This window comes from Rheinheimera nanhaiensis E407-8 (assembly GCF_000296695.1).
GTDB lineage: Bacteria > Pseudomonadota > Gammaproteobacteria > Enterobacterales > Alteromonadaceae > Alishewanella > Alishewanella nanhaiensis.
This window is the reverse complement of the sequence record NZ_BAFK01000019.1, coordinates 1-57,671: the sequence shown is the minus strand read 5'-3', so window position 1 is coordinate 57,671 and position 57,671 is coordinate 1. Positions and strand designations below refer to the sequence as shown.

General features: G+C 50.8%; 54 protein-coding genes (1 of these 54 running past the window's edge). 43 read left to right on the top strand and 11 right to left on the bottom strand.

The window, feature by feature from the left end; translation table 11 throughout:
• The 8 genes from sdhA to glnS all read left to right on the top strand — a co-directional run.
• A protein-coding gene (sdhA, locus tag RNAN_RS14445; protein WP_008223102.1) for a succinate dehydrogenase flavoprotein subunit crosses the window boundary here: on the top strand, positions 1-1,085 show its 3' portion. 688 nt of this gene lie to the left of the window's left edge; only the last 1,085 of its 1,773 coding nucleotides appear in the window; its start codon lies off the left edge, out of view; its stop codon occupies positions 1,083-1,085.
• A 14-nt stretch (positions 1,086-1,099) separates the two neighbouring features.
• Entirely contained in the window at positions 1,100-1,819 is a 720-nt protein-coding gene (locus tag RNAN_RS14440; RefSeq protein ID WP_008223101.1) for a succinate dehydrogenase iron-sulfur subunit, read from the top strand.
• A gap of 102 nt (positions 1,820-1,921) precedes the next feature.
• Complete coding sequence (gene sucA / locus RNAN_RS14435; protein ID WP_008223099.1) at positions 1,922-4,732, top strand: 2-oxoglutarate dehydrogenase E1 component; 2,811 nt, start codon at positions 1,922-1,924, stop codon at positions 4,730-4,732.
• A 77-nt stretch (positions 4,733-4,809) separates the two neighbouring features.
• Entirely contained in the window at positions 4,810-6,012 is a 1,203-nt protein-coding gene (gene odhB / locus RNAN_RS14430; RefSeq protein WP_008223096.1) for a 2-oxoglutarate dehydrogenase complex dihydrolipoyllysine-residue succinyltransferase, read from the top strand.
• Positions 6,013-6,157: 145 nt separating this feature from the next.
• Positions 6,158-7,324 (top strand): ADP-forming succinate--CoA ligase subunit beta, encoded by a 1,167-nt coding sequence (gene sucC, locus RNAN_RS14425; RefSeq protein WP_008223095.1) that lies wholly within the window; start codon positions 6,158-6,160, stop codon positions 7,322-7,324.
• Between the two features lie 10 nt (positions 7,325-7,334).
• Positions 7,335-8,207, top strand: coding sequence for a succinate--CoA ligase subunit alpha (sucD, locus tag RNAN_RS14420; RefSeq protein WP_008223093.1), 873 nt, complete (start codon positions 7,335-7,337; stop codon positions 8,205-8,207).
• A gap of 147 nt (positions 8,208-8,354) precedes the next feature.
• Positions 8,355-9,398, top strand: coding sequence for a multifunctional transcriptional regulator/nicotinamide-nucleotide adenylyltransferase/ribosylnicotinamide kinase NadR (gene nadR, locus RNAN_RS14415; protein WP_008223091.1), 1,044 nt, complete (start codon positions 8,355-8,357; stop codon positions 9,396-9,398).
• A 119-nt stretch (positions 9,399-9,517) separates the two neighbouring features.
• Positions 9,518-11,185, top strand: a complete 1,668-nt coding sequence (gene glnS / locus RNAN_RS14410) for a glutamine--tRNA ligase (protein WP_008223090.1) — start codon at positions 9,518-9,520, stop codon at positions 11,183-11,185.
• 63 nt (positions 11,186-11,248) lie between these two features.
• Here the strand turns inward: glnS and RNAN_RS14405 are convergent, their stop codons facing one another.
• Positions 11,249-11,443: a DUF3185 family protein gene (locus tag RNAN_RS14405; protein WP_008223088.1), complete on the bottom strand. Its 195-nt coding sequence runs from the start codon at positions 11,441-11,443 to the stop codon at positions 11,249-11,251.
• Positions 11,444-11,572: 129 nt separating this feature from the next.
• Here RNAN_RS14405 and RNAN_RS14400 point away from each other — a divergent pair, with 129 nt between their 5' ends.
• The 6 genes from RNAN_RS14400 to RNAN_RS14375 are packed head-to-tail and all read left to right on the top strand — an operon-like array spanning position 11,573 to position 15,510.
• A complete protein-coding gene (locus tag RNAN_RS14400) occupies positions 11,573-12,202 on the top strand; it encodes a LysE family translocator (protein WP_008223086.1) in 630 nt (209 codons plus the stop codon).
• A 22-nt stretch (positions 12,203-12,224) separates the two neighbouring features.
• On the top strand, positions 12,225-12,752 hold the full coding sequence (locus tag RNAN_RS14395) for a hypothetical protein (protein ID WP_008223084.1): 528 nt from the start codon (positions 12,225-12,227) through the stop codon (positions 12,750-12,752).
• A complete protein-coding gene (locus RNAN_RS14390; RefSeq protein ID WP_008223082.1) occupies positions 12,752-13,123 on the top strand; it encodes a hypothetical protein in 372 nt (123 codons plus the stop codon). The genes RNAN_RS14395 and RNAN_RS14390 overlap by 1 nt, the downstream gene beginning before the upstream one ends.
• Before the next feature lie 10 nt (positions 13,124-13,133).
• Entirely contained in the window at positions 13,134-14,303 is a 1,170-nt protein-coding gene (gene earP, locus RNAN_RS14385) for an elongation factor P maturation arginine rhamnosyltransferase EarP (RefSeq protein WP_040552238.1), read from the top strand.
• A gap of 18 nt (positions 14,304-14,321) precedes the next feature.
• A complete protein-coding gene (efp, locus tag RNAN_RS14380) occupies positions 14,322-14,882 on the top strand; it encodes an elongation factor P (RefSeq protein ID WP_439645783.1) in 561 nt (186 codons plus the stop codon).
• Between the two features lie 58 nt (positions 14,883-14,940).
• Entirely contained in the window at positions 14,941-15,510 is a 570-nt protein-coding gene (locus tag RNAN_RS14375; RefSeq protein ID WP_008223076.1) for a sugar O-acetyltransferase, read from the top strand.
• Here RNAN_RS14375 and RNAN_RS14370 read toward each other — a convergent pair.
• From RNAN_RS14370 to RNAN_RS14350, 5 genes are all read right to left on the bottom strand, one after another.
• Positions 15,507-16,169, bottom strand: a complete 663-nt coding sequence (locus RNAN_RS14370) for an exonuclease domain-containing protein (protein WP_008223075.1) — start codon at positions 16,167-16,169, stop codon at positions 15,507-15,509. The genes RNAN_RS14375 and RNAN_RS14370 overlap by 4 nt on opposite strands.
• Entirely contained in the window at positions 16,170-17,996 is a 1,827-nt protein-coding gene (locus RNAN_RS14365) for a DUF294 nucleotidyltransferase-like domain-containing protein (protein ID WP_008223073.1), read from the bottom strand. It abuts the gene before it with no gap.
• Positions 17,997-18,014: 18 nt separating this feature from the next.
• Positions 18,015-18,542, bottom strand: a complete 528-nt coding sequence (locus RNAN_RS14360; RefSeq protein WP_008223071.1) for a hypothetical protein — start codon at positions 18,540-18,542, stop codon at positions 18,015-18,017.
• 90 nt (positions 18,543-18,632) lie between these two features.
• Positions 18,633-20,399 (bottom strand): sodium:solute symporter family protein, encoded by a 1,767-nt coding sequence (locus RNAN_RS14355; protein ID WP_008223069.1) that lies wholly within the window; start codon positions 20,397-20,399, stop codon positions 18,633-18,635.
• A 7-nt stretch (positions 20,400-20,406) separates the two neighbouring features.
• Positions 20,407-20,670: a DUF4212 domain-containing protein gene (locus RNAN_RS14350; RefSeq protein ID WP_008223068.1), complete on the bottom strand. Its 264-nt coding sequence runs from the start codon at positions 20,668-20,670 to the stop codon at positions 20,407-20,409.
• A 160-nt stretch (positions 20,671-20,830) separates the two neighbouring features.
• Between RNAN_RS14350 and RNAN_RS14345 the strand changes: the two genes are divergently transcribed.
• Positions 20,831-24,382 carry a PAS domain-containing hybrid sensor histidine kinase/response regulator gene (locus RNAN_RS14345; protein WP_008223066.1) on the top strand — a complete coding sequence of 1,184 codons (3,552 nt, stop codon included), beginning with the start codon at positions 20,831-20,833 and terminating at the stop codon, positions 24,380-24,382.
• A 36-nt stretch (positions 24,383-24,418) separates the two neighbouring features.
• Here RNAN_RS14345 and RNAN_RS14340 read toward each other — a convergent pair whose 3' ends face one another.
• Positions 24,419-25,096, bottom strand: coding sequence for a LuxR C-terminal-related transcriptional regulator (locus RNAN_RS14340; RefSeq protein ID WP_008223064.1), 678 nt, complete (start codon positions 25,094-25,096; stop codon positions 24,419-24,421).
• A gap of 129 nt (positions 25,097-25,225) precedes the next feature.
• Complete coding sequence (gene acs / locus RNAN_RS14335; RefSeq protein WP_008223062.1) at positions 25,226-27,190, bottom strand: acetate--CoA ligase; 1,965 nt, start codon at positions 27,188-27,190, stop codon at positions 25,226-25,228.
• Between the two features lie 244 nt (positions 27,191-27,434).
• Between acs and RNAN_RS14330 the strand changes: the two genes are divergently transcribed.
• Positions 27,435-28,592: a DcaP family trimeric outer membrane transporter gene (locus RNAN_RS14330; protein WP_008223060.1), complete on the top strand. Its 1,158-nt coding sequence runs from the start codon at positions 27,435-27,437 to the stop codon at positions 28,590-28,592.
• 226 nt (positions 28,593-28,818) lie between these two features.
• Here RNAN_RS14330 and rne read toward each other — a convergent pair whose 3' ends face one another.
• Positions 28,819-31,899: a ribonuclease E gene (gene rne, locus RNAN_RS14325; protein WP_237739931.1), complete on the bottom strand. Its 3,081-nt coding sequence runs from the start codon at positions 31,897-31,899 to the stop codon at positions 28,819-28,821.
• Between the two features lie 502 nt (positions 31,900-32,401).
• Between rne and rluC the strand changes: the two genes are divergently transcribed.
• Both rluC and RNAN_RS14315 read left to right on the top strand, forming a co-directional pair.
• Positions 32,402-33,355 carry a 23S rRNA pseudouridine(955/2504/2580) synthase RluC gene (rluC, locus tag RNAN_RS14320; protein ID WP_008223056.1) on the top strand — a complete coding sequence of 318 codons (954 nt, stop codon included), beginning with the start codon at positions 32,402-32,404 and terminating at the stop codon, positions 33,353-33,355.
• The gene (locus RNAN_RS14315) at positions 33,355-34,017 is read left to right on the top strand and encodes an HAD-IA family hydrolase (protein ID WP_008223055.1); all 663 of its coding nucleotides are present in this window, start codon (positions 33,355-33,357) and stop codon (positions 34,015-34,017) included. The genes rluC and RNAN_RS14315 overlap by 1 nt, the downstream gene beginning before the upstream one ends.
• A gap of 126 nt (positions 34,018-34,143) precedes the next feature.
• On the opposite strand, the gene RNAN_RS14310 is transcribed toward RNAN_RS14315, so the two are convergent.
• Complete coding sequence (locus tag RNAN_RS14310) at positions 34,144-34,752, bottom strand: Maf family protein (RefSeq protein ID WP_008223053.1); 609 nt, start codon at positions 34,750-34,752, stop codon at positions 34,144-34,146.
• Positions 34,753-34,881: 129 nt separating this feature from the next.
• On the opposite strand from RNAN_RS14310, the gene yceD reads away from it, so the two are divergent.
• The 19 genes from yceD (at position 34,882) to prpF (ending at position 52,869) form a co-directional block, all read left to right on the top strand.
• A complete protein-coding gene (gene yceD, locus RNAN_RS14305) occupies positions 34,882-35,409 on the top strand; it encodes a 23S rRNA accumulation protein YceD (RefSeq protein WP_008223051.1) in 528 nt (175 codons plus the stop codon).
• A 16-nt stretch (positions 35,410-35,425) separates the two neighbouring features.
• Positions 35,426-35,590, top strand: a complete 165-nt coding sequence (gene rpmF, locus RNAN_RS14300) for a 50S ribosomal protein L32 (RefSeq protein ID WP_008223049.1) — start codon at positions 35,426-35,428, stop codon at positions 35,588-35,590.
• A 6-nt stretch (positions 35,591-35,596) separates the two neighbouring features.
• The gene (plsX, locus tag RNAN_RS14295) at positions 35,597-36,637 is read left to right on the top strand and encodes a phosphate acyltransferase PlsX (RefSeq protein ID WP_008223047.1); all 1,041 of its coding nucleotides are present in this window, start codon (positions 35,597-35,599) and stop codon (positions 36,635-36,637) included.
• Positions 36,638-36,643: 6 nt separating this feature from the next.
• On the top strand, positions 36,644-37,603 hold the full coding sequence (locus tag RNAN_RS14290) for a beta-ketoacyl-ACP synthase III (protein WP_040552233.1): 960 nt from the start codon (positions 36,644-36,646) through the stop codon (positions 37,601-37,603).
• A 40-nt stretch (positions 37,604-37,643) separates the two neighbouring features.
• The gene (fabD, locus tag RNAN_RS14285) at positions 37,644-38,579 is read left to right on the top strand and encodes an ACP S-malonyltransferase (protein ID WP_008223044.1); all 936 of its coding nucleotides are present in this window, start codon (positions 37,644-37,646) and stop codon (positions 38,577-38,579) included.
• A gap of 10 nt (positions 38,580-38,589) precedes the next feature.
• Positions 38,590-39,336: a 3-oxoacyl-ACP reductase FabG gene (gene fabG / locus RNAN_RS14280; protein ID WP_008223042.1), complete on the top strand. Its 747-nt coding sequence runs from the start codon at positions 38,590-38,592 to the stop codon at positions 39,334-39,336.
• A 136-nt stretch (positions 39,337-39,472) separates the two neighbouring features.
• Positions 39,473-39,709, top strand: coding sequence for an acyl carrier protein (gene acpP, locus RNAN_RS14275; RefSeq protein WP_008223041.1), 237 nt, complete (start codon positions 39,473-39,475; stop codon positions 39,707-39,709).
• A gap of 79 nt (positions 39,710-39,788) precedes the next feature.
• Positions 39,789-41,027 (top strand): beta-ketoacyl-ACP synthase II, encoded by a 1,239-nt coding sequence (fabF, locus tag RNAN_RS14270; protein ID WP_008223040.1) that lies wholly within the window; start codon positions 39,789-39,791, stop codon positions 41,025-41,027.
• A 143-nt stretch (positions 41,028-41,170) separates the two neighbouring features.
• Positions 41,171-41,932 carry an aminodeoxychorismate lyase gene (gene pabC, locus RNAN_RS14265; protein ID WP_008223038.1) on the top strand — a complete coding sequence of 254 codons (762 nt, stop codon included), beginning with the start codon at positions 41,171-41,173 and terminating at the stop codon, positions 41,930-41,932.
• Positions 41,926-42,945: an endolytic transglycosylase MltG gene (gene mltG, locus RNAN_RS14260; protein ID WP_008223037.1), complete on the top strand. Its 1,020-nt coding sequence runs from the start codon at positions 41,926-41,928 to the stop codon at positions 42,943-42,945. The genes pabC and mltG overlap by 7 nt, the downstream gene beginning before the upstream one ends.
• Positions 42,945-43,574, top strand: a complete 630-nt coding sequence (gene tmk / locus RNAN_RS14255) for a dTMP kinase (protein WP_008223036.1) — start codon at positions 42,945-42,947, stop codon at positions 43,572-43,574. Before mltG ends, tmk begins: the two co-directional genes overlap by 1 nt.
• Positions 43,575-44,465, top strand: a complete 891-nt coding sequence (gene holB, locus RNAN_RS14250; protein WP_008223035.1) for a DNA polymerase III subunit delta' — start codon at positions 43,575-43,577, stop codon at positions 44,463-44,465.
• Positions 44,466-44,476: 11 nt separating this feature from the next.
• The gene (locus RNAN_RS14245) at positions 44,477-44,803 is read left to right on the top strand and encodes a PilZ domain-containing protein (protein ID WP_008223034.1); all 327 of its coding nucleotides are present in this window, start codon (positions 44,477-44,479) and stop codon (positions 44,801-44,803) included.
• A gap of 43 nt (positions 44,804-44,846) precedes the next feature.
• Positions 44,847-45,629 carry a TatD family hydrolase gene (locus RNAN_RS14240; protein ID WP_008223032.1) on the top strand — a complete coding sequence of 261 codons (783 nt, stop codon included), beginning with the start codon at positions 44,847-44,849 and terminating at the stop codon, positions 45,627-45,629.
• 522 nt (positions 45,630-46,151) lie between these two features.
• On the top strand, positions 46,152-46,829 hold the full coding sequence (locus RNAN_RS14235; RefSeq protein ID WP_008223028.1) for a GntR family transcriptional regulator: 678 nt from the start codon (positions 46,152-46,154) through the stop codon (positions 46,827-46,829).
• Position 46,830: 1 nt separating this feature from the next.
• A complete protein-coding gene (gene prpB / locus RNAN_RS14230) occupies positions 46,831-47,715 on the top strand; it encodes a methylisocitrate lyase (RefSeq protein WP_008223026.1) in 885 nt (294 codons plus the stop codon).
• Positions 47,716-47,767: 52 nt separating this feature from the next.
• A complete protein-coding gene (gene prpC, locus RNAN_RS14225; protein ID WP_008223024.1) occupies positions 47,768-48,898 on the top strand; it encodes a bifunctional 2-methylcitrate synthase/citrate synthase in 1,131 nt (376 codons plus the stop codon).
• Between the two features lie 198 nt (positions 48,899-49,096).
• Complete coding sequence (acnD, locus tag RNAN_RS14220) at positions 49,097-51,682, top strand: Fe/S-dependent 2-methylisocitrate dehydratase AcnD (protein WP_008223022.1); 2,586 nt, start codon at positions 49,097-49,099, stop codon at positions 51,680-51,682.
• Positions 51,682-52,869 carry a 2-methylaconitate cis-trans isomerase PrpF gene (gene prpF / locus RNAN_RS14215; protein WP_008223019.1) on the top strand — a complete coding sequence of 396 codons (1,188 nt, stop codon included), beginning with the start codon at positions 51,682-51,684 and terminating at the stop codon, positions 52,867-52,869. Before acnD ends, prpF begins: the two co-directional genes overlap by 1 nt.
• Before the next feature lie 41 nt (positions 52,870-52,910).
• On the opposite strand, the gene RNAN_RS14210 is transcribed toward prpF, so the two are convergent.
• Complete coding sequence (locus tag RNAN_RS14210) at positions 52,911-53,939, bottom strand: integron integrase (RefSeq protein WP_272942689.1); 1,029 nt, start codon at positions 53,937-53,939, stop codon at positions 52,911-52,913.
• A gap of 552 nt (positions 53,940-54,491) precedes the next feature.
• Between RNAN_RS14210 and RNAN_RS14200 the strand changes: the two genes are divergently transcribed.
• From RNAN_RS14200 to RNAN_RS19270, 6 genes are all read left to right on the top strand, one after another.
• Positions 54,492-55,073: a hypothetical protein gene (locus RNAN_RS14200; RefSeq protein ID WP_040552230.1), complete on the top strand. Its 582-nt coding sequence runs from the start codon at positions 54,492-54,494 to the stop codon at positions 55,071-55,073.
• A 173-nt stretch (positions 55,074-55,246) separates the two neighbouring features.
• A complete protein-coding gene (locus tag RNAN_RS19435; protein WP_237739930.1) occupies positions 55,247-55,720 on the top strand; it encodes a hypothetical protein in 474 nt (157 codons plus the stop codon).
• Between the two features lie 118 nt (positions 55,721-55,838).
• Positions 55,839-56,351, top strand: a complete 513-nt coding sequence (locus RNAN_RS14185) for a DUF4468 domain-containing protein (protein WP_040552228.1) — start codon at positions 55,839-55,841, stop codon at positions 56,349-56,351.
• Positions 56,352-56,406: 55 nt separating this feature from the next.
• On the top strand, positions 56,407-56,802 hold the full coding sequence (locus tag RNAN_RS14180; RefSeq protein ID WP_237739929.1) for a hypothetical protein: 396 nt from the start codon (positions 56,407-56,409) through the stop codon (positions 56,800-56,802).
• 54 nt (positions 56,803-56,856) lie between these two features.
• Positions 56,857-57,081 (top strand): hypothetical protein, encoded by a 225-nt coding sequence (locus tag RNAN_RS19275; protein WP_040552225.1) that lies wholly within the window; start codon positions 56,857-56,859, stop codon positions 57,079-57,081.
• 144 nt (positions 57,082-57,225) lie between these two features.
• Positions 57,226-57,573 carry a hypothetical protein gene (locus RNAN_RS19270; protein ID WP_158467515.1) on the top strand — a complete coding sequence of 116 codons (348 nt, stop codon included), beginning with the start codon at positions 57,226-57,228 and terminating at the stop codon, positions 57,571-57,573.
• The last annotated feature ends 98 nt before the right edge of the window (positions 57,574-57,671 follow it).

Genomic DNA, 57,671 nt, shown 5'->3' with positions numbered 1-57,671 from the left:
GTGTGCCACTGCAAGATATGGAAATGTGGCAATTCCACCCAACCGGTATTGCCGGTGCCGGCACGCTGGTCACCGAAGGCTGCCGCGGTGAAGGTGGTTACTTACTGAATAAAGACGGCGAGCGCTTTATGGAGCGGTATGCGCCTAATGCGAAAGACTTAGCCGGCCGTGACGTGGTAGCCCGCGCCATGATGACGGAGATCCGTGAAGGCCGCGGTTGTGATGGCCCATGGGGCGTGCACATTAAACTTAAACTGGATCACTTAGGTGAAGAGGTTTTAGAAAGCCGTCTGCCAGGTATTTGTGAGCTGTCACGTACCTTTGCCCACGTTGACCCGGTAAAAGAACCTATTCCGGTGATTCCTACCTGTCACTACATGATGGGCGGTATTCCAACCAACGTGAATGGTCAGGTTATCGCGCCCAAAGCTGATGGCTCAGAAGCCATAGTACCGGGTTTATTCGCCTGTGGTGAGATTGCTTGCGTATCGGTACATGGTGCTAACCGCTTAGGCGGTAACTCATTGTTAGACTTAGTCGTATTTGGTCGCGCTACCGGTTTACATTTAGGTGAAGCGCTGGCTGCTACCTCAGAAGGCCGTGCTGCCAGCCAGTCAGATCTGGACGCAGCGCTTGCGCGTACCCGTCGCTGGGAAGACAGCAAGCCAGGCCAGGGTGAAGACCCGGTGCAAATCAAGAAAGATCTGCAAAACTGCATGCAGCTTAACTTCTCGGTATTCCGTGAAGGCCAGGCGATGGCAGATGGCTTAGCCCAGTTAAAAGAAATTCGTGAACGGTTAAAGTATGCCCGTCTGGATGATAAGAGCTCAGATTTTAATACCCAGCGTATTGAATGTCTGGAGCTGGACAACCTGATGGAAACCGCATTCTCTACTGCCGTTGCGGCCAACTTCCGTACTGAGAGCCGCGGTGCTCATGCCCGTTTTGACTTCCCTGAGCGTGATGACGAAAACTGGCTGTGTCACAGCGTTTACACGCCGGACACCGAGTCGATGTTTAAGCGTAAAGTGAATTTAGAACCTAAATTCCGTGAAGCTTTCCCACCGAAAGCGCGTAAGTATTAAGAGGGCAGACAGCGATGCAGAAGTTAGTATTTTCCATCTATCGTTATAACCCTGATGTCGACAAAGCGCCGCGCATGCAGGATTACACGCTGGATAACCCGGAAGGCCGGGACATGATGGTGCTGGATGCGCTACTGAAGTTAAAAGAGCAGGACCCAACCTTATCGTTCCGCCGCAGCTGCCGCGAAGGTGTGTGTGGCTCTGATGGTTTAAACATTAACGGTAAAAACGGCCTTGCCTGTATTACGCCATTGTCGGCTGCCGGTTTAAAAGGCGGTAAAATTGTGGTGCGGCCACTGCCGGGTTTACCGGTAGTGCGTGACCTGGTGGTTGATATGAGCCAGTTCTACACCCAATACGAGAAGGTAAAACCGTACTTAATTAACGACAGCAAGTTACCACCAGCCGGTGAGTATCTGCAGTCGCCGGAACAGCGCGCTAAGCTGGACGGCCTGTATGAGTGTATTTTGTGTGCCTGCTGTTCAACCTCATGCCCGTCGTTCTGGTGGAATCCGGACAAGTTTATCGGCCCGGCTGGTTTGTTACATGCTTACCGCTTCCTGGCGGATAGCCGTGACACGGCCACTGAGCAGCGGTTAAACGATCTGGACGATGCATTTAGCGTATTTCGCTGCCACGGCATCATGAACTGCGTTAACGTATGTCCAAAAGGGTTAAACCCCACCAAAGCTATTGGTGAAATTAAATCTATGTTGTTAAACCGGGCGCTGTAATGCGCCCTTTTTTGGTATGTGCATGAAAAACCGCCTGGTTGGGTGCAACCAGGCCGTTTTTTTGCTACTTTTTCCAGGTGCGCGGAAATTAAGGGAAACTAAATGCACGAAGGTGTAATGAAGGCGTGGTTAGAGTCGTCCCATTTGGGCGGCGGCAACATGGCCTACGTTGATGAGCTCTATGAATCCTACTTAGCTGAACCTACCAGCGTTGGTGACGAATGGCGTGAATTTTTCGCCAAGTTACCTAAGATCGATGGTGTTGACTTAGAAACCCGTCATTCTGACGTCAGACAGCAATTTGCCGAACTGGCCCGTAATAAGCACCGCGAAGTGGTGGTGGTAAATACCGGTGCTGCTTCTGACAGCCGTCAGGTCAAGGTATTACAGCTAATTAATTCTTACCGTTTCCGTGGCCATCAGCAGGCCAATCTTGATCCGCTGGGTTTGTGGAAACAGTCTCGTGTGCGCGATTTAGAGTTGTCTTATCACGACCTGTCGGAAAGTGATTACGATACCGAGTTTAATGTTGGATCATTTGCTATCGGCAAAGAAACGATGAAACTGGGTGAGCTGCATAAAGCACTGGAAAAAACCTACTGTGGTTCTATCGGTGCCGAGTATATGCACATCGTCTCTACCGACGAAAAACGTTGGATCCAGCAGCGCTTAGAGTCAATTCAGTCTGCACCTTCGTATGATAAAGACGCTAAAGCCCGTATTTTAAATGGCTTAGTGGCAGCTGACGGTTTAGAGAAATACCTGGCAGCGAAATTCCCAGGCGCCAAACGCTTTGGTTTAGAAGGCGGTGATGCGCTGATTCCTATGCTTAAGGCGATGATTCACCGCGCTGGCGAGCAGGGCGCGAAAGACTGTGTTATCGGCATGGCGCACCGCGGCCGCTTAAACACATTAATCAACGTGTTAGGTAAAAACCCATCAAAACTGGTTGACGAATTTGCCGGTCGCTATGAAGTGGTGGGTGCCGGTGACGTGAAATACCATATGGGTTTCTCGTCTGATTTTGCTACCTCAGGTGGTAATGTGCATTTGGCGCTGGCGTTTAACCCTTCGCACCTGGAAATTGTTAATCCGGTGGTTATGGGGTCAGTGCGTGCCCGGTTAGACCGTCGTGGCTGTACAGACGGCTCTTTAGCTCTGCCAATTACCATTCACGGCGATTCGGCTTTCGCCGGTCAGGGTGTGGTAGCGGAAACCTTTAATATTTCACAAACCCGCGCTTTTAAAGTGGGCGGTTCTATCCGTATTGTTATTAACAACCAGGTGGGCTTTACCACCTCGAATCCGGAAGATACCCGTTCAACAGAATACTGTACCGACATTGCTAAGATGGTGCAGGCGCCTATTTTCCACGTAAACGGTGATGATCCGGAAGCCGTGGTATTTGTCGCCCAACTGGCAGTGGATTACCGCAACACCTTTAAACGCGATGTGGTGATTGATCTGGTCTGTTACCGCCGTAATGGCCATAACGAAGCCGATGAGCCAAACGCGACTCAGCCGCTGATGTACCAGAAAATTAAGAAACACCCAACACCGCGCGACATTTACGCCAAAAAGCTGGTGGCTGAAGGCCTGTTTAGCGACAGCCAAATCAGTGAGCTGGCCGAGCAGTATCGTAATGCGCTGGATAAAGGCGACTGCGTGGTAGAAGAGTGGCGGCCAATGACAGAAAGCTCTGTTGACTGGACACCGTTTTTAGGTCACGACTGGGACGCCACCTATGATGCCAGCCTGTCGGTAGACAAGCTGGTAGAACTGGGTAAAAAAGCCACCGCTATTCCATCAAGCCATACACTGCAACGTCAGGTCGGTCGGGTGTATGAAGACCGCGCCCTGATGCTGGCAGGCGAGAAGAAAATCGACTGGGGCTTTGCCGAAATTCTGGCCTATGCTGCCACCGTTGCCGAAGGTCACCGCATTCGTATTGTCGGTCAGGACTCTGGCCGTGGTACTTTCTTCCACCGTCATGCGGTTCTGCATAACCAGACTGATGCCAGCACCTATACGCCGCTTGAGCATATCAGTGCTGAGCAGGCGCCATTTCAGGTGTACGACTCTGCCTTGTCAGAAGAGGCGGTACTGGCGTTTGAATACGGCTATGCTACGGCGGAGCCACGCGCTATGGTGATTTGGGAAGGCCAGTTTGGTGACTTCGCCAACGGCGCCCAGGTGGTGATTGACCAGTTTTTAAGTTCAGGCGAGCAAAAATGGGGCCGGCTATGTGGCTTAACCCTGTTACTGCCGCATGGTTATGAAGGTCAGGGCCCGGAGCACTCATCAGCCCGCTTAGAGCGCTTCTTACAGTTATGTGCTGATCACAATATGCAGGTGTGCGTACCGACGACACCGGCACAGGTGTTTAATATGCTGCGCCGGCAGATGGTGCGGCCAATGCGCCGGCCGTTAATCGTCATGTCGCCGAAGTCACTGTTGCGTCACCCGTTAGCGACATCCACGCTGGACGAGCTGGCCGCCGGTAAATTCCATAACGTGATTGGCGAGATTGACGACATCAAGCCAGAAAATGTTAAGCGTGTGGTGTTCTGTAGCGGTAAGGTGTACTACGAACTGCTGGAAGAGCGCCGCAAGCGCGAGCAAAACGATGTCGCCATTGTCCGTGTTGAGCAGTTGTATCCGTTCCCGCACGACGAGATGGCTGAAGTATTAAGCCAATACCAGCATGTGACAGACTTTGTCTGGTGTCAGGAAGAGCCGCAGAACCAGGGCGCCTGGTACTGCAGCCAGCATCATTTCCGTGCTGCTATTCCAAAAGCCGGTTACTTAACTTATGCCGGCCGCGAAGCTTCTTCGTCGCCAGCAGTGGGTTATCTGTCGGTACATAACAAGCAGCAGCAGGCATTGGTTAACGACGCCCTGACGCTGAAATAAGCTGTAGCTAAATTGATTGTCCGGCCCGCGCTGCGGGCTGGTTTACCAAATAAGACCAACCGCTAAAAGGTGAAAAAGTGGAAATTAAAGTACCCGTACTTCCAGAATCTGTTGCAGATGCAACCATCGCCACCTGGCACGTAAAAACCGGCGAAGCCGTGACACGTGATCAGGTATTAGTTGATATTGAAACCGACAAAGTGGTACTTGAAGTGGTTGCGCAGGCCGATGGCGTAATGGGCGAAATCATTCATGATACTGGCGCTACTGTCACGGCAGAGCAGGTGATCGGTAAGATGGAAGCCGGTGGCGCACCGGCGGCGAAAAAAGATGATGCACCGGCAAAACAAGACGACAGTAAAGCTGCAGCTTCTGATGCCAAAGCTGATGACAGCAGCGATGATGCATTAAGCCCGTCAGTACGTCGGATGATTGCAGAAAAAGGCTTAGATGCCAGCAAAATTAAAGGCACTGGTAAAAACGGCCGTGTGACCAAAGAAGATGTGGAGAAGTTTGTTGCCGGCGCGCCAGCCAAAGCCGCCGCACCAGCTGCTGCTCCTGTGGCGGCAGTAGCCGGTGATCGTAGCCAGAAGCGTGTGCCTATGACGCGTCTGCGCAAAACCATCGCTAACCGTCTGCTGGAAGCGAAAAACTCTACCGCCATGTTAACCACCTTTAACGAAGTGAACATGAAGCCAATTATGGATCTGCGTAAGCAGTATCAGGACGTGTTTGAGAAGCGTCATGGTATCCGTTTAGGTTTTATGTCGTTCTACGTAAAAGCGGTAACTGAAGCGTTAAAACGCTTCCCGGAAGTCAATGCTGCTATCGATGGTGATGATATCGTGTATCACAACTACTTCGATGTCAGCATCGCCGTGTCTACGCCGCGTGGTCTGGTAACACCGGTACTGCGTGACTGCGATAAGATGAACCTGGCTGAAATCGAAAAAGCCATCAAAGACTTAGCGGTTAAAGGCCGTGATGGCAAGCTGGCGATGGATGACTTAACCGGCGGTAACTTCACTATTACCAACGGCGGTGTGTTTGGCTCATTAATGTCTACACCCATTATCAACCCACCACAATCAGCCATTTTGGGTATGCATAAAATCCAGGACCGCGTGATGGTAGTAGATGGCAAGATGGAAATTCTGCCGATGATGTACCTGGCGCTGTCGTACGACCACCGTATTATCGACGGTAAAGAGTCTGTCGGCTTCCTGGTGACCATCAAAGAGTTGCTGGAAGATCCAACCCGTATTCTGCTGGATATCTAATTATCCAGAAATAGTAACTAAAAATGCTGTTGTTTTAGGGCAACAGCATTTTTTATCGAACCGATTGGCACTATAATATGCGCCGATCAAACATCAGGCTGTACCACAAGGGCAGTCTCCATATTCAAATGAACGGAAAATAGCCATGAATTTGCACGAGTATCAGGGTAAGCAACTGTTTGCCCAATATGGTTTGCCTGTATCTAAAGGCATTGCCGCAGCTACAGTTGAAGAAGCGGTAGCAGCTGCAGATAAAATCGGCGGCGACATGTTTGTTGTCAAAGCTCAGGTTCACGCCGGTGGCCGTGGTAAAGCGGGCGGTGTAAAGCTGGTTAAGAGCAAAGATGAAATCCGCGCGTTCGCAGAGAAATGGCTGGGTAAAAACCTGGTAACCTACCAGACAGACGAAAAAGGTCAGCCGGTAAGCCGTATTCTGGTTGAAACCTGTACCGATATCGCTAAAGAGCTGTATTTAGGTGCAGTGGTAGATCGCTCATCACGTCGTATCGTGTTTATGGCCTCTACTGAAGGTGGTGTGGAAATTGAAACCGTAGCCCACGAAACCCCGGAAAAAATTCTGAAAGCGGCAATCGACCCATTGGTAGGCGCTCAGCCATATCAGGGCCGTGAACTGGCTTTCAAACTGGGCCTGGAAGGCAAGCAAGTTAACCAGTTCGTGAAAATCTTCTTAGGTTTAGCCAAACTGTTCCAGGAAAAAGATCTGGCGCTGTTAGAAGTTAACCCGCTGGTTATCACCCCAGCCGGCGACTTACACTGCTTAGATGCGAAACTGGTTATTGACGGCAATGCCCTGTACCGTCACCCTGAATTAAAAGAAATGCAAGACCCATCACAGGAAGATCCACGTGAAGCGCACGCGGCTTCATGGGAGCTGAACTATGTAGCTTTAGGTGGCGACATCGGCTGTATGGTTAACGGTGCTGGCCTGGCAATGGGTACTATGGACATCGTTAAACTGCACGGTGGCCAACCTGCTAACTTCCTGGATGTTGGCGGCGGCGCGACCAAAGAGCGCGTGGTTGAAGCGTTTAAAATTATCCTGTCTGATGACGCTGTTAAAGCCGTATTCATCAACATCTTCGGTGGTATCGTGCGTTGTGACATGATCGCAGAAGGTGTAATCGGCGCAGTGAAAGAAGTTGGCGTTAAAGTACCGGTTGTTGTTCGCCTGCAAGGTAACAATGCTGAACTGGGTGCAAAAGTGCTGTCTGAAAGCGGCCTGAACATTATCGCTGATACAGACCTGACTGGCGCTGCACAGAAAGTTGTAGCGGCAGCGGCTAAGGCATAAGGGGTAAGCAATGAGCGTTTTAATTAATAAAGATACCAAAGTCATTTGTCAGGGTTTCACTGGTGCCCAGGGTACTTTCCACTCTGAGCAAGCGATTGCTTACGGTACTAAGATGGTTGGCGGTGTTACGCCAGGTAAAGGCGGTCAAACGCATTTAGGTCTGCCGGTATTTAACACGGTAAAAGAAGCGGTAGAAGCGACGGGTGCAGAAGCATCAGTAATCTACGTACCAGCACCGTTCTGTAAAGACTCTATCCTGGAAGCAGCTAACGGTGGTATCAAACTGATCGTTTGTATCACTGAAGGTATTCCTACACTGGATATGCTGGATGCCAAAGTTAAGTGTGACGAATTAGGCGTACGCTTAATCGGCCCTAACTGCCCAGGTGTTATCACACCGGGTGAATGTAAAATTGGTATCATGCCAGGCCACATTCACAAGCCAGGTAAAGTCGGTATCGTGTCACGTTCAGGCACGCTGACCTATGAAGCGGTAAAACAAACGACTGATTACGGTTTCGGCCAGTCTACCTGTGTTGGTATCGGTGGTGACCCGATCCCAGGTTCTAACTTCATCGACATCCTGAAGTTATTCCAGGAAGATCCACAAACTGAAGCCATCGTTATGATCGGTGAAATCGGTGGTTCTGCCGAAGAAGAAGCGGCAGCTTACATCAAAGCTCACGTGACTAAGCCTGTTGTATCTTACATTGCCGGTGTTACTGCACCTGCTGGTAAGCGTATGGGCCACGCTGGTGCCATTATCTCTGGCGGTAAAGGTACAGCTGATGAAAAATTCGCTGCACTGGAAGATGCCGGCGTTAAAACCGTTAAGAGCTTAGCTGACATCGGTAAAGCATTAAAAGAAGTTACTGGCTGGTAATAGTGGTAGCTAATGTAAAAAACCCGCTGATTTAGCGGGTTTTTTGTTTTCAAAACACATTAAAAAAGTCTTAAACGCTTCTCGCTGTGGCTAAATTAAGCTTTAATGCGCTACAACATCGCAGCAAAATGGGCTGGATAACGAGCTATGAAAACAGGTGTTTTTCCGGGTAAGTTTTTACCGCCGCATCGCGGCCATATTACCGCCATACTGCGCGCCCATGCGCTGTGTGACAAACTCTATGTAGTAATTAGTGAGCGCACGTCAGAAGATGGTGAGCTGTGCCGTCAGGCTGGGTTGCCTTATATCAATGGTGTGTTGCGCCAGCGTTGGTTATCACAAGAGTTGCAGGGGTTGGGTATTGACGTACTGCTGCAAAACGATGATGCGGCGCCGCCTTTCCCACTGGGCTGGGCGCAATACGCCAGTCAGCTTAAACAGACAGTGCCAGAGCCTTTTAGCGTCATTTTTGGCGGTGAGGAAAGTTACCGCGAAGGGCATAACCAATTTTTCCCTGGTATTGATTATCAGGTGCTGGACCCACAGCGTACGCAGTGGCCAATTAGCGGCACTGAAATTCGCGAGCACCCTTACAAACACTGGGATTATATTGCCGGCGCCGCCAGACCGTTTTTTGCCCGCAAAGTGCTTATTACCGGGCCTGAATCCTGTGGTAAAACTACCTTAACCCGCAAGCTGGCCAAGGTGTACTGTAGCTCCTGGTCGGAAGAGCTCGGCCGTGATTATCAGCATGACGTGGTAGGGGGTAACGGCGATTTATTTGACCTGGAAGACTTTAACCGAATTGCTCATTTGCAGTACGAGCAAGACTTACAGGCGCTTCGCAGCGCCAATAAAGTGTGTTTTTTCGATACCGATGCCGTAGTGACCGCGTTTTTCAGCCAGGTGTTTTTAGGTGAAGTGGCCAGTCGGGTAGAGAGTTTTATCGATCCGCCCAAATACGATTTGGTGATTGCGCTTAAACCGACAGTGCCCTGGGTGGCCGATGGTATGCGCGAGCTGGGGTCGCCAGAAGTGCGGGCGCTGAGCTTTGATAAACTGATGGCGCTGTATCAGCACTATGGTTTTGCGACCGAGCGTTTCGTGGTGATAGCAGCGGCCGATTATTACCAACGCATGGAGCAATGTATCGCCAGTGTTGAACAGCTGCTTAATGGCGCCGGCAGTTAGCACGGCCGGCACTGGGCAAAATAATAACACAACGCATCACAGGCAGTAGTCAGCGGCATTTCTGCTGCTATAATGCCGCATCTTAACTGAGATCCCGTAACAAAAGGACAGCGCATTCTATGGCGGACGCAGAACATCGCCCCACAAATTTTATCCGGCAGATCATTGATACCGATTTAGCTTCTGGCAAGCACAGCAGTGTGCAAACCCGTTTTCCGCCCGAGCCAAACGGCTATCTGCATATCGGTCATGCTAAATCTATTTGCCTTAATTTTGGTATCGCGCAGGATTATCAGGGGAAATGTAATCTGCGCTTTGACGATACCAACCCGGAAAAAGAAAACGTTGAGTTTGTTGAGTCGATTCAACGCGACGTAAATTGGTTGGGCTTTCAATGGGATGGCGCGGTACGCTACTCGTCTGACTATTTTGAGCAGCTGTATGGCTACGCCGTCGAGCTGATCAACAAAGGCCTGGCTTATGTCTGTTTTTTAAACAATGAACAAATGCGCGAGTACCGTGGCAATTTAACCCAGCCCGGTAAAGCCAGCCCAACGCGCGATACCAGCCCGGCCGAAAACCTGGCGCTGTTTGAAAAAATGCGCGCCGGTGGTTTTAAAGAGGGCGAGTGCTCGCTGCGTGCCAAAATTGATATGGCGTCCAGCTTTATGTGTATGCGTGATCCGGTAATTTACCGGGTTAAGTTTGCCCATCATCACCAAACCGGTGATAAATGGTGCATCTACCCGATGTACGATTTTACCCACTGTATCTCCGATGCGCTCGAAGGCATTACCCATTCGCTTTGCACACTGGAGTTTCAGGATAACCGCCGCTTGTACGACTGGATCTTGGACAACATCACCATTAATTGCCACCCGCAGCAGATTGAGTTTTCCCGCTTAAATCTGGAATACGCGGTAATGAGCAAACGTAAGCTGCAAACCTTAGTCGAGCAAAACGTGGTGTCTGGCTGGGATGACCCACGTATGCCGACCATCGCCGGCCTGCGTCGCCGCGGTTATACGCCAGCGGCTATTCGCGAGTTTGCCAAGCGCATTGGTGTTACCAAGCAAGATAACGTGATTGAAATGAGCGCGTTAGAGGCGTGTATCCGTGAAGATTTAGATGCCAAAGCACCCCGTGCAATGGCGGTGCTGGATCCGCTAAAAGTGACTATTACTAACTACCCGGCTGAGGGTATCGAGTGGGTTGAATCACCCAATCACCCGAAAGACGACACTATGGGTAGCCGTAAATTGCCGTTTGGGCCGGTAATTTATATCGACCGTGCTGATTTTCGCGAAGAAGCGAATAAAAAGTATAAGCGTCTGGTATTAAATGGCGATGTACGTTTGCGTAATGCTTATGTCATCCACGCCGATGAAGTGGTAAAAGACAGCGAAGGTAACATTGTCGAGCTTAAATGCAGCTACCTGCCGGAAACCTTAGGGGAAAACCCGGCTGATGGCCGCAAGGTGCGCGGCGTTATTCATTGGGTGGAAGCAAGCCATGCCGTGCCGGCGGAGTTTCGCGTGTATGACCGCTTATTCAGTGTGGCCAACCCGGCAGCAGAGGATGACTTTTTAGCGGTGGTAAACCCCGATTCGCTGGTGGTGAAGCAGGGCCTGGTAGAGCCATCTTTGCAACAGGCGATGGCCGAGCAGGCTTATCAGTTTGAGCGCGAAGGCTATTACTGCGCCGATAACCGTGATTCAAACGCCGATAAACTGGTGTTTAACCGTACTGTTGGCCTGCGCGATAGCTGGGGTAAAGAGGAAGAATAAAAGCCCTGAGCTGTTACAGACAAAAGGCCGCAATGCGGCCTTTTTTGTTGTCAGGCTTAGGCGTTATTTTTTCAGTAACAAACCCAGGCCAATAATGGCCGCCACAGCACCGCCGACTAAAAACCAGATGGCATTATCCGTTGGGTTGCCGGTAACCATTTCCGTCATCTGTGACGCGGTAGAGTTATACTCGGTATAGCCGAAGTACAAAAGCACTACACCGGCCACCAGCACGGCTAAGCCAATAATTTTATTCATCTCGTTCTCCCTGTTTTTGTTGTTTTAACCGGCGTTATAAACCGGCACTTAGCGCGGATAAACCACTATTAAAGCCGATTAAGTCTGGTATTATCAGTAGCAAATGTCCAATCAAGATATAGGTTTAGCATGGATTTGTTATTTGCGGTGCTGTTTTTTGCTTTTTCTACTACCATTACGCCCGGACCTAACAATGTGATGATCATGTCGTCTGGCGTAAACTATGGCATTAAAGCCAGCCTGCCACATTGGCTCGGAATTTGTGTCGGTTTTCCGCTGATGGTGTTATTGGTTGGGCTGGGGTTTGGCGTGGTATTTGAGCGTTACCCACATTTGCACCAACTGATTAAAGTATTAGGCGTGGCCTATTTACTCTGGCTGGCCTGGCGTATTGCCAGTGCTGAGCCCAAGGCGATAGAGCAGGGCAAAAGTAAACCATTTAGCTTTATGCAGGCTGCGCTATTTCAGTGGATTAACGGTAAAGCCTGGGTAATGGCCAGTGGCGCCATTGCGGCTTTTACCACCGTAGGTGGCGTGTACTGGCTGGAAGTCAGTATTATCACTGCCGCCTTTTTACTGGTAGCCTTTCCCTGTGTTGGTGTCTGGCTGGTGTTTGGTGCTGTGCTGCGTAAAGTCCTGACTAAAGCACTGTTTCAGCGCTTGTTTAACATCACCATGGCCATTATTTTAGTGTTATCGGTAGTACCGGTGTTACTGGAGATCTGGCGTTATTATTTTACTCCGGTGACGCAGGTGTAGAACCGGGCAGGGTTTCGCAGCAATGAACGGCAGTGAAGAAAAAGTAAAACTGGAGCATGAAGCCGCGCGGCTGTTTATGCGGCTTTATGAGCAGCGTTTTGGCATTAAAATGCGCCATATCTGGCATAACGAGCCGGCGCGGCCCGACGTGTCCTGTTATTACGACGATCAGAAGCTGGACTTGGAAATTGCCCATCTGTATGGCAGTGAAGTAGAAGCCATGCATATTTTAGGGCGGGAGCTGGGTGAAAATACCCATAAAGAGTTGCTGGCTCTGCTACGCACGCCGGCACAGCACCGTTTACTTACCGGCCTTAACCGGCTGATTTGCAACAAAGCAGAAAAAAACTACCATACCGACCGTGTCTGGCTGGTGATCCGTAATGCCAATCCGCTGTGGACCCGGCGCGACATTCTCAAGCACTACCGCCAGTTACATATGCCAAAACAGCACCCGTTTGAACAGATTTGGCTGATAGGCGATATGCAGGGCCAAAGCGGCATACTGGCGCTTTATCCGCCAACGTTAACTGTGCTGGAGCATGGCTGATGTTGGCGTTTTATCAGCGCTGGGCGCACAAGCTGTATCCGCTACGCTGGCTATTTGTGCTGTTGGCGATGCTGGCACTCTCTGCGTTTATCGGGTTATTGATTGCCGGGGGCGAGCTTAGCCGGCGCTGGCAGTTAAGCGCTGTAGTGTTGGCGGTCAGCGCGATGTTGTTATGGCTATGGGCTGTGCTGTTCAGCCAGCCCCTGCCGCAGGAGCGCGCAGATAGCGGTTTATGGCAAAAGCTCAAATGCAAATTGTTGTATATGGGCTATTACCTGTTGGCTGTTTTCACTTCACTGCTGCTGCTTGCTACAGTTTATCTTGGTCTGCGCACGCTTAAAGGTATAATAGCCGCCCTGTTTTTTAGCTAATGTGGCCGTTATGACACAAGCTGCTGTGCGCTGGGATATTTTCTGCGCGGTTATCGATAATTTTGGTGATATTGGTATTTGCTGGCGGCTAAGCCGGCAGTTAGCCGCTGAGCACGGTATCAGTGTCAGGCTCTGGGTTGACGACTTGGCCAGCTTTAAGAAAATTTGTCCCAAGCTGGATATCAGCCAGACAGAGCAGCAGCTAAGCGGTGTGACGGTAAGGCTGTGGTCTGAGCAGACAGACTGGGCAGCAGAGCAGGTCGCCGACGTTGTGATAGAGGCTTTAGCCTGCACCATACCCATGCCATATCAGCAGGCGATGGCGGCACAGAGTACCATGCCATTGTGGCTGAATCTGGAGTATTTATCGGCAGAAGACTGGATTGAAAGCTGCCATGCGCTGCCATCACCGCAGCCAAATTTACCTCTGAATAAATACTTTTTCTTCCCCGGTTTTACCGGCGCCACCGGTGGCCTGCTGCAAGAAGCTCAGCTGCAACAGCATTTAGCCGCTTTTGCCGCTGATCTGCAGGCACAGCAGCAGTTTTGGACCGCTTTAGGCATTAACAACAGCAGTATCTATCAGCAAAAAATCTCGTTATTTGCTTACGATCACCCACAGCTTGAAAACCTGCTGGCCTGCTGGCAAGCGCACAGCGCACCGTTATTGTGCCTGGTCCCCGAGGGCCTGCTGGCACAGCAACTGACAACGTTGTATCCAGAGTTTGGCGCACAGCGCAGCCTGACCCTGGGGGCGCTAACCCTGGTGATCCTGCCGTTTATGCCGCAGGACGATTACGACAAACTACTGGCGGCCTGTGATATTAACTTCGTGCGTGGCGAAGATTCGGTTATCCGCGCGCACTGGGCGGCCAAGCCGTTTATCTGGCAAATTTACCGCCAAGCTGAGCAAGCACATCTGGAAAAACTCAACGCTTTTATGCAGCGTTATTGCAGTGCAATGCCAGCCGATCTGGCCGGGACAGTGAAAAGCTTCTGGCTGGCCTGGAATACCGACACGCCGTTAGCTGAAAGTTGGCAGCAATTCGCTGCAAAGAGTGAGCAAATCGCCGACTATAACCTGAATTGGCGCGCACAACTAACCGCTAACGGAGATCTTGCCAGCAACCTCGTGCACTTTGTTGAAAAAAAATTTATAATGCGACGCAATTTTTCCTAACGAGAAGATATTTCAGTCATGATGAAGACAGCTCAAGAACTGCGTGCTGGCCAGGTGATTATGGTTGGCAACGATGCAATGGTGATCCAAAAGGCAGAATTTAACAAATCTGGCCGTAACGCTGCCGTTGTAAAAATGAAAATGAAAAACCTGCTGAACGGTCAGGGCATGGAAACGGTTTACCGTGCTGACGACAAGTTCGAGCAGGTAATGCTGGAAACTAAAGAAGTAACCTATTCTTACTTTGCCGATCCTATGTATGTATTTATGGATCAGGAATATAACCAGTATGAAATCGAAGCTGAGTCTATGGAAAGTGCGTTAAAGTACTTAGTAGACGGCATGGAGTGTTCAGTGGTGTTCTACGGCGAGCGTCCAATCTCTGTTGACCTGCCAACTATCGTAGTTCGTACTGTAACCTATACCGAGCCAGCCGCCCGTGGCGACACCTCAGGTAAAGTGATGAAACCAGCGAAAATCGAAACCGGTTTTGAGCTGATGGTGCCGGCTTTCGTTGAAGAAGGCGACAAAATCGAAATCGACACCCGTACTGACGAGTACCGTAGCCGCGCCAAGTAATACTGGCAGGTTAGAAAAGGCGCTTCGGCGCCTTTTTTTATCTTTGTTAGGGGGCAAAGTGAACACTGAAAAAGAAAAAATGCTAAGCGGCCAGTGGTATAACCCACTGGATAAACAGTTAAGTGCTGAACGGCTGGCAGCACGTAAACTGCAGCAGCAGTATAACCAGAGTGCGCCGGATGATGCGCCGGCACGCAGTGCGCTGTTAAAGCAGTGGCTGCCCAACAGCGGTAAACATCTGTATATTGAGCCACCGTTTTTTTGTGATTATGGCTACAACATAACAACCGGCGCTAAAGTGTTTTTTAACTTTAACTGTGTTGTTCTGGACGTGGCGGAAGTACGAATTGGCAACAATGTATTTTTTGGCCCGGCGGTACAAATTTACACGGTAAAGCACCCGCTGGACGCTAAAGCGCGCAACACGCTGATTGAACAGGCGTTGCCGGTCGTCATTGAAGATGATGTCTGGATTGGCGGCGGTGCCATCTTGTTACCGGGCATTAGCATTGGCAAAGGCAGTGTGGTTGCCGCAGGCAGCGTGGTCACCGGGGATATTCCGCCTGGTGTCGTGGCAGCGGGTAATCCGTGCCGTGTCATTAAAGCGGTTACCGAGCAATCACCTTAGCGTGACAGCAAATATAAGTCGCTTAGCGTCATATTGTTGCCACCCAGTTTAAGCTGGCTTAACAGCAGCAGGGCGCTGCTGTAAGCGTCTTCTAACGCGTGGTGATTGGCCATGTCAGGCAAGCCATGACGTTTTAAGCAGTTTGGCAGTTTTAACGCGTCATGCTTGACCACTTTGCCCTGGCGCAGCAGGCGCTGCCACTCCATTTTCATCGTATCGATAAATTTAAAGCGTGGCATTTTGCCAAAGCAGCGCTGACAGGCGGTGCGTAAAAACTGCTCGTCTAAGCCGCTGTGATGGGCAACAAACACATAACCGGCATAGTTGCTTAACAAAGTGGTTAATACGGTGGCTAATTCTTCGCCTTGTTTTAACTGATGATCATGCAAACCATGGTACACCGCGCTTTGGCCAACACTGACCGGGCTGGCAATTAAATAGTGCTTGGCTTCAGATAGGATAATTTCCTGCTGGCGGATAGGCACCCAGCCAATGCTGACAATATGATCTTTTTTCGGGTTTAAGCCGGTAAGCTCCAAATCGAGCACCAGAAACGAGGCCTGTTTTACGCCCGTATTGGCCGCAGGCAACGGCGTTTTAGCAAAACGGTCTACCACAGCGCCTAGGGCGGTATTTTTATTAAACAGCCAGCCAAACATTTACATGTCCCGGCAAAAGCGGTGCTTTAAACTGCTTTGCGCCTCATTAATGACGGCAAAGCTGTCTTTTAGCTGATGGCGGGCCAGGCCGGAAATTTCCATCGGATCCAGCAGGTTGGTCACATCATGGCCCTGTTGTAAATCGTGCTGATGTTTCTCCCAGCGCAGCTGGGCCAGTAAGTCAAAGGCATCTAACAGGTTTTGGCTGTCTTTGCTGTCTAATACATTTTGTGCTGCAAGCTGTTGCAGCCGTTTACGCGTGTTGATTTCATGCAGGCCAACAGACAACGCATAAACCCGCGCCAAATCAGTGATCAGGCTGATACCACGCTTTTTCAGATCTAAGCCTTTTTTGTGTTTGCCATCCTGCTCCAAGATAAAGTTTTTGAAAAATCCCAGCGGAGCAGTGCGCTGCAATGCCGCCTGTGCCAGGTGATACCAAAACAGCGGTGCTTGTGCGGTGCGCTGAAAAATATCTTCCTGCAGGGCGTTAAATAAGCCTTTACTGCCGTCTATTACCCGCAAGTCAAAAAAGATACTGGCTTTTAACAGGGCTTCTGGTGTTGGGGTGGCTATCCAACGGGCAAAGCGGCCTGACCAACCCTTCAGGCTCAGCCGCAGCTCTGCGTTAGACGCCATAATATTGCCGGGGCACAGGCTAATGCCGCAGCGGGCCAGGCCCTGACAGACAAAGTCGGCTAAAGCAGCAAAGTAGTCGGCAATGTCGCCTTGCGGCTGTTTTTCCAGCAATAGCGCATTGTCCTGATCGGCATTTAAACTTTGATCCATCCGGGCCTGTGAGCCAAACGCCAGCCAGCTGAACACACAGGGCGGCTCGCCCAGTTGTTGCTGCGCCAGAAAGATTAAACGCTGGGTAATGGCATCGGTAATAGTGGTAATAATATGGCCAGCCTCATAAGCGGGTACCTGCTGCTTACTTAAAGTTAACGCCAGGGCGCTAATTTGCTGGCTACAGCGCTCTAAGCCATCGACACTGGTTTGGCGGTGAATTTCACCGATTAAATACACCGGATGGTCTTGCTGGCTGCGAATAATATCGGTGGCGGTCAGCATAGCGCAGCAGACGCCGTGCTCCATCACCGGCAGATGGTGAATATTATGCTGGCTCATTTGCTGCACGGCTTCGTACAAATAGGCATGGCGGTCAATGTGCTGGGGCTGGCGCGTCATTACCTGGCTTATCTGGGTGCTGGCAGGCAGGGCGTGTGCCAGTACCCGGTTACGCAGGTCGCGGTCGGTAATAATGCCCACCAGTTTGTCCTGCTCTTCCACCAGCAAAGAGGATACCCGCTGCTCTGACATTAAACGGGCAGCGTCTTGTACACTTTGCTCCGGCCGGATAGCAATTTTACGTTGCTGCACAATATCGCTGATTTTCAGCGTAAAGCGACTGCCTTGCTGTTGCTCGCGGTACTGGTGTAAGCGGCGGCTAAACAGGCGCTGAAAAAAGATATCAACATTTTTATACTGATAGCGGCAGTGGTGAAAAGCATCGGCTTTTAGCCAGTAGACTAAGCCATCTTCTTCACATAGCAGGGTATCGTCATCGGTTAAACCGGTGAGCAGCTGCTGGTAACCGTAGAAGTCACCGCTTTGTAGTTTGGTCAGCAATTGTTGCTGATCGCTGTACAGGGTAAAAATGCCGGTGCGGACAATCAGCAGCCGCTCGCTGCTGATATCCACCTCGTCCTGGCGCTGATGGTAATACACACTGATGTTGGCCGCTAACTGGCTAAGGGAAGCGTTATCAAGCTGATTAAATGGCGTGGTATCAGCAAGAAAATTAATAACATCAGCCACTTCCATAGTGCTCTCCGCTTATTGTCAGCTGGTTTTATTGCCACACAGTGCCTGTAACAGTGGATCATCAGCCGCCAGTGGGCGCCAATCTTTACTCAGCGCGCTATCGGCTGAGGGTAGGGCCAGTTCAGCGGTAAAATCGGCTTGTGCCTGGTGGGTACAGGTAACCACCTGCGGTACGCGGCGCGCTGCAGCGCGTCGTTCAAAGAAATATAAATCAACCAGTTTCAGTGCCGGGTCTTGCTGGTTAGCCGAGGCATTGCCAATATCAGCGGCGATAAAGCGTAAGGTTTGTGGATACAGATAACTCCAGGGCCGCCAAATGGCGGTTTGCTCAATGGTTTTTACCACCATCACGCCTTGCGGTAGCCGGCTGCGATGATGCTCAAACCAGGTGTATTCACTGTGAATTTGAAAGCCCAGCATAGCCGCACCGGCAAAGACCGGTATTAACCAGCGCGGTGCTTTGTTAGCGCTGAGTTTACGCAGCAGCAGTGCCATACCTGCAGCGCCAAGGCCAGCACAAACTGTAGCAATCAATTCCCAAATCATAGTGTTATTCCCGAAAAAGACGGGCTTTCACCATGAAAGCCCGTGTCGTCATTGTTGCCTTGCAAACCGCTTGATTGCAAGGCTTCGCCATTAATGGCCGGTCGCGGCGCCCGCACCTTTAGGGTAACGTACGCTTTCTACCAAGTCCTGAATGTCCTTCGGTGGCGCTTCTGTTGCAGAAGACACGGCAAAGGCGACAATAAAGTTAATCACTGCGCCTACAGCACCAAACGACAGTGGCGATATGCCAAATAGCCAGTTAGCCTGTACGTTTTCAAAGGTATTAGTACCAGGGATAAAGAACCAGCCCAGATACAGGAAGATGTAAATAACGGTAGACAGCAAACCTGCCAGCATACCGGCAATGGCGCCTTTGTTATTTACCCGTTTAGAGAAAATACCCATCATCAGCGCCGGGAAGATAGACGCCGCCGCAATACCAAAGGCCAGTGCCACTACCTGTGCCGCAAACCCGGGCGGATTCATACCCAGCCAGGTTGCTACCACTATCGCAACCGCCATAGAGATACGTGCTGCGAGAAGCTCACCCTTTTCGCTAATGTTAGGGTTAATAGACCCTTTGATTAAGTCATGGCTGACTGCGGATGAAATAGCCAGCAATAAACCTGCTGCGGTTGACAGCGCCGCGGCTAAACCACCGGCGGCAATTAAACCGATAACCCAGCCAGGTAAGTTAGCAATTTCAGGGTTAGCCAACACCAGGATATCGTTATTAACCGTTAACTCGTTGCCATTCCAGCCACGGGCCTGAGCGGTTTCTTTAAATGCTGCAGTGTCGTTGTATAACTGAATACGACCATCGCTGTTTTTATCTTCAAATTTAATCAGGCCGGTTTGCTCCCAGTTCTTAATCCAGTCTGGCCGCTCGGCGTACTCAATCGCATCAGCGGTTGGGCCATCAGGATAAATAGTGGTTAACAGGTTAAGCCGTGCCATTGAGGCCACTGCCGGCGCTGTTAAATACAGCAGCGCAATAAACACCAGTGCCCAGCCGGCTGACCAGCGTGCATCTGATACTTTAGGTACAGTGAAGAAGCGGATAATGACATGTGGCAAGCCTGCAGTACCTATCATCAGCGATAAGGTAAACAGCACCATATTCAGTTTGTTAGTCACATCAGCGGTGTAATCAACAAAACCAAGGTCGCGTACCACTAAATCCAGCTTTTGCAGCAAAGGCATACCAGAGGCGGTGTGTTCAGAGAACAACCCCAGTGGCGGGATAGGGTTACCGGTTAGCTGTAGCGAGATAAACACGGCAGGAATGGTGTAAGCAATAATCAGCACCACATACTGCGCGACCTGGGTGTAGGTAATACCTTTCATACCACCCATAACGGCGTATAAAAATACCACTACACCGGCGATCATCAGGCCGGTATTACTTTCTACCTCTAAAAAGCGCGAAAAAGCCACACCTGCACCCGTCATCTGGCCGATAACATAGGTTACTGACGCAATAATTAAACAGGCTACGGCGACAAAACGGGCGTTTTTACTATAAAAACGGTCGCCGATAAACTCTGGCACGGTAAATTTACCGAATTTACGCAAATAGGGCGCCAGCAGCATAGCCAGCAGCACATAACCACCGGTCCAGCCCATTAAGAAAGTAGAGTTGGCATAACCACCGGCGGCAATTAAACCCGCCATGGAAATGAAAGACGCCGCAGACATCCAGTCGGCTGCCGTCGCCATACCGTTCATTACCGGGTTAACCCCGCCGCCTGCCACATAGAACTCTTTGGTGGAACCTGCACGGGCCCAAATCGCGATAGCGATATAGAGCGCAAAGGAGCCGCCAACGAAAATCAAGTTGATTGCAAATTGACTCATGACGCTGTTACTCCTCGTGCAGGTCAAATTCTTTGTCGAGCTTGTTCATTCTCCAGGCATAGAAGAAGATCAGCGCGATAAAGGTTAAAATGGACCCCTGTTGTGCAAACCAGAAGCCAAGGTCGGTACCGCCTATGCTGATGCCGGCCAGCAGTGGTCTGAATAAGATACCTCCGCCATACGATACCAGTGCCCAGACGATTAGGCTGCCTATGATCAGGCGAAGATTCGCTGACCAGTAAGCCGCCGCATTGCGATCGTGCTCTGTCATAAATACACTCCTTTCCTTTGTTATTTTTATCTTGCAAAGTTAATCTAGCAGCAGTTAACACAAGTGAAAGCCCGACTTTAGTCGAAGTGTCCGGCCGGATATTTGACAGGGCCCGGCCATTGAGCCCAAAGTAAGACAAAACAAAAAACGGGAGAGCGCCTTGGCCGCGTGGGTAGTTGCCATACTGGCATTGTTGTACGTAGGTGGACTGTTCGTTATCGCCAACTGGGGCGAACGCCATGCCGACGATAAACTAATACGAAAGTATGGGGGGCTGATCTACAGCCTGGCGCTGGCGGTGTACTGTACCTCCTGGACTTATTACGGTGCTGTTGGCACAGCGGTAACCCAGGGTTGGGACTATATTCCCATTTACCTGGGGCCGGTGCTGCTGTTTATTTTTGCCCAGCCATTCTTGTTTAAATTGCTTTACGTCACCAAAAAGCAAAACGTTACCTCGGTCGCCGACTTTATCTCCTCGCGCTATGGTAAGCGTAAAAACGTAGCATTAATGGCATCACTGATGTGTTTGGTGGTGGTGGTGCCTTACATCGCGCTGCAGTTAAAAGCAGTGTCCAGTTCCTATCATGTACTGCTGGGCGGTGATTTTACTGACGATGCCAGCCAGTGGTGGCAGGACAGCGCCTTTTTAAGCGCAGTGGCCATGGCGTTTTTTGCCATTTTATTCGGTACCCGTAAACTGCATTTAACCGAGCAAAGCCGTGGCGTAATGGTCGCTATTGCCTTTGAGTCGGTAGTAAAACTGTTTGCATTACTCACCTTAGGTTTGGCGGTGTATGTGTTTGTGCTGGGTGACAGCAGCAGTGTACTTAGCCGCTTTAGCGACCATGCCATGGCGCTGCACTACGCCAGTGAATTTGGTGTCGTTGAGTTTATTACCAAAACCGTACTGGCTACCGTGGCGGTATTTTTATTGCCGCGTCAGTTTCATGTCGCCTTTGTCGAAAATGTGTCGCACCACCATTTACGCCATGCCAGGCGCTGGTTTTCGCTCTATCTGATTTTGGTAACCCTGGTGGTGGTGCCTATCGCTATTGGCGGTATGCAGCTGTTTCCGCAGGCGCTGAATGCCGCTGACAGCTTTGTGTTGTTAATTCCGGCGCAATCGGGTTGGGATACCCTAAGTGTGTTGGTGTTTATCGGCGGCTTTTCTGCGGCAACCTCGATGATCATTATCGCCACCTTGGCGCTCTCTACCATGATCAGTAACGATGTGATCATGCCAGGCCTGCTTAGGCGCAGTAAGCGTCAGGGCCTGGGGCATGACTACAGCTTGCTGATCATTTTAGTGCGCCGCAGCATGATTATCGTCGTCATGGCGCTGTCATATTTATATTACCGGATGTTTGCCCGTAACTACGAGCTGGCAGAGACAGGGCTGTTAGCCTTTGCCTTGGTGATCCAGTTGGCACCGGCAGTTATTGGTGGTTTGTACTGGCGTCGTGGTAACGCCTATGGTGTTTACTTGGGTTTAGCCGTTGGTTTTGTCTTGTGGTTTTATACCCTAATGTTACCGCAACTGGTTAGCACCGGCGCGATAGACAGTAATATTATGCAAACGGGCTTATTTGGCTGGCAGGCACTGGTGCCCACCGCCCTGTTTGGTCTTCAGCTGGACAGTTTAAGCCATGGTGTGCTGTTTTCACTGGGCTTTAACCTGCTGTTTTATGTTTTCGGCTCTATGCTGACCCGTGGCACCTTGCAAGACCGCTTACAAGCCGTCGCTTTTGTTAAGCCCAACCTGCCGGTAAACCATCAGGATACGCCGGCACGGCGCATCCGCATCCGCAATACCGATCTTAAAATTCTGCTGGAGCGTTTTGTCGGCGCTAACCGTGCCGCTGAATGTCTGCAGGAATACGGCCGGCGCCAGCAGCAACCTTTGCAACTGGACGATTACCCCAGTATCGGCCTGGTAGAGCACGTAGAGCGCGAGCTGGCGGGGGTTATCGGCGCATCTTCAGCATCGGCGATGGTTAACGCTGTGCTGGAAGGGCGGCAACTGGCATTTGAAGATGTGGTCACCCTGTTTGACGATACCACCCAGGCTATCCAGTTCTCGCGCAAAATACTGTTTTCTACCTTAGAGCACTTAAGTCAGGGTGTTAGCGTGGTAGACCGCGAGCTGAAACTGGTAGCCTGGAACCGCGCTTATCTGGAGATGTTTGACTACCCGGAAGCGATGGTGCGGGTAGGCCGGCCCATTGCCGACATAGTACGGTTTAATGCCGAGCGCGGCCTGTGCGGCCCGGGCAGTGCAGATGAGCATGTAGAAAAACGCATTGCTCATATGCAAAAAGGCACGCCGCATGTATTTCAGCGCGTCAGGCCCGATGGCAAAGTTATTGAAATGCGTGGCAATCCTATACCCGGCGGCGGTTTTGTTACCAGTTTTACCGACATCTCCGAGCATGTCAAAGCCGTGCAGGCGCTGGCCGAGGCGAAACAGCATTTAGAAGACAGGGTAGCCGAGCGCACCCATACGATTTCAGAGATTAACCACGAATTGCTGGCCGAAGTGCGGCGCCGGCGCGAAACCGAGCAACAATTACTGCAAGCCAAAGCTGAGGCAGAGGTGGCCAATGCCTCGAAAACGCGCTTTCTGGCGCTGGCCAGTCACGATATTCTGCAGCCGCTCAATGCGGCACGCTTGTTTACGGCAGCGCTGGCTGGCAGTACCGAGCGCCAGCAACAGCAACATATTATCGGCCAACTGGATAATTCACTTAAAGCTTCCGAAGAGCTTATTTCTACCTTATTGGAAATTGCCAAGCTGGACGATGGTAAGCTAACGCCTGATGTGCAGCCGGTACCACTTAATGAGCTGCTATCGCAACTGGCTGACGAGTTTAGTTTGCTGGCGCGACAAAAAGGCTTGTCACTGAGTGTGCGCGCGGCTGATTATCAGGTGCAGAGTGACCCGACTTACTTAAGACGTATTTTGCAAAATATGCTGTCTAACGCCATTAAATACACTAAGCAAGGCAGCATTTTATTGGGCTGTCGCAAACGCGGTGCTGATTTGGTAATCCAGGTCTGGGATACTGGCCCGGGTATCGCCGAGGTAGATTTACAGCGTATTTTTGAAGACTTTTACCGTATTGATGCCACAGCTAAAGGCCAGCAGGGCGTAGGGTTGGGGCTTGGCGTGGTTAACCGCATGGCAAGATTGCTGGGGCATCCGCTAAATGTAGCGTCCTGGCCGGGTAAAGGCAGTATGTTCAGTATTCGCCTGCCGCTGGCAAGTGCAGCGGTGCGCGAAAGCCTGCCGTTACCCAGTGGTACTGTGCAGCGGCCGGTGTTGGGGTTGTCTGTGGTTTGTGTTGACGATGATGCAGCCAACCTGGAGGCGTTGAAGGTGCTTTTGGCGCAGTGGCAAATTACCGATGTGATGTGTTTTTATGATGAAGACAGCTTGCTTGAGTATGCGCGCAAGCAGCCGGCGCCAGACGCCCTGCTGATTGACTATCAACTGGGGCAGCAACTAAACGGGCTGCAGTTATACGAAAAAATTAAACTGGCGTGGGGCAACGTAAACGGCATTTTAGTGTCGGCCTCGCCCGAGGCTGGGCTGGCGATGAAAGCCAAGCAGCACGGTTTACTGTTTTTAGCCAAACCGATTAAACCGGCAGCGCTGCGGGCCAGTTTAAATCATCTGAAAATGTTAAAACGCAGCAGCGGGGCGGAATAATCAGGCTACCCAGTGCGGTCAGCCAGGGCGTAGCGGTTATTGCTGCGCCATCGCCTTGTTTACCGGGGGCTCCAGCGTCAGACGCTGCGCCTGGATCACCACCTGTGTGCGGTTAGTCACGCCAAGTTTGCGGAAAATAGCGGTGATATGGGCCTTCACCGTGGCTTCTGAGATGTGTAAATCGTAGGCGATCTGTTTGTTTAACCAGCCCTCGGTCAGATAGTACAGCACCTTATACTGCTGTGCGGTCAGCTGGGCCACTTTGGCAGCCAGATCCAAATCGTCCTCTGCTTCAGTGCTGTGCTGTTCCAGTACCTGTTTTTTCAGGTTGGCCGGCACCCACAGTTCACCTGCCAGCACCGCATTTAACGCCGCGCTGATATCAGCGGGATTCGCAGATTTAGGCACATAAGCCGAAGCGCCAAACGCCATGACGCGGCGGATCACGTCCAGCTCTTCACTGGCAGAAATTACCACTATAGGCAAGGTGGGGAAGCTTTTACGCAGCTGAATTAAGCCGAGAAAGCCGCAGTTACCCGGCATATGTAAGTCCAGAAGTAATAAATCTGTGTCGGGGTGTTGTTCCAGCGCTGCACAAGTGCTGTCGAAGCTATCCGTTTCAATGGTGGCTTTAGTGGCAAAAGTGCTGCTGATGGCATTGATCAAGGCATTGCGAAACAGCGGATGGTCATCAGCGACGATCAGTTTTGCCATCTTATCCTCCAGGCCGGATTGTTATTCTTATTGTCATTATTAGGGTCTTTGTAAGTAAAAGGCCGCTTAAGCGGCCTTTTATACTGAGGTTAGCACAGCATACTGTCAAGCATGCACTGCAGTTGTTGCTTATTTACGGTTCAACCTGTTGTTAACCAGAGTCTCCACTACAGACGGATCGGCCAGGGTGGAGATATCACCCAGCTGGTCATGCTCGTTGGCAGCAATTTTGCGTAAAATGCGCCGCATAATTTTGCCAGAGCGGGTTTTTGGCAGGCCGGTAGGTGCCCATTGGATCAGATCCGGTGTCGCAATAGGGGATATCTCTTCGCGTACCCAGTCGCGCAGTGCTTTAGTCAGCTCACTGCTCGGTTCTATGCCCACCCGTGGTGTGACATAGACATAGATCCCCTGGCCTTTAATATCGTGCGGGTAACCCACCACAGCAGCTTCTGCCACGGCGTCATGCGCTACCAGACAACTTTCAATTTCTGCTGTGCCCAAGCGATGGCCAGAGATGTTTAATACATCGTCGACGCGGCCGGTTAACCAGTAATAGCCATCCGCATCACGTTTAGCGCCATCACCGGTGAAGTACAAACCAGGGTAGGTGCTAAAGTAGGTTTGCTCAAAGCGTTCATGGTCGCCGTATACAGTACGCATCTGACCGGGCCAGCTGTCTTTGATCACCAGGTTGCCTTCACATTCGCCGCTTAACTCTTTGCCATCGTTATCGACAATTGCCGGTTTTACGCCAAAGAAAGGCCGGGTGGCCGAGCCCGGTTTCAACGCCGTACAACCCGGTAATGGCGTAATTAAAATGCCGCCGGTTTCCGTTTGCCACCAGGTATCAACGATAGGGCAGTGACCTTTACCAAATTTGTCGTGGTACCAATTCCAGGCCTCTGGGTTAATGGGTTCACCGACGCTGCCCAGTGTCTGCAGCGATGACAGTGAACAGCCTTCTACCGGCGCGTCACCGTGCGCCATCAAGGCGCGAATCGCGGTTGGTGCAGTGTAAAGAATATTTACTTGATATTTATCAACAATTTGTGCCATGCGTTTTACGCTGGGGTAATTAGGCACACCTTCAAACATCACGCTGGTGGCGCCGTTAGCCAGTGGGCCATACACAATGTAGCTGTGGCCGGTAACCCAGCCGATATCAGCTGCGCACCAATACACATCGCCGTCGTGATAGTCAAACACATACTGGTGAGTCATAGAGGCATACACCATATAGCCGCCGGTAGTATGCAGCACGCCCTTAGGTTTACCGGTAGAGCCGGAGGTATAGAGGATAAACAGCGGATCTTCGGCGTTCATTGGCTCTGCCGGGCAGTCACTGCTTTGCTTGCTTAACAGCTCGTGATACCAAACATCGCGGCCATCTTTACCGGCCTGCATATCGACATTTTTGCCCACGTGTTTGACGACGATGACATTTTGCACCGGTGAGTCAGCGCCCAAATGTGCCAGTGCCATGTCGGTATTATCTTTAAGATTAGTCACCCGGCTGCCGCGCAGCGCCTGATCTGCGGTAATCACCAGCTTAGAGTCACAATCGACAATACGACTGCCCAGAGCGTCTGGCGAAAAACCGGCGAAAACGACCGAGTGCACAGCACCAATACGGGCACAGGCCAAAAGTGCCACAGCCGCTTCAGGGATCATCGGTAGATAAATAGTAACCCGGTCACCTTTTTTAACACCCAGCGCTTTCATACCATTGGCCAGCTTGCACACCTGCTGATGCAGCTCGCTGTAGGTCACTGACTTTTGTACCTCTGGTGAGTCGCCTTCCCAATAATAAGCAACCTGATTGGCCCGCTCGGGTAAATGCCGGTCCAGACAGTTGTAACTGGCGTTTAATACGCCATCACTAAACCAGTTAATTTTTACTTTACCGGCAGCAAAGCTGGTGTTCTTTACCTGCGAAAAGGGCTTGAACCAATGCAGGCGTTTACCGTGCTCGGCCCAGAATGCTTCGGGTGCATCAACAGATTGTTGGTACATGCTTAGATAATTATCGTTGGTCAGCAGCGAGCGTTTAGCTGCACTGGCTGGTACCGGAAATACTGTTGGATTTGACATAACTTCCCCTGTGAGAGCTTCTTAAATAATGCTGTGATCTTTCTATCGAAGCCGCGTCTTATTTGAAATTAGACCTTAGTCTAGCCAACTTTTCGCCGGGTGGCTAACACCAGGTTAACCCCGCTGAGTTAACCCTGTAGAGGCAGTTTAACTGCGACTAAAGGCTAATTGCGGGATTGACGCCGGTGCACCAAAGTTGAGTGGCAAAATTACCATTACAAGAACGAAGATGGAGAGACGGCAAATGAAAAAAATAACAACAGTATCTTACCTCGCGGCCTGTATAGCTTTGGCAAGTGGCGCGGTGCAGGCAAATGGTTTCAACATAGGTGACACTGATGTCACCTTTGGCGGTTATGTCAAACTTGATGCAATGTATACCGATAGCTCAGATGGACAGATCGCCACTGGTATCGGCAGAGACTTTTATATTCCAAGTTTAACGCCTGTTGGCGGTGCGGATGAGGGCGGTACCTTTGATTTTCATGCCCGTCAATCACGCTTCTTCTTTAAAACCAATACTAAGCTGGAGAATGGCAAAACATTAGGCGGGCATATCGAGCTGGATTTTATGGTTACCGCCGGTGGTGATGAGCGTATTACCAATAGTTATTCACCACGCTTGCGCCAGGCGTTTATTACTTATGATGGTTGGTTGTTTGGTCAGACCTGGACCACCTTCATGGATTTAAATGGCTTTCCTGATACTTTAGATTTTATCGGTAATACCGATGCAATGGTGTTCGGTCGCCAGGCGCAAATTCGCTACACCAGCGGCAATTTTCAGGTGGCCATCGAAAACCCGGAAACGACCGTAACGCCTTTCGGTGGTGGACCGCGTATTACAACAGACGATAATGCCACGCCGGATCTGGTGTTTAAGTATGGTCAGAAAGCGGATTGGGGGACCTGGTCAGTGTCGGCATTAGTGCGCCAGCTTGCCTATGAGAGTGGCGCTATCGACAGCACAACATCTGCGTTTGGTGTAAGTGCAACGGCTAAAATCCTGTTAAGTAATAACAACGACATCCGTATCACTGCAACTACCGGCTCAGGTGTTGGCCGCTATATTGGCTTAAATACCGCAAATGGTGCAGTGCTTGATGCTAACAATGAGCTTGAAGCGATTGACTCGACAGCTTTTGCCATCGCCTACAAACATAACTGGAATAGTCAGTGGCGTAGTAGTCTGGTGTATTCACTGCTGAGTGTGGATAACGATGTCGCTCTCACCGGTGCTGGGGCGACTAAAACCACCAATAGCTGGACAACTAACCTGATTTATCAGGCTGCAAAGAAGCTGATGTTCGGTATTGAGTATAAATTTGCAAACCGGGAGATAGAATCTGGCCTGGACGGTGATATGAACCGCATCCAGTTTAGTGCCAAGTACGATTTCTAAGCTGTAAACGGGATTACTTGTAGGCGCGCATAATTGCGCCCTTATAGTTTCTGCGTTATATCGCAGAGGCGATTCTGTAATAAAGAGGGCGCTTTATTGCGGTCTTATTGTTTCTGCATTATTTATTCGACTAAGAGCGGTGTAAAAAACTTCATTAAAAGAGTGCAATAAAAAGGGGCGCAATAATGCGCCCCTACGTTATTTAACCAGTGCTAATTCAAGCTGATTATTCATCTGACTTAGGTTTGGTCATTGGCGCACTGACGGCCTGGCGGGCAAAGGCAGAACCTGCAGGGCGCTGCGAGCTTGCTACGCTGGGCCGCGCTTCAGCCGGCATTACTGCCGGCTGTTCTGCCACTGCAGCTTCTGTGCTCTCGCTCAGTTCTGGCTTAGTCATAGTGGCTACTACCATTTGTGCATAACGGCTTTTGGCCGGAGCATGGCTTGCTGCAACTTGTGGTTCAGCTTTTACCGCTGCCGTCGGAGCAGCCGCTTCTGTAGTCGCTTCTGCACTAATTGCCGGGGCGGCTGCAACGGGTTGTGCTGCTGGCTCTGCAGTGACTACTTCAGTAGCTGGAGCAGGTGAGGCTTGTATCTCTCGCGCTGCTTGCTGCAGGTTTTCTTCCTGCTGCGCTTCTGCCACTGCTACAGCATCCGCTTTTTTCGCCGGTTTACGCCGGCTGCGGCTTTTCGGCTTATCGGCGTCATCCGCTGTAGCTGTCTCTGTTTGCTCTGCTGTCTCTGGCTGCCTGGCAGTGTCATCTGCAGTGGCAGTGTGTTGTGCCACTGACTCACTCTGTTCAGTTGCTGTAACACTGCTGTCAGCTGAGGCCTCAACGCTCAGTATTTCAGCTGGTGCAGTTTCAGCTGCAACTTCAGGCACAACATCGCTGTCGGCTTGAACGGCAGGCTCGGCATCAACATCGGCACTGGCTACTTCAGTTTGTTCCTGATCTTTTTTGCGCTTTTGACCTGCGGCACGCAAGTGACGTGGCGAGCGGCGGTTACGGCTACGAGGCTCAGTGCTCTCGCTTGTCGCATCAACAGCGTCCTCAGTGGAGCTGCTGTCGTTAGCAGTTGCTGTTACTACCACAGGCTCTGTAACATCAGCTTCGGTGTTGGCATCAGCCACAACAGCCGGTGTTACCATTGCGGTCATCACTTCTTGTACTACCGCTGTTTGCTCTTGAGTTTGCTCAGCAGGCTGATTCTCTGCCGCAGCGGTTTTTTCCATCCGCACTGATTTACGCATATTACGGCGCTGACGACGCTCTGCTACACGTTGTGGTGTATCGTCATCGTCTTTTTCCGGCGCTGCAACCACTGGCTTGTCCTGCGGTTTTCTGGCTTCATGCTCTTTGCGCACAGGGCGCTGCTCTTGCGCTGCTCTGGCCGGACGCTCGGCTTTTAGTTGGGCATCCTCTTTTGCCACGGTGTTAACCGGCTTATCGTCTGAGTCATTGCGACGACGTGGTTTATTACGGCGACGGTTATCGCGGTCATTGTCACGTGCGCCGTTGCGATTGCCGTCACGCGCACCATCGCGGCCGTTATTGCGGCTGTTGCTGCGCTGTGTTGGCTTCGCTTTGGTGTCATCAGCGGCAGCTTGAGCTGGTGCAAACAGTTTGCCAAACCAGTTGCTGATAGCCGCAAATAAACCAGGAGTTGCCTTTTCGGCAACTTCGGCTTTTGCTACAGGGCGCGCTGTAGCGCTATCAGCAATATTAATTGCTGAAATGGCCGGTTTTTCCCGCACTGCATCAGAGGCTGGCTGGTACAGGTTGCTGGTTGCTTCCGGTGCTTTTACCAGGTTGTAGCTGACATCATCGATTTCTTCATCAATGCGAATACGGATCACTTCATGGTTTGGCGTTTCCATGTGCTCGTTGGGAATAACAAACACACGGATACCATGGCGTTTCTCAATGCGGCGCACCGCATCACGCTTTTCGTTCATCAGGTAGGTAGCAACTGATACCGGCACCTGGGCATGAATTTGACTGGTGTTGTCTTTAATCGACTCTTCTTCAATCAACCGCAGAATAGACAGTGCGGAAGACTCGGTGCTGCGAATAGTGCCGCGGCCATGGCAGCGTGGGCACACATGCGTTGCCGATTCGCCCAGTGACGGGCGCAGGCGCTGACGTGACATTTCCAGCAAGCCAAAACGCGAAATGCGGCCAATCTGTACGCGGGCGCGGTCATGTTTTACCGCATCTTTTAAGCGGTTTTCCACTTCACGCTGATGGCGTACCGGCGTCATATCGATAAAGTCGATAACAATCAGGCCACCCAGGTCACGTAAACGTAACTGGCGGGCAATTTCATCGGCCGCTTCTAAGTTAGTGTTAAACGCCGTCTCTTCGATATCGCCGCCTTTGGTGGCTTTAGACGAGTTGATATCAATAGCAGTTAAGGCTTCAGTACTGTCGATAACGATAGAGCCGCCGGAGGGCAGGCGCACTTCACGGCGAAAGGCTGATTCAATCTGGGTTTCAATCTGAAAATGCATAAACAGTGGCACTTCACCCTGATACAGCTTAACGCGGTGGGCAAAGTCGGGCCTAAACTGCTGAATATACACTTTGGCTTCTTCAAAGATGCGCGGGTTATCGATCAGAATTTCGCCGACATCGCGGCGCAGGTAATCGCGGATAGCGCGAAATACTACGTTACTTTCCTGATGGATTAAAAACGGTGATGGCCGCTTTTGCGCTTCTTCAGTAATGGCAGACCAGTGCTTTAACAGCGCTTTTAAATCGTAATCCAGCTCTTCAAAGGATTTACCGACACCGGCAGTGCGGACAATTAAGCCCATGCCATCTGGCATTTGCAGCTGGCCTAATGAATCTTTCAGCTCCTGGCGCTCATCGCCTTCAATGCGGCGTGAAATACCACCGGCGCGCGGGTTATTTGGCATCAGCACCAGGTAAGAACCGGCCAGGCTGATAAAGGTGGTTAACGCTGCGCCTTTTTGGCCACGCTCTTCTTTATCAATCTGAATAATGACTTCCTGGCCTTCTTTTACCACTTCTTTAATGTTGGGGCGGCCATCAAAACTATAACCAGAAGGGAAGTACTCGCGGGAAATTTCTTTTAAGGGTAAAAAGCCGTGGCGCTCGGCGCCGTAGTCAACAAAGGCGGCTTCTAAGCTGGGTTCAACCCGGGTGATTTTACCTTTGTAAATATTGGCTTTTTTTTGTTCGTGGCCCGGGCTTTCTATGTCCAGGTCATACAGCTTCTGGCCATCGACCAGCGCAACGCGGATTTCCTCTTCCTGCGTGGCGTTAATTAACATTCTCTTCATCGTTAGTGACTCGCAATTTTGCAGCCACAACGCAGCCCACTGGGCATCTGCGTGTTCAGACGTTATCAAACACTATATGGGTGCAGTCTCACGACTGGAATGTCTGAAGAAACCAAATTGTCACTGTAAGGGCTTTTGTGGTGGCGCTACAGTTTATACTGTTTTCGTTTTTGGATCTGAAACACACCGCCTTACGGCGCTGCGTTATAGCAATATCTTTATATGCTCTGGTTAACCGGAATTCATGTTTTGCCGCTGTTGATAACAGATTACGCAACATTATCTCAGGCAAATGGCGTTTGGTTTACGCCGGGGGTATAAAAAACGTTGGTTTTCACCACGATTTCGGTATGATCAGTCCCCCAAACGCTGCCGCACAAATTCTCTTACGTTACTTTGAGCGCCCTAATTGCCAGTTTTGGCAGAATTAGCGGGGGGATTATCCCACTAACATGCAGCCAATAGCAACTGAAATCTAATATTAGCAGAGTATTGCAAACCCATGACGGATGAAATCAAGTTACCTGTACAAATAGTTGAAATAGAACCTGATTTTATTGGTCAGCGCATAGACAATTTTTTGTTAGCACGGCTTAAAGGCGTGCCAAAAAGTGTCATTTATCGGGTTTTGCGCAAAGGTGAGGTGCGAGTGAACAAAAAACGCATCAAACCCGAGTACAAACTGCAGCAGGGCGATGTGGTGCGTATACCACCCATTACGGTAGCAACCCAGGCTGAACCGGTGTCGGTTAAGCTGTCGCTGGTGAAAAATCTAGAGCAGCATATTTTATTTGAAGATAACGACTTGATTGTACTGAATAAACCATCTGGCATGGCGGTGCATGGTGGCAGCGGTTTACAGTTTGGTGTTATCGAAGCCCTGCGGGCACTGAGGCCGCTGGCCAAGCATTTAGAGCTGGTGCACCGGTTAGACCGCGATACTTCAGGCTGTTTGTTAATTGCCAAAAAACGCTCGGTGTTAACCCATTTACATGAGCAGCTGCGCAACAAAACGGTAGAGAAAAAATACTGGGCGCTGGTAGCGGGTGACTGGGACAACAAGGTGCGTAAAGTGACCGAGCCGCTGAAGAAAAATACCTTACAGTCAGGCGAGCGGGTAGTACGGGTAGATGAGCAGGACGGCAAACCGTCGGAAACGCGCTTTCGCATTTTACAGCGTTACCAGCAAGGCACTCTGGTAGAGGCGTTTCCGGTAACGGGGCGCACCCATCAAATTCGCGTGCATACAGCCTGTAAAGGTCACCCGATCGCTTGTGATGATAAGTACGGTGATAATGTGTTTACCGCACAAATGCAGCAGCTTGGCCTGAACCGGTTATTTTTACATGCCAAAACCTTAAGCTTTATGCATCCGATGAGCGAAACCACCCTGCGGATAGAGGCACCGCTGGATGAGGCGCTTGAGCAGGCACTTAGCAAATTAACGAGAAAGTAATGCAACAGATAGCAGTAGAGAAAGTCGCGTTAGTGGTGTTCGATTGGGACGGCACTGTGATGGACTCGGTTGGCCGTATAGTGTCCTCGTTACGTGCCGCCGCCGGCATCGCTAAGCTTAAGGTGCCGACCGAGCATGCGGCAAAACAGATTATTGGTCTGAGCCTGGATCCGGCCTTTGATATATTATTCCCCGGCATTACTGAGGCGCAGCGCGCACTGATGTTTCAGCATTACCGCGACCATTATATGCTGCACGACACCACGCCAACACCGCTATTTAGCGGGGTAGAGCAGGTACTAAGCCAGCTTAAAGACAGCAATATTAAACTGGCAGTGGCAACCGGCAAGCAGCGGCGCGGCTTAAACCGCATGTTTGATGAAACCGGTTTGGCTAAGTATTTTGATACCAGCCGCTGCGCCGATGAAGCGCAATCTAAGCCGCACCCGGATATGTTGCAGCAAATTTTGCATCAGTTGGATGTGCCGGCACAGCAGGCCATTATGGTGGGTGACACCAGCCATGATATGAAAATGGCCCAGGCGATCGCCATGCCACGCGTTGGCGTAACCCATGGTGTGCATGGCCGCGAGGTATTAAGCCAGTTTGAACCCAAAGCCATTATTGATAGCCTACCAGAGCTTATGGACCATATTTACTAGTCTTTGTCGGTGTTAGGACAGCACCGGGTTGCCCACGTCAACACGCCGTGAACCCATCCCTGGGGGCTCGATTCGGCCATCCTGGCCTGCAACGGTTGACTTAGAGCAATCCGGTACCGTCCCACGCTAAGCTGGCTTGTTAAGCAGTATATTAAAACCCTCATTTAGCAAAAGCCGATTTAGCTGAAGCAGAGGCAAACCCATCAAACTATTAGGGTCATTACCCTCCAGCTTATCAAACAGGCAAATACCCAGCCCTTCACTTTTAAAACTGCCGGCACAGTCCAGTGGCTGCTCTTTTTCAACATAAGCGCTAATCTCGGCCGCTGACAGATGGCGAAATTGTACATGAAAGGGCTCAATAATAACTTGCTGACGTGCCGTGGCCGCATTAATCAGCGCCAGGCCGGTAAGAAAAGTGACCCTTTGGCCACTGAAACGGCGCAACTGCGCGCAGGCGTTTGCGACGCTATGCGGTTTGCCGATAATCGCATTGTCAAATACCGCCACCTGGTCAGATCCAATGACTAAACCAGAGCTTAAACCGGCGGCCACCGCCTGTGCTTTAGCCAGTGCCAGACGGCTGACCAACTGGGTTGCGGTTTCGCCGGCCAGCGGCGTTTCATCTACCTGTGGCTTAACCGCTGCAAAATCACGGGTCAGCTTGCTTAACAGTTGCTGGCGGTAAACCGACGTTGATGCCAGATAAAGCGCTGGCAAGGTCGCATCAGACATAAATAAACGCACCGGGTTAATTCAATTGTGGCTACTTTAAACAGAATGCTAAAATAGCGCGAGAAAAACCGGAAAAAACTGCCAGATCCCTTTGACAGTAAAGGGTGGCTTCTATATGATGCGCGCCTTATGCAAAAAGTAAAAATGCCCGTTACTATAGATCCGGTTAAAGCCGCGCAAAAACGCTCTGATTATGAGGGTGTTATACCGTTGGTAAATTTAACCCGATTAACCGAAAGTCTGCTGCATAAGCAGGGTGAGGTAGCGGTACGAGTTGAATGCGGTACTGACCAGCAAGGCCTGACTGTAATACAGGGTAGCGCCAGTTGCGAAGTGAGTGTAACCTGCGAGCGTTGTGGTGATGCCATGACACTGTCGCTGGACTGCAATTTTGCATACACTCCGGTTAAACCGGATGATGACGCTGCTTTGGAGTTAATTCCCGAGCGCTACGACGTGATCGAGAAAGACGAACACGGCGAGATAAATTTACGACAGTTAGTGGAAGATGAGCTGATCCTGGCTTTGCCATTGTTCCCGATGCACGACGAAGCGGTTTGCGCCGTTAGTGCGGCATCGATGAGCTTCGGCGATATTGGCCCGGAACCGGAAAAACCCAATCCTTTCGCTGTACTGGCAGAATTAAAGAAAAAGTGAGTTTAGGAGAAATACCATGGCTGTTCAGCAAAACAAAAAATCACGTGCACGCCGCGACATGCGTCGTTCACACGATGCATTAACTGGCCCAACGCTGTCAGTTGATTCTACTACCGGTGAAACGCACCGTCGTCACCACATTACTGCCGATGGTTACTACAAAGGCCGTAAAGTAAAATAAGTCTGAGTGCACCGGGTGCAGCCGCTTAAGCTGACACTTGCTTTAGACATGATGGGGGGCGATCACGGCCCCCATACTACTATTCCTGCCGCCCTGGCAGCTGTCTGCGAATTTCCTGAATTACAGCTTATTCTCTGTGGCGATGAAGCCGTGTTAACCGAGCAGTTAAAACTGCACGGCGTGTTTCCGCACCCGCAATTAACTGTGCGCCACTGCAGCCAGGTGGTGTCGATGGCCGACAAACCATCGGTGGCGCTGCGCTCCAAACGTGACTCCTCCATGCGCGTCGCGCTGGATTTAGTCGACAAAGCCGAAGTACAAGCTTGCGTTAGCGCCGGCAACACCGGGGCTTTAATTGCGATGGCGCATTTTGTGCTGAAAATGCTCAACGGCGTCGATCGACCGGCACTGATCAGTGCTTTGCCCGCCATTGAAGGCAATCCGGTGTATATGCTGGATTTGGGTGCCACAGTAAACTGTGACGCCGATACCTTGTTTCAGTTTGCCGTGATGGGCGCGGTAATGGCCGAAGAAGTGATTGGTATCAGCCAGCCCAAGGTAGCGCTGTTGAACATGGGCGAAGAAGAGATCAAAGGCTCAGATCAAATTAAACGCGCTGCTATGTTACTGGCCGATTGCAACGACATTAATTACATCGGCTACATTGAGGGTAACGATATTTTTACCGGCAAGGCCGATGTTATCGTTTGTGATGGTTTTGTCGGCAATGTGGCGCTAAAAACCTGCGAAGGCGTAGCAAAACTGATTTTGCGCCGCTTTGAGTCCAGCATTAAAGATAAGGTGGCTGCGCAATTATTCGGCTGGCTGATCAAACCTTTTATTAAAAACCTTTATCAGGGTGTGAACCCCGACCACTATAACGGTGCAAGTCTGATAGGATTGCGCGGAATTGTAGTGAAGAGTCATGGAAATGCGTCGAAAGATGCCTTTCTCAGTGCCATCCGGCAAGCGGTACGTGAAGTTGAACGTCAGGTACCGGCTAAGATAAAAGATCGGTTGGAACACGTATTAATTGATAAAGCGTAGGTCCTCATGTATTCACGCATTATAGGTACCGGGAGTTATTTCCCGTCGCAGGTTCGTAGCAACGCTGATTTAGAGTCTATGGTAGAAACCACAGATGAGTGGATCATTGAACGCACCGGCATTAAAGAGCGCCGCATTATCGGTGACGATGAAACGGTAGCGACTATGGGCGCGCAGGCGGGCTTAAAAGCCATCGAAGCGGCCGGCATCGATAAAAACAGCATAGATATGATTATCTGTGCCACCACCAGTGCCTCCCGCGCCTTGCCCAGTGCAGCCTGTGAAATTCAGCGCGAGCTGGACATTCCGGCTATTCCCGCTTTTGATATTGCTGCCGCCTGCGCCGGGTTTTGTTACGGCTTAAGTGTGGCCGATCAATATATTAAAAACGGTCTTGCCAAGCGTATTTTGGTGGTGGGCTCCGATTGTTTATCCCGTTTAGTGTCACCGGAAGACAGAAGCATGGTGATCCTGTTCGGTGATGCCGCCGGCGCGGTGATTCTGGAAGCCTCAGAGCAGCCCGGTATTTTATCTACGCATATTCACGCCGATGGTAAATATTCAGAGCTGTTATACGTTGATAACCCGATACGCGGTGACGAGCAATCTGTACACAGCTCCTGGGGCTCAATGAAAGGCAATGACGTCTTTAAAGTGGCAGTAACCAAGCTGTCCGAAGTGGTCGAGCAGACGTTGGCGGCTAACAATCTGGATAAATCACAGATCGACTGGCTGGTACCGCATCAGGCTAACCTGCGTATCATTTCTGCCGTTGCGCGCAAATTAGATATGTCGATGGAGCAGGTTGTTATCAATCTCGATCGCTACGGCAATACCTCGGCCGCCACAGTGCCAACCGCTTTAGACGAAGCCATTCGCGATGGCCGTATCCAACGGGGTCAAACCTTATTGCTGGAAGCCTTCGGCGGCGGTTTTGCCTGGGCTTCAGCGCTGGTGCGTTATTAAGCACTAGCCAGTAATATTTTTAATCTTTGCAGGATCTATTATGACAACCAAACTTGCAATTGTATTTCCCGGTCAGGGCTCGCAAAGCGTGGGCATGCTAGCCGATTTATATGCCGAATTTGACACAGTAAAACAAACCTTTGCTGAAGCCTCTGCAGCATTGGGCTACGACTTATGGGCGCTGGTGGCACAAGGCCCGGAAGCCGATTTAAACGAAACGCACCGTACCCAGCCGGCGCTGTTAACCGCGTCGGTGGCAGTGTGGCGCTTATGGCAGCAGCAGGGTGGTGCGACACCTGCCTATTTTGCTGGCCATTCGCTGGGCGAGTATTCGGCGCTGGTCTGTGCCGGTGTGCTGTCTTTAGCCGATGCGGTAAAACTAGTGGAAAAACGCGGGAATTATATGCAGCAGGCGGTGCCGGCCGGTGTTGGCGCCATGTCGGCCATTATTGGTTTGGATGACGCGGCCATTGCTGTTGCCTGTGAGCAGGCAGCGCAGGGCGAAGTGGTATCGCCGGTAAACTACAACTCGCCAGGCCAGGTGGTGATTGCCGGCCATAAGGCCGCAGTAGAGCGGGCCGGTGAGCTGTGTAAAGCCGCAGGCGCCAAACGTGCGCTGCCATTACCGGTGAGCGTGCCGTCACACTGTGCATTAATGCGCCCGGCGGCGCAAAAATTAGCCCAGGATTTAGCGGCACTTAGTTTTAATGATGCTGTCATACCGGTGGTGAATAATGTCGATGTTGCCGTAGCCAATGATAGCGCCGCGGTGAAAGATGCGTTGGTACGCCAGTTATACAGCCCGGTGCGCTGGACCGAAACCATCGAGTGGTTATCAGCGCAGGGGGTAACCCAGGTATTAGAGCTGGGCGCCGGTAAGGTGCTTAGCGGTCTGATTAAACGTATCGATAAAGAACTTGTTACCAGCTCAGTAGGCGATGTCGCCTCGCTGCAAGCGGCATTAAGCGCAGAATAAAGGATTACAGATGACACAGTTTATTTCTTTAGAAGGTAAAGTTGCCCTGGTAACCGGTGCCAGCCGCGGCATTGGCCGTGCTATTGCCGAGCAATTGGCCGCACTGGGTGCCAAAGTCGTTGGCACTGCCACCTCAGAAAAAGGCGCTGCAGCAATTAGCAGCTATTTAGGCGATAACGGCTGCGGCCTGGTGCTAAACGTTGCGGATACGGCGTCAATTGAACAATGTTTAGAGCAAATTAAAAACCAGTTTGGCGAAATCGATATTCTGGTTAATAATGCCGGCATTACGCGCGACAATTTACTTATGCGGATGAAAGATGAAGAGTGGTTTGACATTATGCAAACTAACCTCACCTCAGTGTATCGCTTAAGTAAAGCAGTGCTGCGCAGCATGATGAAAAAGCGTTTTGGCCGTATTATCAGCATAGGCTCGGTGGTGGGCTCTATGGGCAACGCCGGTCAGACTAACTATGCTGCGGCTAAAGCCGGTGTGTTAGGCTTTACCAAATCACTGGCGCGCGAAGTGGCGTCACGCGGTATTACCGTAAATGCGATAGCGCCGGGTTTTATTGACACCGACATGACCAAAGAGCTGTCGGATGAGCAAAAAGAAGCGATTTTTGGCCAGGTGCCGGCAAACCGTTTAGGCCAGCCGGAAGAAATTGCCGCTACCGTTGCGTTTTTAGCCTCTAATCAGGCGGCGTACATTACCGGCGAAACGATTCACGTAAACGGCGGCATGTATATGGTGTAACTTGGGGTTGCCAAGCAGGTTTGACCAGCGCAAAATGCTTGTCGGTTTGCTTGCAACACAACAGGCTTACGCATAAACTAGCGCCACACCAAATTGCACGAATTGTTGCGATTTATATGAGAAAAAGGAAGAAAAGATGAGCAACATCGAAGAACGCGTTAAGAAAATTATCATTGAACAACTGGGCGTTAAAGAAGACGAAGTGAAAAACGAAGCGTCTTTTGTTGACGATCTGGGCGCTGACTCACTGGACACAGTAGAGCTGGTTATGGCGCTGGAAGAAGAGTTCGATACTGAAATTCCTGACGAAGAAGCTGAGAAAATCACTACTGTTCAGTCTGCTATTGATTACATCAAAGCACACGCTGAGTAAGTTATCAGCTTGCAGAACGGGTAGCTAAGCTACCCGTTTTCGTTTTAAGACTTTACAAATTTCCATGGCGGAGGGTTTTGTGGCAAAACGTCGTGTGGTTGTTACCGGTTTAGGCATGTTAACGCCGCTGGGTAATGATGTTGCCTCAAGCTGGCAGGGTTTACAGCAGGCGAAAAGCGGTATTTCACTGATCGAGCATTTCGATACCAGTGCATACAGCACTAAGTTTGCTGGTTTGGTGAAAAATTTTGATGTAGAGCCATTTTTTGCTGCGAAAGAAGCAAAAAAAATGGACTTGTTTATTCAGTACGGTGTAGCGGCCGGTATTCAGGCCTTTCGTGACTCTGGCCTGGAAATTACCGAGCAAAATGCACCGCGTATTGGCGCGGCTATCGGCTCTGGTATTGGCGGTTTGGGGTTAATTGAAGAAAACCACACCAAACTGATTAACAGCGGCCCTAAGCGGCTGTCACCGTTTTTTGTGCCGTCTACCATCATTAATATGATTGCCGGCCAGCTCTCTATTATGCTGGGCTTGCAGGGGCCAAATATCAGTATTGTTACCGCCTGTACTACCGGCGTGCACAATATCGGCCATGCGGCGCGCATGATCAGTTATGGCGACGCCGACGTGATGATTGCCGGTGGTGCCGAAAAAGCCTCAACGCCACTGGGTATGGGCGGTTTTGGTGCCGCACGTGCCTTGTCTACCCGCAACGAGGCGCCAGAGCAGGCCAGCCGGCCCTGGGATAAAGACCGCGATGGTTTTGTGCTGGGCGACGGTGCCGGTGTGATGGTGCTGGAAGAGTACGAGCACGCCAAAGCCCGTGGCGCAAAAATTTATGCCGAACTGGTGGGCTTTGGTATGAGCGGTGATGCCTATCATATGACATCACCGCCAGAGAACGGCGCCGGCGCTGCCGCTGCCATGCGCAATGCGCTGAACGATGCCGGTGTTAACCCGGAGCAGGTCAGTTACATTAACGCCCACGGCACCTCAACGCCCGCCGGTGATATAGCTGAAACCAAAGCGATTAAAACGGTGTTTGCCGGCAATGTAGATAAACTGATGGTCAGCTCGTCCAAGTCGATGATTGGCCACCTGCTAGGCGCTGCCGGCTCGGTAGAGTCGATTATCACTGTATTATCGCTGCAGGATCAGCTGGTGACGCCAACCATTAACCTGGATAACCCGGATGAAGGCTGTGATCTGGATTATGTGCCGCATCAGGCCCGTCAGGTAACAATGGATTATGCGCTGTGTAACTCCTTTGGCTTTGGCGGTACTAACGGCTCCATTCTGTTTAAACGCGTTTAATACGCGGGTTAAACCAGTGTAATTGCCTGTTTTTACAGCAATCGTTAATTTTGTAACAGCGCTAAGGCTGCCTGCGGGCGGCCTTTGTTTTATCGGCATTTTAAGGCATACTGCGGCCAGATTTATTTTATCTGGTTAAGCGGATGGCAGTTAGCCTGAACGATCGCAGTTTTAATTACGGAGACGGCACCTTTACCACCATGCAGGTACAGCAGGGGCGTATTCAGTTGTGGCCCTTGCATCTGCAGCGTTTGCAACACGCCGCCACCGTACTGGGGTTTACCGGTATCAATTGGCAGCAGCTGCAGCAGCAAGCCTTTGCGGCGGCTTCGGCTTACACAGATACACCGCAGGTATTAAAGTTGTTGCTATCGCGCGGCGAGGGTGGCCGCGGTTATGCCACTGCCGGTGTAACTGATGCCAGGCTGTATATCAGCAGCAGCGCCATGCCGGATTATGAAGAGATACGCCGCAGCGGGGTGCGCATGCAGCTGGCACAACTAAAGCTGGCGGTGCAGCCTGTGCTTGCAGGGCTTAAACATAATAACCGTTTAGAGCAGGTGCTGTTAAAGCAAGAGCTTGCCGGCACTGACGCTGATGATTTACTGGTGCTGGATCAGCAGGGTTATATCACCGAGGCTACTGCCGCTAATGTGTTTTTCTACCGTGAGAATAATTGGTACACGCCAGCACTTAAACGGGCCGGTGTGGCCGGTGTGATGCGTCAACATCTTATGCAACAAACTGCGGTAACAGAAGTAAATTGGCAACCATCAGAGCTTAACCATATTGATGCCATGTTTATTTGTAACGCCCTGATGGGCATAGTGCCGGTATCCATGCTGGCCGGTAAAGCCCTAGCGCTTAAGCCGGTACAGCAATTTAGCGAGTCACTGGTATGGTAAAACAACTGAAATGGCTAAGCTTGCTGGTTATCTCGGCAATAGTGCTGCTGCTCGGCGCTTATCTTGCGCTTGTTAACCATATCGCTCAGGTAGGTCTTCAGTTACCGGCAGGTATTCATCAGGTTAATGCCGGCAGCTCGGCGCTAAGCTTGTGCCGCCAGTGGCAGCAACAAGGGTTTATTAGCAGCACAGATTGTCAGCTGCTGCGGCTGTATTTAAAACTTAAGCCCGGCGAGGGCGCTGTAAAGCAGGGCGTGTACCGGCTTAATACTGAAAAGCGCCTGCTGGACGTGCTGGCACTGTTTCGCAGTGGCCGTGAAGCGCAGTTTGCCATTACCCTGATAGAAGGTGAAACGCTGGCACAAAGCCTGAACCGCTTAGCACAGGCGCCTTATTTAGTGCAGGATCTGGACTCCGCCGCGCAGGTGCAGGCATTGCTGCAATGGCCACCAGAGTGGGGCGAGCCGCCGTTATCCAGCGAAGCCCTGTTATACCCCGATACCTATTACTACACAGCGAACAGTCGCTTAAGTGCGCTGGTAAAACGGGCCCAGCAGTTACTGCTAACTGAACTTGAACACGCCTGGCAGCAGCGACAGGGCGATTTGCCGCTGCAAAACCCGTATCAGTTGCTGATCCTGGCGTCTATTATCGAAAAAGAAAGCAGCTACCCGCCCGAGAGGCCACTGGTGGCGTCGGTATTTGTTAACCGGCTGCGTAAAAATATGCGCCTGCAAACCGACCCCACTGTTATTTATGGCCTGGTCGATTTTAACGGCAATATTACCCGTGCCGATTTAAATAACCCGCACCCGTACAATACCTACCGGCACAGCGGCTTACCACCCGGGCCTATCAGTCTGGTTAGCCGTGCCTCGCTGTTGGCGGCCGCGCAGCCGGCTGAGACTGAGCTGTATTACTTTGTTAGCAAAGGCGATGGCACGCATCAGTTTTCATCGACCTTAGAGCAGCACAACGCTGCAGTGCGAAAATATATTCTGGGAGGCCGTTAATGCCGGCGCAGGCTAAATTTATTGTGGTTGAGGGGCTCGAAGGTGCCGGTAAAAGCACGGCTATTGCCTTTGTTAAACAGCAACTTGAACAGCAGGGAATTAAGCCGTTGTGCACCCGCGAGCCGGGTGGTACCCCGATGGCCGAGCGTTTGCGTGAGCTGGTAAAACAGGTGCAGCAGGACGAGGTGGTGGCGCCGCAAACCGAATTATTACTGATGTATGCCGCGCGCATGCAGCTTATTTGCAATGTGATTAAGCCGGCACTGGCGGCCGGGCAATGGGTGCTGGCCGACCGGCACGATATGTCGTCACGCGCTTATCAGGGCGGTGGCCGTCAGTTAGACGAGCAGTTTATTAATCAGCTACGCAATGCGGTGCTCGGTGATTTACGGCCTGATTTAACGCTGTATCTGGATATCGATCCGGCTATCGGGCTGGAGCGGGCCCGGCAGCGTGGCGCGCTTGATCGGATTGAACAGGAACAGCTGGCGTTTTTTCAGCGCACCCGGCAGAAGTACCTGCAAATTGCCCATACTGAACCTAATATCGCTATTATTGACGCCAGTCAGCCATTAACGGGCGTGCAGCAACAACTGGCGTTGGCGCTGCAGCCACTGTGGATGGGCTAAATGTTACCCTGGCTGGTAGCCTATCAGCAGCAACTGGCTGCGCTGGTAACCAGTGCTAAGCTGGCGCACGGCTTATTGCTAACCGGCCCACAGGGCATAGGTAAACAGCAACTGGCCGATTACCTGGCTGCACTGCTGCTGTGCCCGGTGAGTAACAAGCCCTGTGGCCAATGTAAAAGCTGCCTGTTGCGCCTGGCCGGTAACCACCCGGATTTACTGGTGATAGACAGCAGTAATGCCAGTATAGGGGTAGATGCGATACGTCAGCTCGGTCAGTTTATGGCCGGGCGGGCACAGCAACAAGCCAATAAGGTGGTATTGCTGGCAGAGGCAGACAAATTAACCGAAGCGGCCGCCAATGCCTTATTAAAAACGCTGGAAGAGCCACCACAGCACAGCTTTATTATTTTACACAGCGCCCATCCGGATACGCTGGCGCCGACGCTGATCAGCCGCTGTCAGCGCTGGCATATTGCTGCGCAGTATGACAAGGCCGCACAGCAGTGGCTGGCACAGCACAGCAACAGGGCCGTACCTGATTTTTTACTGGATTATTGTGCCGGCGCGCCGCTAAAAGCCTTAGCCATGCTGGAGTCGGGCGAGGCGGAGCATATTCAGCTGTGCTTTAGCGCGTTGGATGGCTTTTTCGCCGATACGCTCAGTTTGCCAAAGCTGCTAAAACAGCTGGAGCACCTGACAGCGCTGCGCGCCTTACTGGGTTGGTACTTGCGGCGCAAGTTGTTGCCTGCGCTTAGCACTAATGGCGCTAAAACCTTAGCGCTGCATCAGCTGTATAGCCGCTGGTGTCGTGACGAAACTCAGATTTTAGGGCAAAATAAGGCACTGGCATTAAGCGCCTTATTAACCGCGCTGAAAAAGCTGGCCGGTTAAGCGGAGGAAAAATGGAAGAGTTAGCCATAGGTTTTAACGATTTAAAAGAGCTGTACCGCAGCTATATGCCGTTTTTGAAAAACGGTGGTTTGTTTATCCGCACACCCAGGCAGTACAAAATGGGCCAGTCACTGGCGCTTAGCGTAACCCTGCCAGACGCCTTAGAGCCGGTAGTGGTGTCGGGCAAGGTTGCCTGGATCACGCCGCACGGCTCACAAAGCTCTAACCCGGCCGGTATTGGTATTAGTTTTATCGATGATAAAGCCCAGCTTGGTGCCCAGATTGAAAAATTATTGGGTGGCATGCTGAACTCGGCCGATCCGACCCACACTATTTAATGCCGTTGCTGCTATCGGTGTTACAGAAATTTGAGAGTAGCCTTTGTTTGTAGATTCACATTGTCACCTGGACCGGCTAGAGCTGGATAAGTTGGGGCTAAGCCTTGAGCAGGTTATTGCCCATGCCCAGGCGCAGCACATAGAGCATATGCTGTGTGTTTGTGTCAGCCTGGCTGAGTTTGAACAAATGCGCGCCCAGGTCGCCGCTTTTCCGATGGTGTCTATTTCCTGTGGTGAGCATCCGCTGCATCAGCAGGATAAGGTAGCTGCCGAGCTATTGCTGGAAAAATGCAGTAGCAAAGATGTGGTGGCGGTGGGCGAAACCGGGCTGGATTATTTTTACGCGCCAGAAGCCAAACTTAGCCAGCAGGATGCCTTTGTCAGCCATATTGATGTCGCTAAAGCGCTGAATAAACCGCTGATTATTCACACCCGTGACGCGCGGGCGGATACTATCGCGCTAATGCGCAGCCACCAGGCCGATAGCCCCGGCGGTGTGCTGCATTGTTTTACCGAAGACTATGACACTGCCAAAGCAGCGCTGGATTTAGGCTTTTATATTTCTATTTCCGGCATTATGACCTTTCGCAATGCCGATGAGCTGCGCAGTGTGGTGAAAAAGCTGCCACTGGACCGCTTACTGATAGAAACCGACGCGCCTTATTTAGCGCCGGTACCGTTTCGCGGTAAAACCAACCAACCAGCTTATGTTACGGCAGTGGCACAAGCGGTGGCTGAGGTGAAAGGCGTTAGCCTGCAGCAACTGGCACAGCACACCACGGCCAACTTTTATCAGTTGTTCAAGCAGGTTAAAAAAGCGGCTTAAATCAAGGGGCTAGATAAAAGAAGCCCGGAACCAATCCGCATTGTTCCGGGCTTAGGGGAATGGCTCATAGGGAATGAGCCGTGCGCTATCGTTACATACTGCAGGTGTCAAAAGGTAAGATTTAGTGTAGTTAATCGGCAGCATTTTGCCCGAGCTAAATTGCTTGCTAAGTGGGTGCTGCGTACAGCTAATTTTTATTTTCGCCCCCAGCTTATCCTCAAGTTATCCCCAGCTTATTGCGTGAAAACGGCAACTTTACTGCGTTTAACCTGTTTTAGGGGCAGTGCCCTGGCCGGCATTTCTTATAGTTATTAGGTATTATCACCGGGTTAAATAATAAACAAAAAATCTAAAAAAAATCTGGCATCCACAGCTTAATTGTGGGTGCTAATACACCAGCCCTGTAAAGTCCTGTAGGCAAACTTTAGTCTTATTGTCGACAATATTTGCTTTGCTGCGCTTGACTAAGCGTGCTTTTGCTAATTAAAGTACTGGCATGTTTATTTATGTCGACAATCTTTTATGCAAACCCCGCTGATCAGACCGGCCGTTACCGCTGCAGACCGAGTATTACTGGAGATCCAGCGTGCTATTGTTGAAGGTGATATTGCCGCCGGTAGCAAGATCAGCGAGCCAGAGCTGGCCAAACGCTTTGATCTAAGCCGGGCACCATTGCGTGAAGCCTTAGCCCGCTTAGAACGCTGTCATTTAATTGAGCGTATTCCCAATGCCGGTGCCCGGGTAGTGAAATTGTCGACACAGGGCCTGTTATCTTTATATCAACTGCGTGAAACCCTGGAAGGCTTAGCCTGCCGCTTAGCGGCCGAGCATATGGCGGATAGCGAAATTGCTGAACTACGGGCCTTGCTCGATCAGCATCTGAGCACACAGCGGGTGCGCGAGGGGGAAAGTTACTACCAGGAAGCCGGCGATTTAGACTTTCATTACCGGGTGATCCTGGGTAGTAAAAATGCATATCTCATCAATATTTTATGTGATGAGTTATACCATCTGGTACGGATGTACCGGGTGCAGCTTGGCATGAACGGGCCGCGGGTATCGCGCGCATTTGACGAACATAAAGCTATTCTTAATGCCATTGCCAACCGCGATGGTGAACTGGCCGATTTACTGATGCGCCGCCATATCGCAGCATCACGGCGCAATATCGAAAAACAACTGGAACAAACGGGGACCTAACATGAGCACACTGACTGCCGGACAAAAACTGCGCGCTGCCATTAGCGCCAACCAACCGCTGCAAATTGTCGGCACCATTAACGCTTACACCGCGATGATGGCCGAACGCACCGGCCATCAGGCGCTGTATTTATCCGGTGCCGGTGTGGCTAACGCCTCTTTTGGTTTGCCAGATTTGGGCATGACGTCGTTAAACGATGTCTGTGAAGATATCCGCCGCATTACCGGCGCTACCAGTTTACCGCTGCTGGTCGATGCTGACACCGGCTGGGGCGGCGCTTTTAATATCGCTCGTACGGTAAAAGAAATGACCCGTGCCGGCGCGGCCGGTTTTCATATTGAAGATCAGGTGGCGCAAAAGCGCTGCGGCCACCGGCCCAACAAAGAAATTGTCAGCTTAGACGAGATGGTCGATCGGGTTAAAGCTTCTGTTGATGCGCGCACGGACGAGAGCTTCGTTATTATGGCGCGCACCGATGCGTTAGCCCAGCAAGGCTTAGAGGCGGCTATCGAGCGCGCTATCGCCTGCCAGGACGCCGGTGCCGATGCCATTTTCGCCGAAGCGGTGCATACGTTAGAGCAATATCAGGCCTTTACTAAGGCGCTTAAGGTACCGGTACTGGCCAATATTACTGAATTTGGCCAAACGCCGCTGTTCAACAAAGCAGATCTGGCTGCGGTGGGTGTGGCGATGGTGCTGTATCCGCTTAGCGCGTTTCGCGCCATGAACAAGGCCGCGCTTAATGTGTACCAGTCTATTTTGGCCAATGGCGATCAAAAAGCCGTGGTAGACAGCATGCAAACCCGCGCCGAGCTGTATGACTTTTTAAACTACCACAGCTTTGAACAGAAACTCGATCAGCTGTTTAGCAGCAAGAAATCTTAATTGTTAGTTTTGAATATTGAGCTTTTAATTTAAAGACAACGGGGAGAACACCATGTCAACAGGTAAAGTACTTTCAGGCGCAGGCTTGCGCGGTCAGGTCGCCGGTAAAACGGCGCTGTCAACCGTGGGTAAAACCGGTTCTGGCTTAACCTATCGTGGTTATGATGTAAAAGATTTAGCCGCACAGTGCAGCTTTGAAGAAGTGGCGCATTTAATTTTAAAAGGCGAGCTGCCAACACAGGCTGAGTTAACCGCTTATAAAGCTAAATTAAAAAGCCTGCGCAGCTTACCGCAGGCATTAAAAGATGTATTAGAGCGTATTCCTGCATCAGCCCATCCGATGGATGTGATGCGCACCGGTTGCTCTATGTTGGGTAACCTGGAAACCGAACAGAGCTTTGCCCAGCAGCAGGACGTGACTGATCGCATGCTGGCGATTTTCCCGGGCCTGGTAAACTACTGGTACAACTACAGCCACCACGGTAAGCGCATTGAGGTAGAAACCGGCGCCGATTCTATTGCCGAGCAGTTTTTATGGACCTTACACGGCAAAAAGCCTGCGCAGCTGCATGTCGATGTGATGCAGGCGTCACTGATTTTATACGCCGAGCATGAGTTTAATGCCTCTACCTTTACCGCCCGCGTCTGTGCTTCCACACTTAGCGATATGCACTCTTGTATTACCGGCGCGATTGGTTCACTGCGCGGCCCACTGCACGGTGGTGCAAATGAGGCGGCGATGGAGCTGATTGAAAAGATGGTGAGTCCGGATGATGCCGAGCAAAAACTGCTGGGTATGCTGGCGCGCAAAGAGAAGATCATGGGCTTTGGCCATGCCATTTACTCTGAGTCTGACCCGCGTAACGCTGTGATTAAAGAGTGGTCTGAAAAGCTGGCTAAGGCGAACGGTGATACTAAGCTATATGACGTATCTGTGCGCTGTGAAGCGGTTATGTGGCGTGAGAAGAAGCTGTTTTGTAACGCCGATTTCTTCCATGCCTCGGCTTATAACTATATGGGTATTCCAACCAAGCTGTTTACGCCGATATTCGTCTGCAGCCGCTTAACCGGCTGGGCCGCCCACGTGATGGAGCAGCGCGCCGATAACCGTATTATCCGGCCAAGCGCTGATTACGTTGGTGTAGAGCCACGTAGTGTGAAGCCAATTGCGCAGCGCGGGTAAAAGAAAAATAGCCTTTGAGTTTCGGTTAAATGGATCGGTTGCAACACCCATTGTGCTCGCCACAGCAACTCGCCCTAATGCCTACGGCAGGGCTCAGACACTCTGTGGCTGCGCAAATGGGGTTCCAACCTACCATCGTAGAACCATAATACATTCAAAGAGGGCATAGCCCTCTTTTTGCCAGACAGAGTAATCACCATGAACAGCCAATACCGTAAAAAACTGCCCGGCACCAACCTGGATTACTTCGACACCCAGGCCGCGGTAGATGCCATTGAACCCGGCGCTTATGCCAAACTGCCGTACACCTCGCGTGTACACGCGGAAAACCTGGTACGTCGCTGCGATCCGGCCATGCTAACCGATGCGCTTAAACAGCTGATTTACCGCAAGCGCGATTTAGACTTCCCCTGGTTTCCGGCCCGCGTGGTATGCCACGACATTTTAGGCCAAACCGCACTGGTCGACTTAGCCGGCCTGCGTGATGCCATCGCCGAAAAAGGCGGCGATCCGGCCAAAGTAAACCCGGTAGTGCCCACCCAGTTAATTGTTGACCACTCGTTAGCAGTAGAACACGCTGGGTTCGAACCAGACGCCTTTGAGAAAAACCGCACTATTGAAGACAGGCGCAACGACGATCGCTTCCATTTTATTAACTGGACGAAAAAAGCCTTTAAAAACGTCGATGTCATTCCGCCAGGCAACGGCATTATGCATCAGATTAACTTAGAGCGGATGTCGCCGGTTATTCACGCCCGCGATGGCGTGGCTTTTCCCGATACCTTAGTGGGTACCGACAGCCATACACCGCATGTGGATGCTTTAGGCGTTATCGCCATTGGCGTGGGCGGCTTAGAGGCCGAAAGCGTGATGTTAGGCCGCGCCAGCTGGATGCGCCTGCCGGATATTATCGGTGTAGAGCTAACCGGCAAAGCGCAACCTGGCATTATGGCCACTGACATTGTGCTGGCACTGACCGAGTTTTTGCGCAAAGAAAAAGTGGTATCCAGCTACCTGGAATTCTTTGGTGAAGGCGCTGACAGCTTAAGTTTGGGTGACCGGGCAACCATATCCAATATGACGCCGGAATACGGCGCCACCGCGGCCATGTTCAGCATTGACCAGCAAACGCTGGATTATTTAACCCTGACCGGCCGCGAGCCGGAGCAGGTAAAACTGGTTGAAACCTACGCCAAAACCGCCGGCCTTTGGAGCGAAAGCCTGAAAACCGCCGAGTACGAGCGGGTACTGAAGTTTGATTTATCCAGTGTGGGCCGCACTATGGCCGGGCCATCTAACCCGCATGCGCGTTTATCAACCCGCGATTTAGCCGCTAAAGGCATTGCCGGTAAGTACGAGCTTGAAGAGGGTAAAATGCCCGATGGCGCAGTGATTATCGCCGCTATCACCAGCTGTACTAACACCTCTAACCCGCGCAATGTTATTGCCGCCGGTTTGCTGGCACGTAACGCCAATAAACTGGGTTTAACCCGCAAACCCTGGGTGAAAACCTCCTTAGCGCCTGGCTCTAAAGCGGTGCAGCTGTATCTGGAAGAGGGCGGCTTATTGCCAGAGCTGGAGCAGCTGGGCTTTGGTATCGTCGGTTTTGCCTGTACCACCTGTAATGGCATGAGCGGCGCACTGGATCCGGTGATCCAAAAAGAAGTGGTAGAGCGTGATTTATACGCCACCGCGGTGTTATCCGGCAACCGTAACTTTGATGGCCGTATTCACCCCTATGCCAAACAGGCATTTTTGGCCTCACCGGCCTTAGTGGTGGCCTATGCTATTGCCGGTACTATCCGCTTTGATATCGAAAAAGACGTGCTGGGCTACCATGATGGCAAGGCCATTACCTTAAAAGATATCTGGCCAAGCGATGCCGAGATAGATGCGGTGGTGGCGCAAAGCGTGAAACCCGAGCAGTTTCGCAAGGTGTACGAGCCGATGTTTGCACTAAGCGTAGATTACGGCGAAAAAATCAGCCCGCTGTACAACTGGCGGCCACAAAGCACCTATATTCGCCGTCCGCCCTACTGGGAGGGGGCTTTAGCCGGTGAGCGCACGCTAAAAGGCATGCGCCCACTGGCACTGTTGCCGGATAACATTACTACCGACCATTTATCGCCGTCTAACGCCATAATGATGGACAGCGCCGCCGGTGAATACCTGCACAAAATGGGCCTGCCGGAAGAGGACTTTAACTCGTACGCTACCCACCGTGGCGACCATTTAACCGCGCAGCGTGCTACCTTTGCCAACCCCAAGCTGATTAACGAAATGGCGATTGTTGATGGCAAGGTGAAGCAAGGCTCACTGGCCCGCGTTGAGCCCGACGGCAAAGTGATGCGCATGTGGGAAGCGATAGAAACTTATATGGATCGCAAACAGCCGCTGATTATCGTCGCCGGTGCCGATTACGGCCAGGGCTCGTCACGCGACTGGGCAGCCAAAGGCGTGCGCTTAGCCGGTGTTGAAGCCATCGCTGCCGAGGGCTTTGAGCGTATTCACCGCACTAACTTGATTGGTATGGGCGTGCTACCGCTGGAGTTTAACGCCGGTACCACCCGTAAAACGCTGGGCTTAGATGGTACGGAAACTTACGACGTAGTGGGCGAGCGTACACCACGGGCGACCTTAACGCTGGTTATTCACCGCACCAACGGTGAGGTGTTAAACGTGCTGGTAACCTGCCGCCTGGACACCGCCGAAGAGGTGTCTATTTACGAAGCCGGCGGTGTACTGCAGCGTTTTGCACAGGACTTTTTGCAGGGAGCAGTGTAATGGCTGCTCCTCAAATAAAAATCCCCGCGACTTACATGCGTGGCGGTACCAGCAAAGGCGTGTTTTTTAAACTGACCGATTTACCCCAGGCCGCCCAGGTGGCGGGTAAAGCGCGTGACAACCTGCTGCTAAGGGTTATCGGCAGCCCGGACCCCTACGGCAAACACACCGATGGTATGGGTGGGGCTACCTCCAGCACCAGCAAAACAGTGATCTTAAGCAAAAGCGCCAAAGCTGAGCACGATGTCGACTATTTGTTTGGTCAGGTAGCGATTGATAAACCCTTTATCGACTGGAGCGGCAACTGCGGTAACTTAACTGCCGCGGTTGGCTCTTTTGCTATCAGCAATGGTTTAGTGGCGCAAGATCGCATCCCGCAAAACGGCATTTGTACCGTGCGTATCTGGCAGGCCAATATTGGCAAAACCATTATTGCCCATGTACCGATGACCAACGGCGAGGTGCAGGAAACCGGTGACTTTGAACTGGACGGCGTCACTTTCCCGGCCGCTGAAGTGCAAATCGAGTTTTTAGACCCGGCTGCCGATGAAGGCGAGGGCGGCGGCGCCATGTTCCCCACCGGCAATCTGGTTGATACCTTAGACGTGCCTGGTGTGGGTAGCTTTAGCGCTACGCTGATAAACGCCGGTATTCCGACCATTTTTGTTAATGCAAGCGATATTGGCTACACCGGTACAGAGCTGCAGGATGCGATAAATGGCGATAATGCAGCGCTTACCCGCTTTGAAACTATTCGCGCCTATGGCGCAGTAAAAATGGGCCTGATTAGCGATATTTCTGAGGCCGCCGCGCGGGCGCATACGCCAAAGATTGCTTTTGTCGCGCCGCCACAAAGCTATGTCGCGTCCAGTGGCAAGCAGGTAAATGCTGGTGATATCGACCTGTTAGTACGGGCATTATCGATGGGCAAGCTGCACCACGCCATGATGGGCACCGCAGCCGTTGCTATTGGCACCGCCGCCGCGATTCCCGGCACCCTGGTAAACCTGGCAGCCGGTGGTACTGAGCGCGAAGCCGTGCGCTTCGGCCACCCGTCCGGCACCTTGCGCGTTGGTGCGGCGGCAACCCAGGTCAACGGCCAGTGGACAGTAACCAAAGCCATAATGAGCCGCAGCGCGCGGGTATTAATGGAAGGGTATGTGCGCGTACCGGGTGATTGTTTCTGACCATTTTGAGTAAGTTGAAAAGGGCGCTGCGGCGCCCTTTTTTATAGCAGTTGTGACAATGGGCTTTGAACGCCCGCCGCACCGCGATTAAGTACATGAGTGTAAATTTGCGTTGTGCGCACATCGGTATGGCCTAATTGTTCCTGTACAGTGCGAATATCGGCACCGGATTCCAGTAAGTGAGTCGCGAAACTGTGACGTAGAGTGTGGCAAGTCACCTGTTTTTGAATTTTGGCCAGTTTAGCTGCTTGTTTAATCGCTTTTCTGACGGTGGTTTCGTCAATATGGTGGCGTCTAACCGTTTTAGACTCGGGATCCACGCTAAGCACTGCAGAGGGGAATAAATACTGCCAACCAAGTTCAAATGGCGCAGATGGATATTTAACCGAAAGTGCGTTAGGTAGCCAAACTCCGCTGTACTGAGGGTTTTGCCTGTCTAGCAGCCAGTATTGCTGCACCAAATCTGATTGATTACGTAGCAAAACCAATAACTCGGCAGCCAGTGTTACCCTGCGGTTTTTATTGCCCTTACCTTGCCAAATCATCAGCGAGATATAGTCGTAATCAACATCTTTTATCCGTAGCCGTACGGCTTCCATCAAACGCAGTCCGCTGCCATACAATAGCTGAGCAACCAATTTATATTTTGGGTCAATTGCCAGCAACAAGCGTTGTACTTCATCGCGGGTTAATACCACCGGTAATTTAGTCGCAACCTGCGCTTTATGAAAACGCATCTCAAGAGATAACGGGCGCTGAATAATATGCCGGTATAAAAAAGCCAATGCATTAAGCGCAGTCGCCTGAGTTTTTGCGGCCACATTTCGTTGATTACTTAAATATGACAAAAAAGCTTCTACTTCAGCCTCAGCCATTTGCGACGGATGTTTCTTGCCATGGTAAAGAATGTAAAACCGGATCCAATGCTCGTAAGTGTCTATTGTTCGCCTGGCATAGCGCCTTGTAGTCATAAATTCTCGGACGAAATTCAGAAACGCAGAAGCCATAATAATTAACCTAAAACAGCTGTTTAAATAAACAGTAGTTTGCTTTGAGTTTTTTATCAACAACTCGCGGGTGTAAAACCCGTATTTTTCATGCTTAATAATTGCTACAAGATAAAAATGCTTGATTTACATTTAACTAGCGGAATAAACTCAAGGTCATTTTGTAACTTGCGGGACCTTGAACGCACAACTCGCGGGTCTTGGTCCTCTGAATAAGCTGTTAAGAATCAGATGAGAACTCAATTTTTGGCCAGTCCATGGTCAGCTCGTATTCAAAGCGTAGCCAGATACGGCTTGCTCGCAGCCGCATGCACCTTTCTAGTGTCACCGGTCACAATGATTGGGTATGTTGTCGCTGTGACTTTGTTGCCGGCGCTATTTGTAGCGATCTTCATGGCTGATCGAGCGTGGGGCCAGCGGTTTTCTGGCAGCAAGCTGATGTGGATTATTAAGTACCTGATTTTGCTTGCGGTGTTCTTTATTGGGCTTGAGGTAATTGAGCACTTCAGGCCATACCTAAGCCCGCATTTTTCTTAACAAGGTGGTCAACGGGACGCCTACTACGCTGCGCTCCGTAGCCGCCCGTTACCACGGCGTTAACTGCCCGGAGGTAAAGTGGGAATTCAAAGGCAAGAGACATTGATCCACTGGAACTTCTTCTTATCCATTGAAGAGGACCTAGATAGGCTTGGGCGTTTTGTGGATTTCTCTGCGAACGATGACGCATTCTCAATTGAGATTGCCAGACTATTTTTGGCTGCTAGCGCAGAAGTCGATGTTGTTCTCAAGCAACTATGCAAGGCGTTGAACCCTGACAGCGAGGCAAGCTCAATTAATGCTTATCAAGCTGAGTTACTGACTGTATTGCCTAACTTCCAGGAATTTGAAGTGATTCTTCCAAGGTATGGTCTGACTTTGAAGCCTTGGACAGATTGGGGGAATAATCATCCTCCCTTTTGGTGGCAAGATCACAACAAAGTAAAGCATCACCGCCATGAGCACTTCGACAAAGCAAATCTAAAGAATTGCCTGAACTCTATCGCGGCTCTCTATGTATCGGTGCTGCATCTTTATCAACAGCAAGCCTCAGAAGGTGAGCTGTTGCAGCTCCCTAAGTTATTCAATGTTGCCGATAGGCACTTCGGTGGCACTAAAATGGGGCGCTATGGACATTCGTTCAAATACAATTTGCTGTAGCAGTTAACAAGGCCAGGCACAGCGACGGCTTTTTCGTTGCGGCTTCGCCTTCACTACAAAGCCGCGCGTGCTGGCGGCGTTATAGGTAATGGTCGTCGTAAATAACCTTTGTTTTTGGTTCAGCTTTAGGTATCTTTTCAATCAGTGTCAGGTGTTTTTTCCTGCGCTGTAAGGTGGTTATCTCTTTATTACAAACCAAAACGGTTTTACCGTTATTAAGTGCAAACTCTTTTGCTTGGTTGGCTATCCAGCTTTTGCCGCCCCTTCTCATTGCTGCCCCCTATAACAAGTCACGTCAAATGACGCGGTGTAAGTCGGTTAAATTAATATCTACTCCCAGCGCGCATTTGCGCTCGGCGTTAGCCCTACAAGGAGCATTTGTGCAGATTACAGTCAAAGGGCCGAGGTTTTGGTGCCAGGAAGACGAAGATAAGTTTTTTGAGTGGATATACTCTCTGCCAAATTATCAATCGGTAACAGGCCGCGGTTTAGATTTAATAATTGAGCTAAATGAGCCAGTACCGCAAAGTACGATAAACCAGTTATTCGTGTTATTTAAACGTTGGGAGCTAGACTTTAACGCTTTGGCTCCTTTAAAAAATATCAACAAAAGCCATATTGCTTGGGTCAATGAGTTCTTCAAGTAAAGTATGGCTAACAAGGCGCAGCACTCGCGGCCTGCGGCCGCTGGGATGCCAACCGCTACGCGGTCGTCACCCGTGTGCTTTGCGTTAGCCGTGCATTTTTGAGTAAGGATTCAAATTAATGAAAAAGTACGTAGTAAGTTTATTTGTCGCTTTGGCATTGTTCGGATGTGCAACAGATCCAAATTCGCCAGATTACCCGATATCTCAATCAGACGTGCAGGCGGAAACTTTTACATATATCAATCTTGGGAGTGATAAAACTGAATTATGGAAGAGGGCTAGAAATTATATTGCTACTGCTTATGGTGATAGCAAAGCTGTTCTGCGAGTGGAAGACGAATCTGGCGGAACCTTAATTGGTAAGGGACTTATTCGATGGAAGATGTTAACCACGCCGCTAAGCCCTTATTGTTACTCCGAATATGACATTAGATTTGTTGCAAAAGATAGCAAAGCTCGCCTACAGCTTGAACTTCTTCCGGGAGTGCCTGCTATATCTGAATGTGTAGGTTGGAGACTGCCGTCTAAATATGGTTATGAACAAATTTTAAGTAGCTTTTCGGCGATGTCTGAACAGCTTGAATCCAGCTTGCGTGGCGAAGGCAAGTTAGACGCGATGAAGAACTTTTAACTTACTCTAGGGCAAGTGCTCGACGCTAATAAACACTATGAAAATAGTTTAGTCTTTGCGTGATAAGGAAAAAATGTTCAGAAGTTTAAGGAAAGGTTCAAGACCAGTTTATTTTCAGCTAGAAAGTACATCGGCAAAAATTAGGGCCAAGTGCTTTGAATCTGAAATTAACGGAAGCACGGCTATTTTACGGTTCACGTTAAAGCCAGTTGACGTTAATCAATCGCAAGATGAAAAACTTCTTCACAAAGAAGCCACCATATTTGCTTCTTTAACTGATGAAATTATCATTGATGGCTTTTTGGCCCATAAAAAAATAAGTCCGAATAAAATCGTTGAGTATAAATTGGAAATCTTAAGTCGAGAGAAAAAACTCACCTTCGATGTAATACCGAAAATTGAGATTTTGAGTAGCGTAAGATATTTATATCTGAATGTGAAAAATGGCTAACAAGCCACGGCATTCGGGGCCTGCGGCCCCTGCGACGCTCACAAGTTCGCGCGCATGCGCGGGGCGTTAGCAGGTTTTCGGGTTTTAACGGTTTCAGTCAGTAGTTTTATTCCGGCCTTGCTCGCGTTTGGTTTTCTTAGCGGCGGCGCCAAAAGTAAAGGTTCGCCAGTTTGCGGGTTTGCTGCAAACGGTGGTGGCGGCAGCGTTGTTCTTCTTGGCTTCGCTAAACCAGTTTTACAGGTTCCGGTTGGCTCGCCGTATCGCAGCTGGCTGGTTTAGTTTTTAATAAAAGCAGCCGTGCCGTTGTTCGGGTTTGCCAGTGCGGCAAGCCGCGAAAGTCCGGTGTGGGCTGCTAACAAGGCCAGTCAAGCGACGCCAAACAGCGTCGCGCTTGCTGGCAGCGTTAAATTCATAGAGGTACTAATGAGAAAACTTATATCAATACTAATAGTAGTATTTGCAACTTCTGCATATTCGGGAGAGTGGGTAGAGTTGCCGCCGGCAAACTTCGGGCAACTTGAAATTGTTGAGCAAAATACATTTTCATTTGCAGATGAGGGTGTCTATATAAAGCATAAGTCTGAATATCCATTTAGCTCATCTTTATCATGTTCAAAAAAACAATTTGTTGCGTTTGTTGAGCCAAAGCTAGCTGATCGAGCGCTTTCAGTTGTGATGATGGCTATAGCTACATCAAAAACTGTTAAGTTCTACGTAGATGGTTGCACTCACGACTATCCTAAGGCCGTTAGCATTATGCTCGTGCCCTGAAATTAACAAGTTTAGGCATAGGACGCCGAAAAGACCCGGCGCCCATGCTAAAAGCGTTAAGTGTCTAGGAGAATCAGTGCCAAATAACAAAAAGCTAG

Bases quoted from the DNA above. Each gene is read 5' to 3' on its own strand.
- RNAN_RS14440 (WP_008223101.1), top strand. From the start codon at position 1,100: ATGCAGAAGTTAGTATTTTCCATCTATCGTTATAACCCTGATGTCGAC.
- sucA (WP_008223099.1), top strand. From the start codon at position 1,922: ATGCACGAAGGTGTAATGAAGGCGTGGTTAGAGTCGTCCCATTTGGGC.
- sucC (WP_008223095.1), top strand. From the start codon at position 6,158: ATGAATTTGCACGAGTATCAGGGTAAGCAACTGTTTGCCCAATATGGT.
- sucD (WP_008223093.1), top strand. From the start codon at position 7,335: ATGAGCGTTTTAATTAATAAAGATACCAAAGTCATTTGTCAGGGTTTC.
- nadR (WP_008223091.1), top strand. From the start codon at position 8,355: ATGAAAACAGGTGTTTTTCCGGGTAAGTTTTTACCGCCGCATCGCGGC.
- glnS (WP_008223090.1), top strand. From the start codon at position 9,518: ATGGCGGACGCAGAACATCGCCCCACAAATTTTATCCGGCAGATCATT.
- RNAN_RS14405 (WP_008223088.1), bottom strand. From the start codon at position 11,443: ATGAATAAAATTATTGGCTTAGCCGTGCTGGTGGCCGGTGTAGTGCTT.
- RNAN_RS14400 (WP_008223086.1), top strand. From the start codon at position 11,573: ATGGATTTGTTATTTGCGGTGCTGTTTTTTGCTTTTTCTACTACCATT.
- RNAN_RS14395 (WP_008223084.1), top strand. From the start codon at position 12,225: ATGAACGGCAGTGAAGAAAAAGTAAAACTGGAGCATGAAGCCGCGCGG.
- RNAN_RS14390 (WP_008223082.1), top strand. From the start codon at position 12,752: ATGTTGGCGTTTTATCAGCGCTGGGCGCACAAGCTGTATCCGCTACGC.
- earP (WP_040552238.1), top strand. From the start codon at position 13,134: ATGACACAAGCTGCTGTGCGCTGGGATATTTTCTGCGCGGTTATCGAT.
- efp (WP_439645783.1), top strand. From the start codon at position 14,322: ATGATGAAGACAGCTCAAGAACTGCGTGCTGGCCAGGTGATTATGGTT.
- RNAN_RS14370 (WP_008223075.1), bottom strand. From the start codon at position 16,169: ATGTTTGGCTGGCTGTTTAATAAAAATACCGCCCTAGGCGCTGTGGTA.
- RNAN_RS14365 (WP_008223073.1), bottom strand. From the start codon at position 17,996: ATGGAAGTGGCTGATGTTATTAATTTTCTTGCTGATACCACGCCATTT.
- RNAN_RS14360 (WP_008223071.1), bottom strand. From the start codon at position 18,542: ATGATTTGGGAATTGATTGCTACAGTTTGTGCTGGCCTTGGCGCTGCA.
- RNAN_RS14355 (WP_008223069.1), bottom strand. From the start codon at position 20,399: ATGAGTCAATTTGCAATCAACTTGATTTTCGTTGGCGGCTCCTTTGCG.
- RNAN_RS14350 (WP_008223068.1), bottom strand. From the start codon at position 20,670: ATGACAGAGCACGATCGCAATGCGGCGGCTTACTGGTCAGCGAATCTT.
- RNAN_RS14340 (WP_008223064.1), bottom strand. From the start codon at position 25,096: ATGGCAAAACTGATCGTCGCTGATGACCATCCGCTGTTTCGCAATGCC.
- acs (WP_008223062.1), bottom strand. From the start codon at position 27,190: ATGTCAAATCCAACAGTATTTCCGGTACCAGCCAGTGCAGCTAAACGC.
- RNAN_RS14330 (WP_008223060.1), top strand. From the start codon at position 27,435: ATGAAAAAAATAACAACAGTATCTTACCTCGCGGCCTGTATAGCTTTG.
- rne (WP_237739931.1), bottom strand. From the start codon at position 31,899: ATGAAGAGAATGTTAATTAACGCCACGCAGGAAGAGGAAATCCGCGTT.
- rluC (WP_008223056.1), top strand. From the start codon at position 32,402: ATGACGGATGAAATCAAGTTACCTGTACAAATAGTTGAAATAGAACCT.
- RNAN_RS14315 (WP_008223055.1), top strand. From the start codon at position 33,355: ATGCAACAGATAGCAGTAGAGAAAGTCGCGTTAGTGGTGTTCGATTGG.
- RNAN_RS14310 (WP_008223053.1), bottom strand. From the start codon at position 34,752: ATGTCTGATGCGACCTTGCCAGCGCTTTATCTGGCATCAACGTCGGTT.
- yceD (WP_008223051.1), top strand. From the start codon at position 34,882: ATGCAAAAAGTAAAAATGCCCGTTACTATAGATCCGGTTAAAGCCGCG.
- rpmF (WP_008223049.1), top strand. From the start codon at position 35,426: ATGGCTGTTCAGCAAAACAAAAAATCACGTGCACGCCGCGACATGCGT.
- RNAN_RS14290 (WP_040552233.1), top strand. From the start codon at position 36,644: ATGTATTCACGCATTATAGGTACCGGGAGTTATTTCCCGTCGCAGGTT.
- fabD (WP_008223044.1), top strand. From the start codon at position 37,644: ATGACAACCAAACTTGCAATTGTATTTCCCGGTCAGGGCTCGCAAAGC.
- fabG (WP_008223042.1), top strand. From the start codon at position 38,590: ATGACACAGTTTATTTCTTTAGAAGGTAAAGTTGCCCTGGTAACCGGT.
- acpP (WP_008223041.1), top strand. From the start codon at position 39,473: ATGAGCAACATCGAAGAACGCGTTAAGAAAATTATCATTGAACAACTG.
- pabC (WP_008223038.1), top strand. From the start codon at position 41,171: ATGGCAGTTAGCCTGAACGATCGCAGTTTTAATTACGGAGACGGCACC.
- mltG (WP_008223037.1), top strand. From the start codon at position 41,926: ATGGTAAAACAACTGAAATGGCTAAGCTTGCTGGTTATCTCGGCAATA.
- tmk (WP_008223036.1), top strand. From the start codon at position 42,945: ATGCCGGCGCAGGCTAAATTTATTGTGGTTGAGGGGCTCGAAGGTGCC.
- holB (WP_008223035.1), top strand. From the start codon at position 43,575: ATGTTACCCTGGCTGGTAGCCTATCAGCAGCAACTGGCTGCGCTGGTA.
- RNAN_RS14245 (WP_008223034.1), top strand. From the start codon at position 44,477: ATGGAAGAGTTAGCCATAGGTTTTAACGATTTAAAAGAGCTGTACCGC.
- RNAN_RS14235 (WP_008223028.1), top strand. From the start codon at position 46,152: ATGCAAACCCCGCTGATCAGACCGGCCGTTACCGCTGCAGACCGAGTA.
- prpB (WP_008223026.1), top strand. From the start codon at position 46,831: ATGAGCACACTGACTGCCGGACAAAAACTGCGCGCTGCCATTAGCGCC.
- prpC (WP_008223024.1), top strand. From the start codon at position 47,768: ATGTCAACAGGTAAAGTACTTTCAGGCGCAGGCTTGCGCGGTCAGGTC.
- acnD (WP_008223022.1), top strand. From the start codon at position 49,097: ATGAACAGCCAATACCGTAAAAAACTGCCCGGCACCAACCTGGATTAC.
- prpF (WP_008223019.1), top strand. From the start codon at position 51,682: ATGGCTGCTCCTCAAATAAAAATCCCCGCGACTTACATGCGTGGCGGT.
- RNAN_RS14185 (WP_040552228.1), top strand. From the start codon at position 55,839: ATGAAAAAGTACGTAGTAAGTTTATTTGTCGCTTTGGCATTGTTCGGA.
- RNAN_RS19275 (WP_040552225.1), top strand. From the start codon at position 56,857: ATGCGCGGGGCGTTAGCAGGTTTTCGGGTTTTAACGGTTTCAGTCAGT.
- RNAN_RS19270 (WP_158467515.1), top strand. From the start codon at position 57,226: ATGAGAAAACTTATATCAATACTAATAGTAGTATTTGCAACTTCTGCA.